Source organism: Moraxella nasicaprae (assembly GCF_025643275.1).
GTDB lineage: Bacteria > Pseudomonadota > Gammaproteobacteria > Pseudomonadales > Moraxellaceae > Moraxella > Moraxella nasicaprae.
Map to the genome: position 1 here is coordinate 1 of NZ_CP089977.1, position 57,671 is coordinate 57,671.

Genomic DNA, 57,671 nt, shown 5'->3' on the forward strand with positions numbered 1-57,671 from the left:
ATGATTAAAAAACTGCTGATTGCCAACCGTGGTGAGATTGCCCTGCGTATCGTGCGAGCGTGTAAGCAGCTTGGCATCGCAACGGTCGGTGTGTACTCAAAGGCGGATAAAGATTTGATGCATTTGCGTTTTGTGGACGAAGCAGTCTGCATTGGTAATGCACCTTCTGCCCAAAGCTATCTGAACATCAATGCCTTATTAGCAGCGGCGGAAGTGACTGGGGCTGATGCCATTCACCCTGGTTATGGATTTTTGTCCGAAAATGCTGAGTTTGCCGAAAAAGTCGAGGAAGCGGGTCTAACCTTTGTAGGGCCACACCCAGACCATATTCGTTTGATGGGTAACAAAGTTTCAGCCATTAACGCCATGAAAGAGGCAGGCGTGCCAACCGTACCAGGTTCGGTGGGTGCGATTACCTTGCATAATGCCGAAGAACAAGCTCGCAAGATTGGCTTTCCTTTGATTGTTAAGGCGGCGGCTGGCGGCGGTGGTCGTGGTATGCGTGTGGTTGAGCGATTTGAAGAACTCATCAATCAGGTGCAAGCCGCCAAAAGCGAGGCTCAAAGTGCCTTTGGCGATGACACCGTCTATATGGAACGCTTTTTGAAAAACCCTCGCCATGTTGAGGTGCAGGTATTGGGCGATGGTAATGGCAATGCTCTGCATTTATTTGACCGAGATTGTTCACTGCAACGCCGCCATCAAAAAGTGCTAGAAGAAGCCCCTGCCCCAGACATTCCAGATGATGTTCGAATGCCCATCTTGGAGGCGTGCGTGCGTGCGTGCGAGCAAATCGGCTATCGTGGTGCAGGCACTTTTGAATTTTTGTATGAAGATGGGGAATTTTTCTTTATTGAGATGAATACTCGTGTTCAGGTTGAGCATCCAGTCACCGAGATGATTACTGGCATTGATATTGTGGTTGAGCAACTAAAAATCGCTGCTGGCTACGGTCTGTCTTATCATCAAGATGAGATTACCATTCGTGGACACGCCATCGAATGTCGCATCAATGCCGAAGACCCAAAAACTTTCATGCCCTGCCCTGGCAAAATTGCTCAATTATTCACGCCAAGCGGTTCAGGCATTCGTTTTGACAGTCATCTGTATCAAGGCTATACCATTCCAAGCTATTATGATTCTTTGATTGGTAAGCTCATTTGTCATGCACAAACACGCCGTCAAGCCATTGCAAAGACATTGCACGCACTTGATGAACTGGTGGTGGAAGGCATTAAAACCAACATTCCACTACATCGTGACATCATCTTGCAAGATGAGGCGTTTTGTGAAGAGGCTCAAAACATTCATTATCTTGAAGGGCATATGCTAAAACCATCGGCAGATAAAGCCTGACATAAAAAAGCCAGTTAAGAAAAACTGGCTTTTTTATATTTACCTCACAGCTGTTTTTTTGATTGCTGTTTTATAGTCAATTCTATTCAAAACCAGACAAAGGTTTTTTGCTCAAAGTGAGCCTGCCTGCCCATAACGAAAACCCACCCGCAGGCAAGCTTGGGGCGAACGGTTTTGCTGTATAGTTTTGATATAAATTAAGTATATCAATCATGTTCATGGCTCACATCATTTAAAGCATGACAGATTTTTTTCAGCACAAGCATGAATAAAAACTGCCCTTAGCTGTTTGGCTTAGGGTGAATATCATGCCATACGACACCCTACCCATCAAAAAAACTATGGTGCAAAAAACCAATACTGCCCAACCTGCTTGTCATGCCTAATGATGACCAAACCTACTAAGGCTGTTCATTGTTAGGCATTTCATCATCTAGGGCTTCTTGACCAAAAATCAATGCAAATAAAGTTTTAAGATGATTATCTTCGCCAGCAGCGACTTTTTCGGCAAGTGTATTGCCATAATCAAGTAGGTTGATGCTATTGTTGGCGTTTGGCACACGATGTTGCTGTGGCAATCTATCAAACACTTCCATGGTTGGTGTGATGCTGGTAAAGCTATCAATCATCAGCGGTTCTTGTTGTGATAAGACATGGCTTGCACGCCCTTGTAGGACAGCACCGTTCATGTATTGTCTGTGATGAATCCAGCGAAGTTGATTGCCTTGCAATCCATAATGGCTGATGGGTCGAAATGGCGATGCTTCTATTTCATTGGTATCATGTAGATTTGCTTGATAGCCATTACTAATCATGTTGAGGCTGGCAAGCATGACATTGACCAACATTTTGCTATTAAGCTTATTTTTTGTTTCAGGGTTGGTGTTTGTTTTATTGATGTGAATGACATCAATGACACTGTCGCCCTCAGCTATTTGTCTGTCTGGCATGACATAGTCATCAATCAGCTCTGGATAGGCTTGAACGATGGATTGATACAGCGTGTCAGCAAATAAATAGCGGGCATAGTCCTTGTCTGCTTGACTGGGACTGCTTTGTAAAATCGTTGGCGTATGCCTGATGATGGCTTGTTTGTCAGCGGGCAAATTTTCCATCAAATAAGGTGTATTTAGCACCTGCTCAGGCGAAACCCAAGAAAATGCTTGGTTTGGTAGGCTTTGATGACTTTGTTTTTTGGCATCGGCGATGAATTTAAAGAGGTTTTTGCCAAAATCATCAGGCAGACTGCCATCATTGAGCGGTATAGCAAGCCATTTATCTTTCCAACCATCACCCAGCTCCTTATCCAGCATTTGGCTGGCAATCATCGCAACATTATCCGCCCACAGGTATAAAATCCCCTGCTTTAAATCCACAAAAATTGGCTGATTAAGATGAGCATGAATGTTGGTGCGTGTATAATCCATCGCAGGCAAGATGGTCAAACGACCCAGTAAGGGCTGATAGTTACCCGAGATGGTAAAATTTGATGAATTGATTAGATACTCTTTAAAGAGTTGAGATTTTTTTTGGTCGAGTTGTGTGTGCTGATGATGCTCATCAGACGACTGCCAAGCAGTAACTCCTGATTCGCTCTGCCAATCTTGCTCGAATGATTCTAGGGCTTGCTCTGCTTGTTCGGTTTCTGGGTCATCATCAAGCCAAGCACGCTGTTCTTGAACACATGCTTGATATTGAGCAAAAATTTGAGCAAATTCAGGGAGGTCATCATCGATTTGGTTTGGCGGCACTCCCTGTTCGAGTTGTTTTTTTGCCAAATGAACATAGGCTTGGCGATGAGTATCTTCACAGGCAAGCAAGGGATTTTCGCTGGCATTAAGCTCCTTAGGTGTGGCATTGGCTAAGGCTTGCTCACGAATCTGATTACCCAGATACAGATTGGTCTGATAGCCAAATGATGTGTACATCTGTGACTGCACGACCTTTGCCAATGCTTGCTGTGGGTTGGTTTGATTGATGGATGTTGAAATGGGACTGCTGGCACAGGCGGTCAAGGTGGCTATCAAACCAGCCAGTCCGATGAATTTTGGATAAGATGTTTGATGCTTCATGGTGTACTGTCCGATGGTTGATGGTCGTCTTGGTTAAGCTCAATGAGTGGTGCTTGATTTTCTCGATATTGAGCGGCTTTGTGTGCCAACATGGTTTCTTGTTTGAGTTTGGTTAGCCAAGCACTGCCATTGACCGCAGTATTATTGGAAAAAGTTTGTCTAAACTGCCCTGCCAGTGGCATTTTGTCAAAATATGCCTTGCCGTAGCGAGTTTGCACAATGGTTTGGCGTTTTTGTTGCTGCATGGTCTCTTCAAGCGTCTGCACCGTCTGTACACCTATCAGCTTGCCTTGGGCGTTGAGATAATAATAACTACTGCCGTACAGATTGATTGGTAAAATGCTGTTTATCAGCATGAATACATCGCCCACATCATTGATGTGATGCCCTTGATTGATGAGTAGCCAATCATCAATCAGTGCATGGATTTTGGCTTGGGTGAGCTGACCATCGCTGTACGAATCGGGGTGTGTGTCGATGTGCTGTTTAAGATTTTGGGCGATGTATTTGCCTATCATGCCGATGTTTTTGCCAATGACATGGGCGTCAATGTGCAGTTTGATAGCAGAAGTTGCTCCAAGTTGTTTGGCAAAATCATCTTGACGAATGTCCACTGCGGTGAATAATTCATCATCAAGACTTTCAAACAACTTAATATTTGCCTCATTGATTGCCTGATAGACGACCGCCAATGGCAATACGCCTTGCAATTGCTTAGGCATACCAAAATCCACCAAACCCTTTGGTACTTCGCTTGGCAGTGGTGCATATTGAGGCATCATCATCGCCAATATTGGCAAACCTGCCGAAACATCAGCCGTCAGCTTGTTCTGCCCCAGATTAAAACTGATGGGCAGTTGCACAGAGTAGTTGGCAGTCGCTGATTGATAATTCATGTCAATCAAATAATCCCATTTTGCCAGTGCAGGTTGATGATGACTGAGTGTGGTGACGGTGGCATGGTCGTGATAATAGGTGTTTTGGGCATTGATTTGTGCTGGTGTCTGCTTTGCCTGTTCTAGCATCGCACCTATCATACCGGCATAAACATGACTGCCCTGTCGTGCTTTGGCGACATCATTGATGGCTGTTGTACCCACTTCTACTTGACCACTTTGTTTCATTTTTTTGTATTGGTCAAACCAGTTGGTTTTATTACTGTCCGTCTCATCGGTCTGGGCATCATCAAACCAGACGGTCTTCAGATTATCCCATGCCTCATCAGCCTGTGTCAAACTTTGTATTGGCTGGGTGATGATTTTGTCCGCACCAAGTATTTGGCTGGCACGATTATCAAGGCAAATTAGATAATCGTAGTAACTTTGCAAATAGTCATCAGCGTGCTGGGTGTAATTTTTGCCCTCCGCAATGAGTGCTTGCTGCCTTTGTCTGGCAAGTGATGAGCACTGAGCACGGACAAACCCCTGATTCAGCTGTCGTTCAGTGTATTGAAGATTGATGTATGCATAGGGGTCAAGCGATAATTTTGTGCTGTCGGTGCAAGCATGAAAATTTCGATAAACCGCATCATAATCATCATAATTTTGCCCATCTAAGATAGCATGGCGACGATTTTTGGCAAGGGCTTGTTTGATGCCTGTACGATAGTTGGTGGCACATTGTTTGATGTTGGCAATGTCATCAAACTGATAGCTCTGAGCTTGGGTCTGTACAGGGTGTAGGTCATCATGGGCGGTCTGAATACAAGTATCTACTTGGGCAAAAATCTGTTTGACCGCTTTATCATCACTGGCGATGGCAGGGTTTTGACGAACAACAGTATCTAAGTCATTAGAGTTTGTCAGTAGGCACAAATACAAGGCGTCATTGATTTGTTCAATTGTTCTACCGACTTCCTTATACTCTTCACTCATGCCAATGTGTCGATTGATGACTGCTTGGGGTTCTTTGCCTGTTTGTTCATCGTCATATCGCAAATAAGGCAATTCTGGGTGCGTCATGTAGTCATCAAATGTACGAAAAGCCGCACTGTCTGCCTCATGATTTGCTTGATTTAGGGTGTATTCGTAGGTTTTGATGATGCTACTTCTGAGGTTATCCGCTCCTGCATCAATGTCATCAGGCGAGAATAATGGCGATACTTTGGTGCGATAAGTTACGACTGCATAGCGTTCCTGACTCAACTGCTCGCCAATGGCATTGGCTAATGTGGATTTGGCAAAATGTGATGGCGATACCAATGACGGCTGATGGATAGTATGCGTCGGTGGTGTCATTGTCTGACAACCTGATATGCCACCCAGTAGCAATAATGTAATCGCTGGATAGGTGTGACGCCATGAGCGTCTGGTTGAGGATTGGCTGGTGTGTTGATTGATGGTCGTCATTGCTGTTTTGTCCATATTCATTGCAATATCATAACGACATACTTTAACACAATTTGCTTATTTTTCACAACAAATCTTTTGTTTTAAAAAAACCCCGCCAAAGGCAGGGTCTTTTTGCTAATCAACATTATTTTTTAAAATAATCTTGCAATGCTTCCACGCATTTTTGGGCTTTGGCAGTCATTTGCTCTTTATTGGCAGTGACAGCACTGATACGCAAAACTGGCAGTTCATATTCTGGTAAGACGACTTGTAGTTTACCAGATGCCAACAGTTCTTTGGCAACCAGTTCGTTGGTTTTTAGTACACCATAGCCAGCGGATGCCAAATACAATGCCGTATTATAGTCATTGCTGTATAGGCGAGAATGCACACGCACGCTGGTTTTTTCGCCATTTTTTCTAAATTCTAGGCTTTCGCTAGATTTTTCGCTTGCCAAAACAATCTGATGATTGCTTAGTTGTTTTGGTGTTTCGATTTTTTCATGGCTGTTTAGGTATTCTGGCGATGCCACCAAAACTTGCTTAATGGTGGTCAAGGTTGTACCCTGATTGTTTTCACTCATGATTAAGGCCACATCGATGCGGTCTTCAATCATGTCAGCTTGATTGCCACGAGAAATAAGATTTAAAGTTAGGTTTTCATGCTCAGCAAGCCAAGTTGATAATGCTGGCAATAGGTATGCTTTGGTCAGTTCTGGCGTGGTTGCAATACGCAAGCTACCAGAAATTTCGTCTTTTAGATGGATAACGCTATCACGACCCTGCTCAGCTGCCTTCACCATTTGTAAGGCGGCTGCATAAAGACTCTCCCCTGCTTCGCTTAGGCTTAGCTTACGAGTCGAACGATGTAGTAAAGAAACACCCAAATCCGTTTCCAAAGAACGAATTTGCTGGCTGACAGCACTGGTGGTAATGCCTAATTCTTTGGCAGCACCACTAAAAGAACCATGGCGAACCACGCTCGCAAATACCGCCATACTGCGTAGATTATCTAACATAATTATTCACCTTATGATTATCTTGTTTGTTAAGAATGTAGTATCATCTTACTACTATCCAAACAAATTATCAAATATCTTTTATAAAACTATGTGTTTTAAGGAAACAATCTTAAAAGGGACGATATTATAGCTAACATTTGCCCATTATGTTTACTTAATAATGACTGCATAGTCATAAAAAATATTTGTAATTCATCATAACAACCCAAGCATTGTTTATCACTCTCAATAAGATGGTATATTATGGTTGATTTTTAAGCAATTATCAAGTATTTTTTATGAATGATTGTTGATATTTAATTTTAGATGATTAAGAACCGCTGTACCATCATCAATAATAAAGCCTTGTTGCCACAATTGTTGTATGACAGGACTGTTGGTCAATTGTGACTGCACATCAAATCGCAGTTGCACCAATCGTTGTTCTCGTCTGTTTCTAGGACTTTGATGTAAATCATCGCTCATCACGGGTTTGGAAGTTAGCTTAATATCTGGATAATGCTGGGCAATTTTGTTGGCAAATCCATCAAAACTTGTCTGCACCTGTGAATTTAGTTCAGCAACATACAGCGTACTTTCCCCATTAATTTCCCCAACCATCAGGCTACCGTCCAACAATGCCAACTCGTCAATATCAAAAATCTGATTTTGGCGAGCCAAATGTAACCAATAATCCCAAATTTCAGGTGTCCAATCGCCAGTCACCGCCACCGCCATTGGTGCAAGTCGTGCCATCATTTGCGAATGAGCAATGGGGGCTAGTGATGTTGATTGGCTACTTGCCTGAGACTGTGATTCATCATCTGATGCAGATAAGGTGTCAGTGGACAAAGATGGCACATCGTCTGATGGACTTGCTGATGAAGCATCATCAATCATCACAGATTCGTCTGCCTCAATGATGGTATGTTTAATATCATTGCTTTGTAATTTACTTGTCATGACATCATCTGACAAAGTATCCATGGCGATGTCCATGGTTTCGTCAGAAGTATCATCTATTTTGGGCAAAAGCTGCTCATCAGTTGCTACTGACTGCACGGCATCTAAAACAGCCTCATCATGGGTGATGAGTGAAGTTTGGTCATCTGCCATCATATCATCTGGATTGATGGCAGATTGATGACTAGATGGATTTGTCTGGCTTGATAAAGATACTAGGGTATCATCTTTCAAATCAAGGGCAGTATCTTTAAAGTCATCAGATGAATTGACCGCCGCAAAAGCGATGGCTTGACTGTCGTCCATTGTGGCTGGCTCATCACCTGATGATGTATCTTTGGCAGAATTGGCGATTGATACCGTCTGAGAGCCATCGGTGCTATTTTGTGCGTCAGACGATACAGGTATCTGAGCATTGGTCAATGGACGAAATGCCAACAGTCGCAAAATCGCCATTTCCAACGCCTGCATTGGGGTGCTGGCAAGAGCAATGGCTTGGCGAGATTTGCTAAGAATTTCATAATACAGTTGCAGGACATCGGCAGGAATCTGATTGGATAGTGCCTGTAATTTTTGCTGCTGTTGAACACTCAAATCAAGTGGCAACTCTGGCAAAATCTGCATCATCGCCATCTGATGAATATCATCAATCAGCGTATCCATCATCGCAGAAGCGTCAATCATCTTGCTACGCATCGTATTGATGTAGTCAGCCACTGCCAAACGGTCATCTTGATGAATCAGCTCAATCAATGCCAGCGTGTCTGCTTGATTGATTAGACCAAGCATATTGACAACAGTATCATCATCAATCTGACCACCGCCAAATGCGATGGCTTGGTCGGTCAAAGACAAAGCATCACGCACCGAGCCTTTGGCAGCGTTTGATAACCGCCATAATGCCTGCTTGCTATGGGTAATTTGTTCTTGATTTAAAATATTCGCCAAATGCCCCACCAGCAGTTCTTGGGATAGCGGTCTTAGCACAAATTGCAGACAGCGAGAGATGATGGTAATGGGCAATTTTTGGGGGTCTGTGGTGGCAAGCACAAACTTGACATGCTCAGGCGGCTCTTCTAAGGTTTTTAATAACGCATTAAAAGAGTGCGTAGAGAGCATGTGTACTTCGTCAATCAGATAAATCTTATAACGACCCTGCACAGGAGAATAAGGCACATTTTCCAGCAAGTCTCTGGTGTCTTCAACTTTGGTGCGACTGGCGGCATCAATTTCTATCAAATCAATGAATTGTCCAGCATCAATCCGCTGACAAGTATCACAAGCACCACAAGGCTGACTGGTCACGCCTGTTTCACAGTTAAGGCATTTTGCCAAAATGCGAGCGATGGTTGTCTTGCCCACGCCACGAGTGCCTGTAAACAGGTACGCATGATGCAGTCTGCTTGTATCAATGGCATTAGCAAGTGCAGTAGCAACATGCTCCTGCCCCAAAAGCTGACTAAAATCTTTGGGGCGATATTTGCGTGCCAAAACTTGATATTGCTGTGCCATCAGACCATCGCTCGCTTTGTTGTATTACTTGTCTTTGTGACGCATGTGTGGGAACAATAGCACATCACGAATGCTTGGTGCATTGGCAAAAAGCATCACAAGACGGTCGATACCAATACCCTGCCCTGCGGTCGGTGGCAAGCCGTATTCCAATGCTTCGATGAAATCAGCATCATAATGCATCGCCTCATCATCGCCTGCATCTTTTTCGGCAACTTGCTGTTTAAAACGCTGTGCTTGGTCGATTGGGTCGTTCAATTCTGAAAAACCATTGGCAAGCTCTCGACCACCGATGAACAGCTCAAAACGGTCGGTGATGTGCGGATTGTCATCATTGCGGCGAGCCAAAGGCGAAGTTTCGGCAGGATATTCGGTCACAAAAGTTGGCTGACGCAATTTGGTTTCTACCGTTTCTTCAAAAACGATGGTTTGTAGTTTACCTAAGCCAAATGATGGCTTAACTTCTTCTTTTAGGGTTTCTTTGACAAAGTTTGCCAAAAATTCTCTGTCTTGGACATTATCAGCGGTAAACTGACTGTTGTGCTCCAAGATGGCATCAACCATAGAGATTTTTTTGAAAGGACCTTTGAAGCTGTACACCTCATCGCCATAAGGCAAATCAGTCGTCCCCAAAATATCTAGGGCTAATTTTTCAAACATTCTTTCTGTCAAGTTCATCAAATCTTTATAATCAGCATAGGCTTGATAAAACTCAATCATCGTAAATTCAGGATTATGGCGGGTAGATACGCCTTCATTTCTAAAATTGCGGTTAATCTCAAAAACACGCTCAAATCCACCAACCACAAGGCGTTTTAGATAAAGCTCTGGGGCGATACGCAAAAACAGTTCCATATCAAGAGCATTGTGATGAGTGACAAAAGGACGAGCAGATGCACCACCTGGAATCACATGCATCATTGGCGTTTCAACTTCCATGAAGCGTTCGTTGGTCAAAAATGCACGCACCCCAGCCACCACTTTGGCACGAATTTCGAAGGTTTTGCGAGATTCTTCATTGACAATCAAATCCAGATAACGCTGACGGTACTTGACTTCGGTGTCATTTAGCCCATGAAATTTATCAGGCAATGGACGCAACGACTTGGTCAAAAGCTCAAAATGCTCCAAATGCACATACAAATCGCCTTTACCAGAACGACCAATATAACCCTGAGCGGCAACAATATCGCCCAAGTCCAATGATTTGATGGTGTCTAGGGTTTCATCGTCCAATCCTTTTCTGTCCACATATAGCTGGATACGACCTGTCATGTCTTGAATGACGATGAATGAGCCACGATTGAGCATCACACGCCCTGCTACGGCAGCATAGACTTTGTCGCCATTTTCAATGGTTTGTTTGTCCACACCGTCAAATCTGGCTTGCAAGTCAGCCGCATAGTCCTCTCGTTTGAAAGTGTTTGGGTAGGCGGTTTTGCCTTTTGCTTGGGCTTTTTGTTGCAGTTCTTGCAATTTGGCGTGTCGCTGAGCAATAAGTTCGTTTTCGCTGATTTGGGTTTGGGTGTCTGACATAATAAAGCCTTTTTGTTAATTTAATTGTCAATGAATGATAAAATTGATGAGTTGTCAGTTCATCGGTCTGATGCCATTGATTTGACTTTATCATCAATCATGGTTTGCTGATGGCATTACTGTTTGATTGTCCATTCGACCAATTTTAGCACCACAGGTCGTAGTAACGCCACACAACAAAAAGCGATGGGGAATGCAATGCCATACGCCCCCAGCACTCGTAAAAAATAATTACCCTCAATGCCTGTATTGACCGCCACCAGCACCGATGACATCAAAAATGCCATCACGCCCGACATATAAAACGCAAACACCACAGGGGTAAATTTGGCAGGGATAAAACCTTTCATCCTACTCCCCACTCACACTCGCCATCAAATCCGCCTGATGCTCTCGCAATAGACTGTCTAGCAATTCACTCAAATCGCCCTCCATAATCGCATCAAGTTTGTAGAGGGTTAAGTTAATGCGATGGTCGGTCATTCGCCCTTGTGGGAAATTATAGGTGCGAATGCGTTCACTTCTATCGCCAGAACCCACCAAATTTCGTCTCATATCGCTCGTTGCGTCGATTTGAGCTTGGACTTTGGCTTGCTGGATTTTTGCCACCAGCATTTTCATCGCCTTATCTTTGTTGGCGTGTTGTGAGCGTTCTTGTTGGCATTCAGCAACCACGCCAGTCGGAATGTGCGTGATACGCACGGCAGAATCGGTGGTATTGACATGCTGACCGCCTGCACCGCTAGAACGATAGGTGTCGATGCGTAAGTCAGCAGGATTGATTTCTACCGTTTCATCAATCTCAATCTCAGGCATGATGGCAACCGTGCAGGCAGAGGTATGTACTCGCCCCTGAGATTCTGTGGCTGGCACACGCTGTACACGATGAGCCCCAGATTCAAACTTTAAACGACCATAAACCCCCATGCCTGACACACGGCTGATGATTTCTTTATAGCCACCATGCTCGCCTTCATTGGCAGACAGCACTTCTACTTGCCAGCCTTGCGATTGAGCGTACTTTTGGTACATTCTGAATAAATCGCCACTAAAAATCGCTGCTTCATCGCCACCTGTTCCTGCACGAATTTCTAAGAATGCAGTCGCTTTGTCATTGGGGTCTTTGGGCAACATCAAGATATTGAGCTTATCGCCAAGTGCGTCAATGGTATTTTTGGCGGTCACAATTTCATCTTGGGCAAGCTCTTTCATGTCAGGGTCTAAGAGCATTTCATTGGCGGTTGCCAAATCTTCTTCGGCTTGCAAAAACGCCTGCCAAGTGCTAGTAATCTCGCTCAAATCACTGTGTTCTACTGACAGTTGGCGAAATTTTTTATTGTCTGAAATGACATCAGGGTCTGATAACAGATGGGTAATTTCTTCAAATCTATCAACCATCTGGTCAAGACGAAAACGCAACGATTCTTTCATCATTTTTTAATCACTTATTTTCCAAGCAATAACCTGACTATTTTGCCATATTTTTGAAAATATTGCACCGCTTTTTGTGGCTTTTGTACAAGGATTTTGCTAGGATAAAGTCAAATCATGGGCTTTTTGTCGTAAAAGTGGATTTTATGATGATGTCCATCACTATTTTATTCATGTGATTTTAACCATATTTTAAAAAATGACCAATTTGCCAGACACTCACTTTAATCCCAAAAAAATTCTCATCATCGGTGCTGAATGCACGGGCAAATCGACCCTTGCTCAGACTTTGGCAACGGTTTTTGATGGTGTGTATGTCAGCGAATATATGCGAACCTATTTGGCACAAAAACCTGATGGTTATCTTTGCCAGTACGATGATTTGATACCAATCGCCCAAGGGCAAATCAGACAAGAACAACAGGCAAGCCATCAAGGTAAACCTTATCTGTTTTGCGACACATCATTGTTGTTATTGCAAGTATATAGTGAGCATTATTTTGGTCGTTGCCCGCAATGGATTGTTAATAAAATCAAAGAGCTGTACTATGATTTGATACTTTTGACGGATAATCGTGGTGTGGTATGGCAGGCAGACGGTCAAAGGGATTTGCCTGATGGGCATGACATGATTCATCAAGCCATTTTGACACAGTTGGCAAGTCGTCATTTGCCCTATGTTGCCATCAGTGGCACGCCTGATGAGCGACTTGCCCAAGTACGCCAATGCTTGTTGGGCGATGTGTAAAATTTTGTTATATTAACGAATTTTGAGCGACTTGCATGGCTTTTTGGATTATAATATCCAAATGATGATTCATAATAGGAAAAGACCATGATTGCCAAACGCCCTACTTTTGCCATTGCTTTATTGCCATTGGTTGGTGTCAATGCACCATCGACACAGTTATCCATCGATGATACCGCTCGTCTGCGTGTTGGTATGAATGCAACTTATCACAGCAGTAGCTATGCTGCCGATGATGGTGTTGAAGTGATGCCACAGGCGTTTTTTGATAACAATCGTTGGTACATTGAAGGAGCGGAAGCAGGCTATTATCCGTTCAAATCAGACCAGCATCATCTGCGTACAGGCATCAGCTATGATGGTCGTAGTTTTGACCATGATGATGCCAAGACAGACGCATTAAGACAGCTTGATGACCGTCAATGGTCTGCCAATGCTTATGCCAGTTATATGTATGTCAGCCCTTATGGGGGATTTAAGGCAAAAGTTGGTACAGACATCACAGGTCGTCATCATGGTCAAAGTGTCAGTCTGTCACACCTAAGCAAATTTAATAAAGAAAAGCTAACCATCTATCCTGAATTTGGGGCGATTTGGTACAGCAAAAAGTACAATGACTACTATTATGGCATCTCATCAGCAGAAAGCGTGCGTAGCGGTCTAAATACCTATCAAGCAGGCAGTGGTGTTTCGCCCTTTGCAACCGTCACCGCCAGCTATCAGCTTAATGACCAAATCAGTATTTTTGGCAATCAACGCCTAGAATGGCTATCTTCTGCTCAAAAAAACAGCCCAATGACCGATGGTTCACTAGATAGCAAAACCAGATTGGGCATCAACTATCAATTCTAACAGTTCGAACCCTTGCATTAGCCTGATGGCTTACTGTGAGTGTCTTATTTTCAATCCAACACACCCCTACTGATGGGGTGTTGTTGTATTCTTGTGATTTAACTGGGCTTGTTGTGCTTCGTATGCCTGTTTTTCTTTGGCGTAGATTTCATAGACACAGTTGTCGCCACAGCCACTTTGGCAACACTCCCAATCTTCTGGCGGTTCTGGCTTGCTCAATAATGTTTGATGGTTCATGTCATGCACTTAGCGATTCAATGATGGTTTAATAACCAAACTCAATGATGGATAAAATCAAAAAGCGTCCAGAAAACCGAACGCTTTTTTTGGGATATTATTCGTCAATGAAACTTAGATAATGCTTATACTGTTCATTGCGACCTTGCACCACATCAAAATACAAAGTTTGTAGTTTTTCGGTGATTTCGCCACGACCGCCATTACCAATCACACGGTCGTCATATTCACGAATCGGTGTCACTTCGGCAGCCGTACCTGTCATGAAGATTTCGTCCGCCAAATAAAACTCATCACGAGTAATACGGCGTTCAACCACTTTGATACCCAAATCTTGGGCAAACTCAATGATGGTGCGGCGAGTGATGCCGTCCAATGCACCACCTGCAAGGTCTGGCGTATGCAGTTCGCCATCTTTGACCAAGAATAGGTTTTCACCAGAACCTTGACAAACATAACCTTGTGGGTCCATCAAGATGGCTTCATCATAGCCGTTGCGAGTCACTTCTTGGTTGGCAAGGATAGACACTGGATAATTGCTGGCGGCTTTGGCTTTACACATCGTGACATTTGGATGGTGGTGTGTGTAGCTTGATGTTTTGACACGAATGCCGTTTTTAATACCATCTTCGCCCAAATAAGCACCCCAATGCCATGCTGCAACTGCCGCATGAATGCTGTTATCCTTTGAGGCGATGCCCAATTTTTCAGAACCCACCCAAATCAACGGACGAATATAAGCTGATGATAGATTGTTGGCACGCACCACATCTTTTTGAGCTTGAATCAGTTCATCATAACTGTATGGCACATTCAACTGAAAGATGCGAGCAGAGTTTAGCAGTCGTTTGGTATGCTCTTCTAGGCGGAAAATGGCGGTGCGACCATCTGGGGTCTGGTAAGCACGCACGCCTTCAAATACTGCCAAGCCATAGTGCAAACTGTGTGTCAGTACATGCACTTTGGCTTCTGGCTGTTCAAGCATCTGGCCATCAAGCCATAATTTACCAGGTTGGGTTGCCATATTCATAAAAAATTCCTTGTGTGTTTAAGATAAATGCGACCTGATTATAGCATTGTTCTTGGGCTTTGTAATGTCTTTTTTTGGACAAATTTGATATTTTTTTATGAAAAAATCATTTGACAAAACTTTTGGTTTTTATAAATTAAACCAATCATTCTGGCAAATCATCATGCTCAAAGGTTTGTTGCCAAACTGTCTGTACATACATACGCAGTTGATGCCAAGCGGTCTCATCAACAATGCTGGTCTGCTCTAACAGTGCCAGCTCGTGTGTTTTTTTGCGTAAATCCAAATAGGCTTGGGTTAATTTTTGGCATTGTTCCAGTGTCCAGATGCCTGCATTGGCAAGCTCTTCAAAGATACGCACATTATCCGACCAAACCGCCAGATTTGGTGCAAGATGTGCATGGCTTAGCACCATAAATTGTGCCAAAAATTCGATATCTACCAGCCCACCAAAATCCTGTTTGAGGTGAAATTGTTGGACTTGACCGTGATGGTTGTTGGGTTTTGTGCCAAGATGTGATTGCATTTTTTGACGCATTTGCAGCACATCTTGTTTGACTTGGCTAAGCTCCCTAGATTGCGTCAGTACGGCTTTACGAATGCGGTCAAATTCTGCCAAGACCATCTTATCGCCACAGATGGCTCTGGCTCGCACCAATGCTTGATGCTCCCATGCCCATGCTTTATCGTGTTGATAATGCTCAAATCCAGCCACCGAACTGACCGCCACACCAGCATTGCCAGAGGGTCGCAGGCGAGTGTCAATCTCATAGGCTCGCCCATCTCGGGTCTGAGTAGCAAGATAAGTCATGATTTTTTGTACCAAGCGAGCGGCAAATTTCATGCCACTGATGGGTTTGTCGCCATCGGTTTGGGCATTTTCGTTAATGCGATGCAAAAATACCAAATCCAAATCAGAAGCATAACTCATCTCCAAGCCACCCAGTTTGCCATAGCCAATGATGGCAAACCCACAAGCATCAGGCGTGCTTCTTTGACCATCTTGCAATAGTGGATAGCCGTGTTTTTGACCCAATTCATAAAACGCACGATGCAAGGCGGATTCTAGCACCACTTCTGCAATGAAAGTGAGGCTATCCGAGACTTTCATGATGTGTCTTAGTCCAAGCACATCGGCAGTCGCCACAGCCAATACTTGATTTTTTTTGAACAAACGAATGACATTTAGGTAGCCTTCGTCATCAAAAGGCTCTACTCTAAGCAAATTTTGGCGTAAAATATCGCTTAATTCGGTCTTGTCAGGCAGATATAAATAGCGTTTTTGTAAAAAAGTATCCAGTAATACAGGATAATGTGCCAGTTCTTTGGCAATCCAAGGACTTGCTGACAACATCGGAATGAGCCTGATGGTTGCGTCTGGATTTTCGGTCAGCATGATTAAATAAATGGAACGGCGACAAATCGCTTCTAGCAGCTCAATCAGTCTGGGCAAGGCTTCGCTGGCAGCTTGCACGCCATTTTGTTTGGCGTGATTGGATAAGGCGTGCAAAATAATGGGATAGGCGTTTTTGAGGCGATCTTTGGCAACATCGTCCAAAGAAGTCACCAAACGAGATTGGGTAAACTGTGTCCAAATCGCCATCGTCTCATCGCCCAGACTTTCTTGTAGCGATTCTTCAATCTGGGTCAAATCAAGATTTTCTTGGTGTGGCGATTGCCTGTCGGTAATCATACGCCCAAAAGGACGGCTGACATTTTGGCGATGGGCTTCTAGTACAGAGCGAAAGGCAGCGATGGATTCAAACCCCAAAGTCTTGGCAAGGGCATTGAGTTCATCAGGGTCGCTGGGTAGTTTTTGACTTTGCTGGTCGTGTCGTGCCTGAATGGCGTGCTCCAAACGACGAAAAAACCGATACGCCGCAGACAGTTGCTCGCTTTCTTGGGGGTCGATATAGCCAAATTTGGTCAATGCTGACAAACACGCCAAGCAGGCAGAATCTGCCACGATGGGCAAATGATGACCGCCATAAATCAGGGCAAATGCCTGCACAATAAACTCAATATCACGAATCCCACCCATGCCCAGCTTGACATTATCTAGGTCTTGGCGTTGGATTTGCTGATTGATAATCATCGCTTTCATTTCACGCAAGGCACTAAATGCACTATAATCAATGTAGTAGCGATGTACAAAATTTTTGATGCTTTGGGTCAGTTGATTGGCAAATTCATCGCTGACGGTATTAACGATACGAGCTTTTAGCCAAGCAAATCGCTCCCAAGTGCGTCCGTGCTGGTCGAAATATTTTTGCAAAGCGGGCAAATGTATCACTAATGGCGAACCATCGCCCCAAGGACGCAGACGCATGTCCACTCGAAATACAAAGCCATGCTCAGTATTCTCGTCTAGCAAACGAATCACGCCCCGCCCCAAATCTTTCATAAATTTGTGCGTATCGATACATTTTTTGCCGTCAGTCTCGCCATTACCAAGATGCACAAACACCAAATCAATGTCGCTGGATAAATTGAGTTCTTTGGCACCCAGTTTGCCCATGGCAATGATGGCAAGTTCATCATTGATGAGTTTGTGTTTTTGGCGAATGATGGGGTTGCCGTAGCGAGCGATGAGCTTTTGGGCGACGAAGTTTTTGGCAAAAGAAATACACGCATCAGCAAAGTCTGATAACTGCCCTGTCAATTCTTCCAGCTCAATCTCGCCCAACGCATCTTGCCAAATCCATTTGACCATCAACCAATGGCGAAGTTGTCTAAGCCCTGACATTGCTTGTTGTTCGTCCATATCAATGAGCGTATCAGCATCGGCATGAGTAAATTTGGCAATCAAGTCATCAAAATCATGGTAAGATAATGATGACTGCCAACCAACAACGCCCAAAAATTCATCAATTTGGGTTTGATTTTTTTGATAAACCTGCCATGCAAAAGGACTGGCAAGTTGTAACATCTCCAACTGTTCACCGCTAGGCACAAATGCTTGGGTCATAAAGATAATCCTAATCCATTCATCATCATTAAAATCTTTTGATGCTTATTTTACACCAAAAATTAGGTTATAATAACTAAAAATTTATGGGGTCATACAATATGCACACCTTAGTTCTCGTTACCAGCATACCGCACAGCCGTCAAGCATGGCAGGCGGTCAAATTTGTCAGTCAGCAGTTGGCAGACAAGCAGTCTGTATCCGTATTTTTTTATGGCGACGCTGCCTATACCGCCAACCGCTTGGCATGGCAAACCGCCGATGTGCCAAGCCTTAGTCAAGCGTGGGTAACATTGGCTCATCAGTACAATCTAAAACTACCCGTCTGTGTCAGCACTGCCCTAGCTCGTGGCATCAGCGATGGCGAAAACAGCCAAAGACATCAGCTTGATGGCGACAATTTACTCTCGCCCTTTTATTTGGCTGGCTTGTCCGAATTGGCTTTATTGATTGATGATGACACGACTGTTGTACAATTTTAGGTGTGTTCTATGAAATTTTTAATCAACATCAGCACAGACAGTGAATTGATTGGCTATGAAGCCATCGCTTTGGCTTTTACTTTGGCAAGTTTTGACCATCAGGTACAGCTGCATTTTGATGGTGGCAGTCATCATTTATTGACCGATGATACCAGTAGGCTTTATGGCATGGTGCAATCATTGGCGTTGTACGACTTGCCCCCTGCTTGGCACGGCTTCACCCCAGAGGTGTTGGCAACCTTTGATACCAAGATTTTGGCAGTTTTTGGGGAAAAAACCGCTGATGATACAGTTGAGACGGTCTTAAATTTTTAGGAAATACACATGGATAATTTACCAAAATTAGACAATGATGGTCATCTGGTCAATCATCTAGACTGGAATGAAACGGTGGCACAAACTTTGGCGGACAGCTTGGGTGTGGTGCTTGAACCAATTCATTATCGTGTGATTGAGCAAGTGCGTGCGTTCTTTGAGCAGTTTCATCACAGCCCAGCCACTCGCCCATTGATTAAACATTTGGCAGCAACTTTACCCGATGATGAAATTAACAATCAAAAGCTACAAGCCCTATTTAATACAGGGCTGGTCGCTCGTCATGTCAATCGCATCGCAGGCTTGCCAAAACCACCAAATTGTCTATGAGTTTTGTGATTATGATGAATTCAATGATTTTAAAATTAAGAGAAAGCGGCACAAGAAATATTGCTTGATTTAAGCCAATAAAGCTAATCTGTTTTTTCTGGGTGACTGCTTAGATAGTGATAACCCACACTTTCGCCCACATCGCCCACGAAGCCAAACTGTCGCCACACTTCATATAGGCAGATGGACGCTGAGTTGGCAAGATTAAGACTGCGAGATTCTGGCAACATCGGTAATCTTAGCCAGTTTTGCTTGCCAATATCATCACGCACCACTTCTGGCAGACCGTCTGTTTCTGAACCAAACACCAACGCAACAGGCGAATTGTCATCATCAACAAAAGCATATTCATAAAAAGGACGGCTAAATTTGGTGGTCATCGCCACGATTTTAACGACCCCTTTGCTCATCAGTGATGCTTTGCAACTTGCCCAATCGTCATGCACCTGCATTTGGGCATATTCGTGATAATCAAGCCCTGCTCGTTTTAGCTTGGTGTCATCAAGCTCAAAACCCAAAGGACGCACCAAATGTAATTTTGCCCCTGTATTGGCACACAAACGAATGATACTGCCCGTATTATTGGGGATTTTTGGCGAATATAAAACAATGTGAATTAGGCTCATAATTTCAATTTTTTTAATATCTAACTGTTTTAAAAGTTATAAAAATTCTCTAACCAGATGATTGACATAACGAAAACCCAATGCCGTTGGTGCAATACGCAATGGGTCAAACACCATCAAGCCTTGATGTTGTAATGGTATCATTTCATTATCAATGGTGCTGACGAATAATCCTGTACGCCGCTCAAAATCGTCCGTACTGACCCCGTCACGCAGTCTAAGTGCATTCATCATGAATTCAAAAGGTAGATTTTGTTCATCGATTTTGTCAAAATTAACCATTTTTGGCACATCGGTGTAATTCAGATAGTCTTTTGGCAGTCTGGATTTTTGGAAGCGATAGATGCCATCTTGGTGTGTATGATGGTCTAGGAGCGTGATTTTGCCATGAGCCCCCGCCCCAATCGCCAGATAATCGCCAAAAGTCCAATAATTTAGATTGTGCTGACAAGGCGTGTCGGTTGCACCAACCCAAGCAGACACTTCATAATTAGTAAAACCTTGCGAGGTCAGCAACGCCCTCCCCTGCTCTTCGATGGCCTCCATGGTCTCTTCATTAGGCAAAGTTGGTGGCGTGCGATAAAATGCCGTATTTGGCTCAATGGTCAGCTGATACCAAGAAATATGCGTCGCCCCTGCATCAATGGCGGTACGAAGGTCTGATAGTGCGTCATCAGCTGTTTGGTTTGGCAATCCATACATCAAATCAGCATTGATGCGTGTAAATCCCGCCTGTTTTGCCAGCCAAATTGCTTTAATGGCTTGACTGGCTTCATGAATCCTGCCCAAGTCGGTCAAAAATCTGTCACCAAAACTTTGCACTCCGATGGAAATTCGGTTAATGCCAATATTAAGATACTCTTCAAAAGGTGCATGTTCAAGCGTACCAGGATTGCATTCTAAGGTAATCTCGCAATCAGCACGAATCGAAAAAATCTGCCTAAGCCCAGTAAATAGTCGTTCAAATTGAGCAACAGGCATCAATGATGGTGTACCACCACCAATAAAGATGGTGCTGATTTGTCGCCCACCTGTCAAATCCGCTTGGCTTTTGGCATCAGCAAGCAAGGCATCAACATAGCTGGCAAACGGTGCTTGCTCAGGCAAAGCATGCGAATTAAAATCACAATAAGGGCATTTTTTGACACACCATGGAATGTGAATATATAGCCCAAGATGAATATGTTCGATTTGTAGTAACTGGAAGTTTTTTTCCAACATTGACGGTCTCGTTTAGATGGATAATATTCAATGAGTGGTGTTTGATTGATGATGTTTGCTGGTTGTTTAAGATGAATCATCATCAGATTGGCGATGGTATTTTGGGATAGTATTGGTGTGATTTTTATCATCATCTATCAGTATGCCAAAAAATACCCAGTCAATCACCGTATCGATGCCTAACATTGGTATTTAGTTTGACACAAACAATGAGGACTGGTTGATTGCATCAAAACTTATCTGTCGTTGATTGGCATACTGATGGGCTGGTGGCGTGATTGACCCAAGATTTGGGATAATTTAGGTCAATGCCTGACCAACCCATCTTGATAATCTTGGGTTATTCTCTGTCCTGACCATCGTCAAATTCAAACTGTTTGAGCTTAAACTTCATGTCCAAATGATGCTCCAATGCAGGCAGGTTAAAGGCATCATTTTCGCTCACGAAGCTGATGGACACCCCAGACACACCTGCACGACCTGTGCGTCCAATGCGATGCACATAATCGTCAGGTATCTCTGGTAAAGTGTAATTGATGACATGGGAGATGTCGTCCACATGAATGCCTCGACCTGCCACATCGGTTGCCACCAAGATATCCACCTCGCCATCTTTGAAACGCTGCAAATATCGCTCTCGTTTTTGTTGAGCGACATCGCCTGACAGCATGGTTACCTGATGATGTTTGCGTAAATTGTCATACAATCGCTTGACTTGGTCTTTGCGATTGGCAAAAATGATGGTTTTGGTCACTTCTGATTTGGATAAAATCTGACGCAATGCCGTCATTTTCTCTTTTTCGGTCAAAAGATAAAACTGCTGGTCAATCAAGTGATTGGTCTTGCTTTCTGGTTCAATCTCCACAAAGGTAGGTTGATATAGCCAGCGATACGCCAAATTCATCACATCGGTATTAAAAGTTGCTGAAAATAACAAACTTTGGCGGTCGGTATTGGCGGGCAAATGACGCACGATTCGCTTAATATCAGGAATGAAACCCATGTCAAGCATGCGGTCAGCTTCATCTAAGACAAAGACCTCAACACGGTCAAGAAATAACACGCCCTTATTAACCCAATCAATAATTCGACCGGGTGTACCAATAAGAATATCAAGTGGCTTTTTATTGATTTGGGTAGCTTGTTTATCAAAATCAGCCCCGCCAGTGATGCACAAACTGTACAAATCACTAAATTTGGTCAGTTCACGGCAATCTGATAAAATCTGTTGTGCCAGCTCACGAGTCGGTGCTAGTACCAATGCTCGTGGCTCACCCAGATAACGCTGCTCTTCTTTGGCAAAGGGTTTTTTGAGCAAGGCTTCAATGATGGTAATCAAAAAAGTTGCGGTTTTTCCCGTGCCAGTTTGAGCCTGCCCAATCGCATCTTGGGCTGCCAAAGTATGCGGTAAAATCTGCGATTGGATTGGCGTTAAGTGCTTAAAGTTTAGTGCCTTGACTGCTTTTAGGACAGCTGTGCTTAATGGCAAATCGTCAAAATCCACAAAAGCCTCTGACTCCAATGGAGTATTGTCTGTTGCCAAATCAATCGCTGGCGTATTCATATCAATGGTCAAGATTGCCGTTCTCGTCTTGGTTGAGGTTATTTTGCTGGTTTGTTTTGTGATTTGATGTCAGCAATGCAAGTATTCATGCTTTCATTGTACACATATTGCACAAAGCCGATTTTATCTTCTTCTTTTTCAAAGACTTCAACTGAGTATAAGCCATCAACATTACCCTTCCAGAATTTGCCCAAATCCGCCAAGACCTGCTTATCTTCTTTGTCTGTGACATCTTTGGACGCTTCTTTGATGAAGTCGTCTAGTTTTTTGTTTGCTTCTGCCTTGCTGACACCACTTTGACGCATATCAGCAGTTGCCACCAAGCCCAGTGTTGCAAAAGAACAAAAATCCAGCATTTTGGCTTCTTCTGGGGTTGGTGCTGGTTGTTGTGCTGGTGTGCCATCTTTTGCCACGCCAAGCGTTGAAACCATCAATAGACCACCAGTAACCAGTGCTTTAAAAGTGTTTGAAACTTGCATCATTAACTTCCTTAGAAAATCATTATTAAAAAGAATGCTTGCCATTATCGCATGTTTGGCCTAGATTTTCAAAGGATAAAGTGAATTTTTTGCATATTAGATGAATCACTTTGGTCATCATGAGTGATTTTACTTGATAAAAATGACTCAAAATGGCGGTCAGATAAGGTGATTATTTCTCATTGCTCATAAAAAATAGGGCAAATCATCGCCCTATTTTATGGATGATTTATTATTGATGCCGCCAAACAGTATAGGCAAGTCCGCCAATGATGGCAATGGCACAAATATTTAAAATCAAGCCAACTTTAACCATTTGCTGTTGCTTGATATGCCCTGTGGCAAATACAATGGCATTGGGTGGTGTAGCAATCGGCAACATAAAGGCACAGCTTGCCCCACAAGCAATAATTGCCGCCAGCGAAATTTCTGGCACGCCAAGCGACTGAGCCACGGCAATAAAAATCGGTGTCAAAAGGGCGGCACTGGCAGTATTGGAGGTAAATTCCGTCCAAAATACAATAAATGCCGCAAGCGACAGCATAATAATCAGCCAATGAGCCTGCCCAACAAAAGCAACCAAAGTATCGGCAACGATTTTACTTGCTCCAGAATCCTTTAACACAAGGCTTAACGCCAATCCACCACCAAACAGCATCAACACACCCCATTCGGTGCGTTCTTGAACTTGTTGCCAAGTGGCGGTTTTTAGTGCCATCAAAATACAAATAATCGCCATTATCATAATGCTATCAAAATTGGCAATTTTCTCTTTTAGCCCAAGAAAAGAAGACAGCACAGGATTAATCAAAGAACCAAAGCACAGCACAACCACCGTAACAGCAAACATCACAAGGGTAATTTTTTGGGTGTTGTTTAGCTTTTCAACGGCTTGATTGCTTAGGTCAATTTGTTGATTTAAATTGGGTTTTAAAACCACTTGCAAGGAAAATAATAGGCTTGGCAAAAGCAAAATCATTACAGGTGTGCCGTATTTAAACCACTGGGCAAAGCTAATGTCAAGCTGGGTTGCCAAAATGGCATTGGGTGTTGAACCCACCAAAGTCCCAATGCCGCCAATGCTGGCACAAAACGCCACACCAAGCAAAGTATAGGCATAGGTGGTCTGGTACTTTTTGACATCAATTGTACTTAACAGCCCAATGGTCAAAGGCAACATCATCGCCGCCACCGCTGTGTTATTAATCCACATAGACAGTAAGGCGGTTACAGCAAACAGGTAATAGACCGCTCGTTTTAGACTACCGCCCGACCAACGAATGATATAACTTGCCAACATTTTATCCAAATTTTGTACCTGCAAAATCGCCGCCAGTACAAAACCACCAAAAAACATAAAAATAATTGGTTCAGAAAAGGTAGAAAACGCCTGCTTGGTGGTCAAAAGTCCGCCAAACACCGCCAGCACAGGAATCATCAATGCCGTTACGGTAATATGATAGGCTTCGGTCAGCCACAAAATCCCCGCAAAAACAAGCAATACCAAGCCACGATTTTCCATCGTAGAAAAAGGCAAAACATTGAGCAAAATCATACAAATTAGCACATTAATTGCCAAAATAAAATGGCTTTTGTGCGGGCTTTTTAGAAGGTTTATCATCATAAGCTCCGTTTTTACTAAAATATTTGATTGTTATTACCAAATATTATATTGAGTTTTATTGATGATAACATATTTTAAAGATTGATGTCATCAGCGAAAATCGCATGACAATCACAACCAAGAAGACGCTTTATTTTTTAATCAAACCCAAAAAAATAAAATCCCTACCCCAATATCAATTCATAAATATTTAAATCAATCATCGTGCCATAAAGATTTTGGGCATTTAATAAAGTTTCTTTAAACTTAAACTGGCATTTGATTGCCACTTGATTGCTACCGATATGATGACACCCTGCTCTTAGGGTTAATTTTTGGCTAAGATTATTTGATTTGACAATCTCAATCAATTGCAAAACTGCCTTTGTTGTTATACCCTTACCTTGATAAGTTTCATCAATCCAACAACCAATCAGTCCATTATCAATCGTTAAATCACGAATATTAACCACGCCGATGATTTTATTGCCTTGTATGATGAAATAATGCAAGCCCTTGCCATCATTATCCGCTTGAATACAAGCATTGATAAAATTAAGGGTATCATTAACTGTTGTAATATTACCAGCCACGGCAAAGTGCGTTTTAGATAGGCACGATTTTTATTGGTTAATTCAAATAATTCTTGGGCATCATTGATATTAAAGGGTTTTAGAATAGTATCGCCCACTTTATCATTAGTCCTTTATTTAATTTAAATGGGGCGATTTAAAAACCGCCCCATTTTTATTTTAATGACTTGTAAAATGATAATAATGCCATATTGAGCATATTGACACCATAAGAACAAATTGCCATCTGCCCTTATATTGGCTCATTATTCCACAGTGGCATTATCACTGCTTTCAGTCATTTCGCCATCATCAGCCTCTTCGTGCTCTACACACGCCATGCCAACCAACGCCTCTTGTTCGCCAATGCGAATGAGTTTGACGCCTTGTGCATTACGACCAGCTGTAGCGATTTGAGCAACAGGGGTACGCACCAAAGTGCCTTTATCGGAGATTAAAATCACATCTTCATCACCTGTGACGGCAACCGCTCGCACAAGCTGACCGTTGCGTTCCGAAGTTTTGATGGCAATCACACCCTTACCGCCACGCCCTTTGGTTGGGTAATCATTGATTGGTGTGCGTTTGCCAAAGCCATTTTCACAAGCACACAAAATCTCGCCTGTATCAGGAGCAACCACCAACGACACCACACGGCTGATGGCAAAGCTGCTTTCATCGTCTGCATTGTCATCATCTGGCATGTCTTCTTCATCAAAATCGTTGGCAAGCAGATTAACACGCATACCTCGCACGCCCTTGGCGACACGGCTCATTGCACGAATGCTATTTTCTTTAAAGCGAATCGCTTTACCTTCATTGGAGAACAGCATGATTTCTTGGTTGCCATCTGTAATAGCAACCCCAATCAGCATATCACCCTCTGCCAAATCAATGGCTCTTAGACCACTGGCTCTAAGATTGGCAAATTGTGATAATGCCACTCGTTTGACCGTACCGCTTGCGGTAGCAAAAAAGACAAATTTATCATCTGCTTTTAAGTCGTCCACAGGCAAGATGGCGGTCACGCTTTCGTCAGGTTCGATGTTAATCAGATTGACAAGCGGACGACCTTTTGAGCCACGAGAAGCAATCGGCACTTCAAAACCACGCAAACCAAACACTCGCCCTGTATTGGTAAAGCACAGAATATGGGCGTGTGTGCTGGTTACAAGCAGATGTTCGATGACATCATCTTCTTTCATGGCGGTGGCAGATTTGCCCTTACCGCCTCGTTTTTGGGCTTGATAATCGCTGATTGGCTGGGTTTTGGCATAGCCTGTATGCGAAACTGTCATCACTACGGTTTGTTCTGGAATCAAATCCTCACGGCTAAAATCAGCTCGTGCGTCCACGATGTCTGTTCTGCGTTCATCGCCAAATTCATCACGAATCTCAATCAATTCTTGACGCACCACACCCATCAAGACATCAAAATCGTTCAAAATCATCATCAGGCGAGCAATCTCACTTAAAATCTCACGATACTCGCCCGTCAGTTTTTCTTGTTCCAACCCCGTCAAACGGTGTAGCTGCATGTCCAAAATAGCACCGACTTGGTCGGGTGATAGACGATAGCGTGTGTCATTATCAATCAAACCAAATGGTGCATTGAGGTCTTCGCCCTCAATGACATCAGGGCGAATGGAGGTGCTGCCAGCCGCTTCAAGCATTGCCACCACACCACCTGCCAGCCAAGTATTGGCAAGCAATCGCTCACGAGCTTCGGCACGGTTGGCTGATGCTTTGATGGTTTCGATGACTTCATCAATATTGGCAAGAGCAATGGTCAAGCCCTCTAACAGATGACCACGCACTTTGGCTTTATTTAGCTCAAAAATAGTACGGCGAGTCACTACTTCTTGGCGATGGCGAATGAATGCCGCCACCAAGTCACGCAAAGTCATCAATCTAGGTTGGCCATCGTCCAATGCCACCATGTTGATGCTAAAACTTGACTCCAAGGCAGTTTGATTAAAGAGATTGTTAATCATCACTTCTGCATTTTCGCCACGACGCAACTCAATGACGACACGCACACCCTCTTTGTCTGACTCATCTCTAACCGCACTAATACCTTCTAGTTTTTTGTCATTGACCAGATGGGCGATCTGTTCAATGAGCTTGGCTTTATTGACTTGATAAGGGATTTCGGTAAAAACAATGCGTTCACGGTCTTTATTAGCACCGCTCTCGCCCATCGCTTCAATGTGATAACGACCACGCAAATGTAGGCGACCTTTGCCAGTTCGATAAGCGTCCATGATACCACTACGACCATAAATCACACCACCTGTCGGAAAATCAGGGCCCGTGATGTGCGTAATGAGCTCGTCAGTGCTGATGTTTTGGTTGTTGGCATAGGCAAGGCAGGCATTAAGCACTTCGGTTAGGTTGTGTGGTGCCATATTGGTTGCCATACCAACTGCAATGCCTGTGATGCCATTGACCAGTAGATTTGGAATGCGAGCGGGCAGAACGCTTGGCATCTTTTCTGAGCCGTCATAGTTATCTTCCCAATCAACCGTGTCTTTATCAAGGTCGGCAAGCATTTGGCGAGTTAATTTTTGCATGCGTACTTCGGTATAACGCATTGCCGCTGGCGAATCACCGTCCATTGAGCCAAAGTTACCCTGACCATCGACCAGCGTATAACGCAAACTAAACGGCTGTGCCATACGAACAATGGCATCATAAGCTGCTATATCGCCGTGCGGGTGATATTTACCGATGACATCGCCGACAACACGAGCAGATTTTTTGTAGGGTTTATCGTGATAATTGGACAGCTCGTGCATGGCATACATCACACGGCGATGGACTGGTTTCAATCCGTCTCGCACATCAGGCAAAGCACGAGAAACGATGACACTCATCGCATAATCTAGGTATGAGCGTTTTAGCTCATCAACAATGCCAATCGGACTGACAGAATCACTCATAAAACTTCCTTCAAAAAGCTGTGGGTAATACAACCCAGCAGACAATTTATCTTCACAAAAATATCAAGGTATTATAGCACAAAACCACCAAAATTGGCTAATATATTCATAAAAAACCACACAAAACACGCCATAATGACAAAACCATCGCCTCAAATCAGACCGACAAGAACAAGGTTTGGCATAAGTATCATCGCTTTTTGTTTACTTGATTTACTTGGCATAAAAAAAGCCCTGCCAGTTGCAGAGCTTTTGATGGTTTTACCACGCTTGTGCCAGTGCTGATAGCACGCCTTTGAGCATGGCAGATACGGTACTGCTACAAGTGCCAATCCCTGAATAAATCGCCCCATCAATGGAAAGCTGGATATAAGCCACAGCTGCGTTGTGTGTTTGGTCGGTTTCGCCATCGGCTTGCCATACTTTATCGACCGCATGCTCAGCATAATTGGTGATGTGAATTTGTCTGCCTGTCGCCTTAATCAAGCCATCAACGAATGCTGATAACGCACCGTTACCCTCGCCAATCACTTCAAAACTTTGCTCATTGGTGGCGACTTGACCTTGGAAAGTGACCGCACCACCACGATTATTGATGCTATAATCATTGAGCTTAAAGGTCTCTTGATTCAGATAAGCATCAGTGAAAATTTGCAACAATTCATCAGTTTTTAGCTCTCGTGCCAAAGTTTCGGCCTGTTTTTGTACCACTTTGGCAAAGTCAATTTGTGTCCAGCGAGGCAGATTAAAGCCATAATGACGCTGCAAGATATAAGCTGTACCGCCCTTGCCAGACTGGCTGTTAATACGAACCACATCTTGATAGCTTCGCCCAATATGCACAGGGTCGATGGGTAGATACGCCACTTCCCAATGGTCATCGGTGTCTTTGTGCTTGTCATTATAATCTAAGGATTTTTTGATGGCGTCTTGGTGCGAGCCACTAAATGCTGTAAATACCAGCTCGCCAACATAGGCGTGGCGTGGGTGAATGGGCAGATTGGTGCATTCAGTCACCACTTGGGCAATCTCACTAATTTGCGACAAATCAAGCTCTGGGTCAATGCCTTGCGTGTACATATTCATCGCCATGGTAACAATGTCCATATTACCCGTGCGTTCGCCATTACCCAGTAGCGTCCCCTCGATACGGTCAGCCCCTGCCATCAGCCCAAGTTCAGCGGCGGCAATGGCACAGCCCCTGTCATTGTGGGTGTGCAAACTGATGATGACATCTTTGCGATGCTTTAAATGACGACAAAAATATTCCACTTGGTCGGCATACAGATTTGGTGTGGAGGCTTCTACTGTGGCAGGTAGGTTTAAAATCACGCCTTGACCGTTTTGTGGTTGCCACACCTCGCACACTGCATCACACACCTCGATGGCAAAATCAGTTTCGGTCTGGCTAAAACTTTCAGGCGAATATTCAAAAGTCCACGCTGTATCAGGGTATTGTTTTGCCTTTTCTTTTAGCATGGTTGCCCCAGCCACAGCGATGGCTTTGATTTCGTCCTTAGACATTTGATAGACTTTATCCCTTTGGACTTTGGAGGTGCTGTTATACACATGGACGATGGCTTTTTTTGCCCCAGCCAATGCTTCAAAGGTGCGGTCAATCAAATGCTCACGAGCTTGCACCAGCACCTGTAAAGTAACATCATCAGGCACATGACCGCCCTCGATGAGCAGGCGTGTAAAGTCAAACTCCACTTGGGCGGCTGACGGAAAACCAATCTCAATCTCTTTAAAGCCTACCACCACCAAGAGTTTAAAAAACTTTAACTTTTGTTCAATGGTCATGGGGTCGATGAGGGCTTGGTTGCCATCTCGCAAATCCACACTTGCCCAAGTCGGGGCTTTGTCGATGACCTTATCGCACCAAGTACGGTTTTCTAGCTTGGGAGCAAATTCAAACGGACGGTATTTGGTATGGTCAAAAGCGGGGTTTTTGGGGGTGATTTTTGGGCTATTGCTCATTTTTCTCTCTTTATTTCATTTGCTTAGGAACATAAAAACATCAATGGATACGGTCTTTTATACGGCTACTTTTTAATGGCTTCATACGCCCCAACTCCAATCGCCTGAATTGGCAAGGTAACCACATCAATCGCCAATGCTGACAAAAATAACAATGGCGATACAGCAGATAAAGTTGCTTTGGCAGGACTGTATTTTTCTTCGGTATAATAAAATTCAAGCTCAATCGGCTGTCTAAAAGTATGTGTCAAATCGGCATTGGGCAAGGCAGGAATTGCTGTCATATTCAATGCCAAAGTTTTACCATATTCAAAACGCACATCACCTTTGCCATAATAGGCATTGTCATTTGAGGTCAGTTTAAAGCCTGTATCTTCAAGCAGCTGCTTTTCTTTGGTGGTAGCAGGTAAATCAACATGGCGAGAGAACCGAATACTCACCAGTTGCTCTACTTGGTCAATGGTGTGATTTGGTGTTTTGACTGCAATGTCGGTAACATCACCTAAGCCCAAAAACAGATAACGCATATCAAATTCAGACAGTCTCTGAAAAAATTTGGCATCATCGGCATTTTTGGGTGTCAAAATCAGCGTTGAATTTTTACCAATCAACAATAAGGCATTGGGATAACCTGCAATCGGCGTTTTGGGCTTGGCAATGGCGATATAGCTGTCTTTGAGTAGTGTGTGCGAAATGGTCTTGGTGTTGCTATCACTGCAAGCGTCCGAAAGACAAATTGCCCCAGCACGGTGTAATGCGTTGGTTGCCAAACACCCTGTCAGGCTTGTACCTACAATCATTGCCAAAGCAGTCGTCAATGCCCATTTTTTCATAAAAATATCCCAATCAATTTATCAAGCCAAATTTGGTAGTTCCTTATCTTATACATCATACCAAATTTTTTTGGTAAATTTCACTTAAAATTGAAAAATTTTCCCCATCAATGAGCTAAAATCACTAAAATTATGCTAAAATATAGTCAATTTCACTATTATTTTAAAAATATGTCAAACCAAGCCCCCAATTTAGACCCCATTGATAAAAAACTGCTCCGCCATCTTAGCCAAAATGCCCAAGCCAGCATTAGCGAACTTGCCGAAAGCGTCCACTTATCCGCCACGCCCACCGCACGGCGAGTTAAACGGCTAGAAGAACTTGGTATCATCACAGGCTATCACGCCCAAACAAGCCCTGCCAAATTGGGCTATACGCTGTCCGTCTTTGTTGCGGTGAGTATGGATAAACATACCGCCGAACGCTTCCACGAATTTGAAAGCCAAATCAAATCGTTTGATGAGGTGGTGTCGTGTAGTCTTGTAACAGGGCGAACGGAAGATTATTTATTAAAGGTAATGGTCAAAGATATGGCACATTATGAAGAATTTTTATTACACCGATTAAGCAAAATTGAAGGCGTAAGCCAGCTGCATACCAGTTTTGAATTAAGGGAAGTGTTTAGTCGGGGAGTGGTTTAAAGGATAAAAAATGAAAATTGCAATTATTGGATTTAGCGGTTCTGGCAAATCAACTTTGGCAAAATTTTTGGCAAATACTCATCAATTACCTGTTTTGCATTTGGATAGCGTGCATTGGTTACCCAATTGGCAAGAACGCCCATTGGAAAATGAAATGGATATTGTGAATGACTTTTTAAACAACAACAAAAATTGGGTGATAGAAGGCAATTATCACAGTGTTTGTTTTGATAAAAGAATGGAACAAGCCGATATAATTATTGTGATGATATTACCTGCTTGGCAATGTTATATTCGTGTTTTAAAACGCTATATTCGCTATCGTAATACAACTCGCCCTGATATGGGCGAAGGTTGCAATGAAAAAATAGATTGGGAATTTAGCAAATGGGTATTAAAAAATGGACGACAACCCAAACATCATAAACAACTCCAAACCATTCAAACCAGATATAAAGAAAAAGTCATTGTATTAAGAAACCAACAACAAATTGATGAGTTTATGATAAAGTCAATGAATTAAAAAACAAAAGAGGTTGATGACTAATGAAAAAATCCTTAATTTATATTTTGATATTCTTTGTCATTTGTATGATTGTATTGATACTTTTTCTTTATTTTAAGCCCATTACCATTTTGGGCAATGTCAAAGTCTATCGGCATTTGGATAGATTGCATTATATTTATTATAAAGATACAAAGATTGGTTATATGAGTGCATTGGATAGTTGGTATGTACAAGATGGAAAAGTTTATGGCTCTACCAGTAATATCAATGCAAATTATGATAAAATAGATTATTTTTATATCAATATCTGCACCGATGAAATTTATATCACACCCTATTATAAAGACTTTGAAGATTTCTTAGACAAAAGAAAAATTGACACCAATAAACGAAATTATATGAGTGGCAATAATGTTGTTGCCCCTTATCAAGACAGACACCCTTATGATAAAAATTACCAATGCCCAAAAGACTAAAAATCTAATGATTTAATAAATGCGTTACCAAAATAAACACCCCAATCGCTATTAACACCACACCGCCCATTATTTGAGCGATTTTACCCACCTTTTTGCCCAATGTTGCCCCAACAGATACGCCCAAAGTGGTCATCAAAAAGGTGGTCAGTCCAATCAACGCCCCTGCCAGCCAAATATTGACACTCAAAAACGCCAAAGACACGCCCACAATCATTGCATCAATACTGGTGGCAAAGGCGGTCAAAAGCGTTTTGGTAAAGGAGGTGGGCTTGGGCATTTCATCGCCCCCATCGCCAATGGTCTCATAAATCAGATGACCACCAATCCCTGCCAGCAAAATAAAACTTAGCCAATGATCAAAGGCTTGTACAAAAGCGTGGGCAAATCGCCCCACAAAATAGCCCATCATCGGCATTAGCATTTCGGTAATGCCAAAAGTTGCCCCCACTTTTAAAGCGGTAGCAACACTTACCGTGCGTTTGTGCGTGCCTTGCACAATGGCAGCAGCAAATGCGTCCATTGACATCGCAAAGGCAAGGGCAATTAAAGCAATGGCATTCATCAAAAACGATTCTTCAACTCTCTAAGAAAAGCAAACAATGCCAAATAATCATCAGCATGACCAAGAAAGCCGTTTTGTTTTGCCTGATGCAGAAGTTCATCGCTGGGATTGAAAGCGGCAAAAAAAGGATTGATTTTCTTTTCATTCGCCAAAGTGGTCGGCAAAGTGGGCAAATCATCGGCACGCAGCTGTGCATCATCAATCATCTGCTTGGCGATGTCGGTGTTGCTTGGTTCTAAAAATTGGGCAAATTTTAGATTTGATAGCGTGTATTCATGAGCAGGATAAAAAATCGTATCATCAGGCAATGTCTGATAACGAGCAAAACTGTCATACATCTGTTCTATTGTGCCAGTAAATATTCGACCACAGCCTGCCTTAAATAGCGTATCACCACAAAATACCTGTGTACGCCCAGCCATTTGACACAGATAGCTTAGATGGGTATCGGTATGCCCTGCTGTTTGCCATACTTGAAAATCAAGATTGAGCAGATGAAAAATCGACCCCTCATCGACCAGTGTATCAGCATTGACATTATGATTATTATGTGCGTACACAGTAATGTCAGGATAGCGTTTACGCAACGCTGCCACACCACCAATATGGTCATCATGATGGTGCGTGATGAGAATCGCCACAGGATTGATTTGTCTATCATCAAGATAGTCGCTCACAGCAGTATCTTGACCTGGATCAATGATGATTGCTTGTTGGTCTTTGATGATAAGCCAGATGTAGTTATCATCAAAGGCTTTGATGGCGTGCAGTCGATGGGTAGGCGTGGTCATTTGGCTATCCTTGTGTTATCCGTATTGGCGTTCAAACTCTTTCATGAACGACACCAACTGCTCAACTTGTGCCAGTGTGACCGCATTGTAGATACTGGCACGCATACCGCCCACCACACGATGACCTTTTAGGTTTAACAATCCTGCCTCTTTGGATTTTTCCAAAAAGACTTTGTCAAGCTCGCTGTTTGCCAGTGTAAAAGGCACATTCATGATAGAGCGATATTGTGGATTGACTTGATTATGATAAAAATCACTGTTGTCAATGGCTTGATATAAGGCATTGGCTTTGGCTTGATTGATTTTGGCAATCGCCTCTACACCGCCTTGCTCAATGAGCCATTCAAACACCAGTCCCGATAGATACCATGCATAAGTCGATGGCGTGTTTAGCATTGAGTCGTTTTCAAATTGGTTTTTGTAATTCATGACCGCAGGACACCATGCACTGGCTTGTTCCATCAAATCTTTACGCACAATAACCAGCGTCAAACCAGCAGGTCCGATATTTTTTTGAGCCCCAGCATAAATCAGACCAAATTGATTGACATCAATGGGTGCAGACAAGATGCACGATGACATATCTGCCACAATCGGTGCATTTACCTTTGGCACATCAAACATTTGCACCCCGTGAATGGTCTCATTAGGGCAATAGTGAAAATAGCTGGCATTATCCGACAGTTGCCATTGCTCCATCGATGGAATGTCGGTAAACCCAGACGCATCGCCTGAGGCAACCAAATTTACCTTGCCCAAACCCAAAGTTTCATAGCGTTTGGCTTCTTTGTAGGCTTTTTGAGACCAAGTGCCTGTTTCTAGATAGTCCGCCACGCCACCATTCATCAGATTCAGCGGAATGGCAGAAAACTGCAATGCCGCTCCACCTTGCAAAAATAGCACCGCATAATCATCGCTGATGTTCATCAGCTTTCTAAGATTACTTTCTGCCTGTTGGGCAAGCTCCATATAGTCTGCACTGCGATGGCTAATCTCCATCACCGACACGCCCAGATTATGCCAATCTAACATCTCTGCTTGTGCTTTTTGCAATACAGCGGTCGGCATTGTTGCAGGGCCTGCACAAAAATTTGCCAAACGATTTGTCATCATCATTCCTCTTTGATTGTCCAAAAAATTATCAATAGTTTATCATAAATTTGACACAGTCATTGGTGTAAAAATTGCCAAAATTGTTTTTTTTGTTCGCCAGCCGCTGACATATCTGCCAAACTAAATTGACTTAGCCATGCCGTATCTGTTTCGATGGCGTCATGCATTTGGGTTAGGGTCAATACTTGTATGCTGCTATCGCCTTTGGTCAGCCCAAAAACAAAACCATCAAGACTACGCTGAGCAAGTAATGGCTGTCCATAAATCTCATCAAATGGATAGGATAACTGACGAATTTGGTGGCGATATTGGTGCTGCTTGGCGTTTTTTTCTAGGGCTTGCATGAGTGATGACCAGACAGATTTGGTTGCCATTTCTAGCTGATGTTCATCAACCAACAATAGCCAGTTTCGATACAATACCGCAGACAACTGATATGAGATACTTGGCTGATTTTCTTGTAATGCACTCGATGATGAGTCGGTTTTTGTGTCTTGACTGGCAAGGTCGGATATCTTATCAGTATTGAGTGCAATCGGCTGATGAATGATGTCTGGCGTGGTCAAAGTCTCACTCTGCAAAACCGTGATGGGCGTGTCATTGGGTGTTGCCAGATGTGATGACAGCTGTGAGATGGGCAAAGCATGCACCGTGGCGAAATCCACCGCCTGCACCTGTGTTGAACGCCCTGCCCATAACTGCATACCAATCTGGGAAAAGATATAGCGATTTTGCACCAATGATGGTGTTTGCTGAGTCATCATCTTGACCATAACCAAAGAATTTTGCTCATTTTATCAACAAAACCAATAAAAGTATAATCGTAAAGCACGATAAATCATCTTTTTTACCCCAAAATGACCGCCATTTATCATTTTTTGTACAAAAAATCGAAAATCTGACTTGCAATTTAGCACCAAGGTCGCTAATATAGGGTTAATGAATTGGCGATATTTTGATAAATATTACAAAATATTACTAAAATTCATTAAAATTGCCTAGATTTTTTAGTTCATCTATGGCATCATAAATCATCGTTTGAAATATCTTGATACAAACGAGATTCCACCCCTGACAAAGTGCCTTTGGCATTATGTTGGGATACATTCACTAATAACACTTGATATTGATACTTATCGATTGGTATTGATGTGCAGAATCGGTGTTTTTGACATCAGACGGCACTAAGAGGTAACCATGAACACAGTTAGCAAATCGCTGATGCGTTTGGCAGGCATCACGCTTGGCGTGAGTTTGGGTCTGTCAGCACAAGCTAACAGCACGGCAAATACTGCCAACATCGATAGAGTGCTAAATCAACTCACTGCTCAGCACAACAATACATCTAGCTTGGTGCGTAATGCTCGCCAATCGGCTTCTTTGTCTTTAAGCAGTCCTTTGGTTCAACAAACCGCCAGAAAAGAAAAAGCCACTAATGACAATAGCCCTGTTTTGGAAAAATTGACCGCTGTTGCATCTAGCACCGTCAATCGTTTCAAACAAACAGGCATTGCATCTTGGTATGGTCGTCAATTTCACGGTCGCAAAACCGCCAATGGCGAAACTTTTGACATGAACGCAATGACCGCTGCACATAGCACACTCCCAATGAACTGCTATGTCAGAGTGACAAATCATGACAATGGCAAGTCTGTCATCGTCAAAATCAATGACCGACCAAAAACCGACAAGGTGCTTGATTTATCTTATGGTGCAGCTCGTGCCATTGGTATTTCTGGTAATCTGGGTAATGTTACCATCGAACGAGTCGATGGACCATAAACCCCAAAATAAGGCCAAAAAAAGACCGAAAAAATGGATTGTTTTTCGGTCTTTTTTATTGGGCGATATGCACCCTACTGAGCGATGGCATCTAAAATTTGCCGTTTTAGTTGTAGCGATGCTTGACTGTGCAAAAAATCCGCCTGCTTTGGTATGATAAAAGGTGTGGATAATGTGGCAGGGAATCCAGACAACACATAGATATAATCAGCCAAATACATCGCCTCATCAATATCATGCGTGATGATAAGACAAGTTAATCCTAATGACTGCTGAAAACGCCGAAACCAATCATACATTTGTGTTTTGGTGACATAATCCAATGCCGAGAAAGGCTCGTCCAGCAACATCAGATGGTCATTGCTAAGATAAGTGCGTAATAAAGCCGCCCGCTGCTTTTGTCCGCCCGACAATGTTTGGGGATATTTTGATAGCAAGCCGTCAAGCCCAAATTCTGCCTGATGACGATGGATTTGGGCATGGATTTGGGTTTTTGACACACCTTGTAGCACCAATGGTAAGGCAATGTTGTCATACACGCTCTTAAATGGCAGTAGCAAGTCTTTTTGGAGCATATATCCCACATGACCTGCCTGCCCCGTTCTGTCTTGTCCATCTATCAGCACTTTGCCTGCTTGCGGTGTAATCAGACCAGAAGCGATGTTAAACAAAGTTGTTTTGCCAACACCGCTTGCACCAACAATCGCCACCACATCAGCCGTCTTGACGGATAAGTTTAGTTTATCAAATAAAGGTTTTTGTTCGCCTGATGCGATGGTAAAACTATGGCAAATGCCATCAAGTCGCAATTTATCAAAGGTATGGGTCATTGTGGCAAATAGTCATTGCTGACGCCTGCTTGTGGAGCAAAAGGCTTATCAATCAGCTTATGTTGATACACCCAATCAAAAAAAGAATCCCAGCGAGCATAGTCAAATCTACCCCATTGACCATTTTTATCCAGATAGGTTGGCGAAATATAGGCTTGGCTGGCCATCGCCAATTCTGGATTGATTTCTGGGGCGTGTTTCATCAAAATCTTCGCACTTTCTTCTGGATTTTTGGCGGCATACAGATAACCTGCTTCGATGGCAGCCAAGGCTTTTTTGTAGCGTTCTGGATTGTCTGCCAATGCCTTACTGTTGGCAATCAAAACTGGTGAATAATAGTCAAAGACAGGATTGGTATCTTTTAAATAAAAGAAATTGGTATCGACACCCTTGATGCCAGCATGAATGCCGTCCCAGCTATAATATGCCAAAATATAGTCAAACTGATTCATACGCAATGCTGTTGTTGCATCGGTGCTTTCACCAGGAATTTTGACCAAATTATCGCCAACCACACTAGCAACCGTAGCATCGTCCACAGGGTCTTCCCAAGTTGAATAGCGTTTGCCGTTCAAATCAGCTGGTGAAGTTGCTCCCAATGATTTTAGTGATAACAAACCTGCACTGTTGCTTTGTGTGATGGCGGCAACTGCCGTGATTGGCTCGCCTTTGTTTAAGCGTTTGACCATGTTGGGCTGAAAATACACTCCAAAATCTGCCCGACCACTTGCCACCAATGTGGAGGTGCTGTCTTCGCTGGGCTGTACGATTTTGGCATCAAACCCTTGTTTAGCAAAATAACCCTGATCCAACGCCACATACAAGCCTGTATGATTGGTGTTTGGCACCCAATCTAGGGCGATGATTAACTCTTGGAGTTGTTCTGGGTTTGCCACTTGCTTGTCTGCTTTGTCTTGGCAAGCACCCAAGCCCAATGCTGCCAGCAACGCTGTACCCATCATCAACGATTTTGGAAAAAATTTCATCAATCACTCCTTGTTTTTGTAGTGCATGGCACGATTTTCAAGCCATTTCACTAATGCAATCAACAGCAAAGTTAAAAAACTGATTAAAAAAATGACCGCAAACATATTATCCAGTTCGTAGGATTTTCGCACTCGGGTCATATACACACCAAGCCCATGATAGCCACCAAGCCACTCTGCCACTACCGCAGAAATGAGTGCGTAGGATAATGCCACTTTTAATCCTGTAAAAAAATATCCCATTGCAGAGGGTATTTTTAGGTGTATGTAAGTCTGATAAGTGGTTGCTTTCATGGATTTAAATAGATTGAGCTGTTCGTTTTCAACCGAACGATAACCGTCCAATAACGCAATGGTCATCGGAAAAAATACCGATAAAACCACCAGCACCACTTTGGGCAAAATCCCATAACCCAACCAAATGACCAACAAAGGTGCGATGGCAATCGTGGGAATGGTCTGATTAAGCAATAAAATCGGATAAACTTTTTGGCGAAATCCTTTGGATAAATCCATCAAAATGGACAAAATAAAGCTCAATAATAGCCCTATTGCAGTACCAAGAAACGCTGTGGCAAGCGTGTACTGAGCATGATGAGCCAGCAACAAGGCATCATCAAATAGTGCTTGCAAGATTTGGCTAGGACTGGGTAATAAATAATCAGGCAACACCCCTATCATCACCACGCCCTGCCATACCGCCAGCAATAAGATGACCAAGCTATATTGCCCAAATAATGCACCCAAGCGAACAAAGGCTTTCATGGCTATTTTGGGTAAAATTTAATAGAAATATTATAACAAAAGATAAACAAAAAGCCAAAACAAAGATGAATCTGCTTGGCTTTTTAGTGATTTATTCAATCGCTTGTAGTGCCAACTGCTCGGCTGACTGCACCGCAGGACGCTTGGCAATGGTTTTTGCCCAGCGAATCAGGTGTGTGTATTCATGAGCGGATAAAAATTCATAGGCATTATAATGCTCGCTCACATATAATTGACCCAAACACAGTCTGCCATACCAAGGATAAATCGCCATATCTGCCACAGTATAATCATCGCCAACCATATATTGATGGGTTGCCAAATGTTGATTAAGTACATCAAGTTGGCGTTTGGCTTCCATGGCATAGCGGTTGATTGGGTATTCTTGGGCAAAAGGAGCATAGGCATAAAAATGCCCAAAGCCACCACCTAAAAATGGTGCAGACCCCATTTGCCACATCAACCAAGATAAAGTCTGAGCATTTTTTATGGTGTCTGTTGGTAAAAATTCGCCATATTTTTGGGCAAGATACAACAAAATCGCCCCGCTTTCAAATAATTTAACGGGGGTGTCGCCAGAATAATCCACCAAAGCAGGGATTTTTGAGTTTGGGTTAATATCCACAAAATCCGAGCCAAATTGCTGACCTGACATGATGTCAATCTTATAAGCATCGTAGCCAGAGATTTTGCCTAATTTTTTAATTTCTTCTAAAATAATATTAACTTTAATGCCGTTGGGAGTGTTGAGGCTGTACAATTGATAATCAAATTCGCCTTTGGGTAAGGATTGTATGTGCGTTGCTCCTGAGGTTGGGCGATTTGTACCGCCAAATTTACCACCATTTTGGTTTTTGACGGTCTCATAATCCCAGATTTTAGGTACTGTATAGCTCATTGATTGCTCCAAAAAATATTTTGGTTAAAGTAGCACATCATCATTTAAGTTACAAGTCTTGACATACAAAAAAATCCTGCTTTATTTGACAGGATTTTTTTGTATTGCATCATTCGCTAACAAAGGCGATTTTATTTAGACCTACGCCACTGGCTGTGGCAAGCACTTGGGCAACCATGTCATATTTGCCCTCTTTGTCTGCTCGTAGATTGATTTGTGGATTTTTGCCAGCCAATACCTGATCGCCAAATCGTTTATTTAATTCATCTAAACTGATGGCCTCTTTGTCCCAATAAATTTGACTTTGGGCATCGATGCTGATTTGTACCACTTCTGGCGGTGTATCATTGATGCTGGCAGAAGTTTTTGGCAAATCCAGTGGCACGCTTGGATTAAGCACCGTCGCTGTTACCAAAAAGATAATCATCAATACCAGCATAATATCAATCAATGGAATAAGATTCATCTCATTCATGCCTTGATTGTCGCCATCACCTAATTCAAATGCCATAATCTTCTCTCTTATCCTGTGCTTATAGTGCTGTACGAGCCAAAATTTGATGGGCGGTATCAGTCGCAATATGCAAGGCACGCTTATTGATGCGAGTGGAAATATTATAAAAAATGACCGCAGGAATTGCCACTGCCAGACCAAGACCTGTCATAATCAAGGCTTCACCCACAGGACCTGCAACCTGAGCCAAACCTGCCTGACCTGTTGCACCAATGCTATGCAAAGCATGAAAGATACCCCAAACCGTACCAAATAGTCCAATAAATGGGGCAATGGACGCTGTTGTACCAAGGATTGGCAATCCTTTTTCAAGCTCAAAACGATGGCGGGCAATTTGTTGCAATAGTCGTTGCTCGGTTGCCATCTTTTTTTGATTAAATTCAAGCCCAGCCAGTTCAGGCTCAATGCTTTTCATCGCTTGATTTAGCTGCTCATCAATCGTGCCAGCCATTTGCTTGGATTGCACCAAACGCACAATACCAACCACCCATGACACCAATGACAATGCCAATAAGATAAAAAATAAGGTCTTACTCACCGCATCAGTATGCGACCAATAAAATGCAAAATCCATAATAACCTCTAATTTAATCAAATACTATCTTAACTGAATATCAATAATATATGCACCCCTACCCCCTTTACTATTGCCATTTAGGACATTTGGGTGTAGTTGTGCTTGTCGAATTCGTCTGCGAATCTCTCTTTCTAGGTCTTTATCCGAACGAATATGAACGCCTTTGATATCGGTGATTTTACCCTGTGCATCAAAGGTCAAATGAACATTTAGCTTAATGGCTTCTACGCTATCGGAGGTTAGCCCTGAGAAGTTTGGTGCTCGTTTCCAGCTGGCTGCTGATAATGTACCCAAATCAACAGATTTGCCTGATGATGAGCCATTTTCACTGCCATTATCCTTGCCCTTATCGCCAGCATCACCTTTGCCTTTACCGCCATCGCCCTTGCCACGACCTTGTGCTTGCTGTTGAGCGGCAGCTTCGGCAGCTTTACGAGCAGCTTCGGCTTTTTGGGCTTCGGCAGCTTTGCGGGCATTTTCGGCATCAAGACGCTCTTTTTCTTTACGAGCATTTTCCGCCTGTTCTCTTGCCAGACGCTCTTTTTCCTCTTGTTCTTGGCGAGCCTTTTCTTTGGCAAGGCGTTCTTGCTCTTGACGCTCTTTTTCAAGCTGTTCTTGCTGTTGGCGAGCCAGAGTTTCTTGTTGCAAACGCTCAGCATTCTCTCGGGCAATACGCTCCTGTTCTTTGCGTTCTTGCTCTTCTCTTTCTTTAAGGATTTTTTGTTGATGCTCCCACAAAGCCTGCTGTCTTTGCTGTTCTAAAATCTCTTCATGATTAATGATTGGCTCTGGATCTTGTGCTGGCGGCTCTTCAACAGGTTTTGCCTCTTCTGGCTCATTGATGGGCGTCGGTTCGGCAATGGGCGGTGGTTCGGCAACAGGCTCATTGACAGTTGTGGGTGTAGGCTCAGGCTCAGCCGTCTGCTCAATCACTTCTGGTTTAGCCTCTTGTTCTGATGCTTTCGCCCCCTCGCTTGGTGCAGGCATGACTGCCTTGGTTGGCTCAATATGGGGCTTGGGTGGCTCAGGAGATTCTAGATTATTTAAAATAACCTTTTCAGGCTTGGGTGGTTCAGGCTTAATGAACTCAATTTCCAAAGGTGGTATAAACTTGGTCGGTGTGATTGGCTTCATGCTCATATGAACCAAACCCACACCTGCCAATCCATGCAAAACCATCGCAATGGCAACCGCCAACCCTTTGACTTTCTTAGAAGAATCCAGCACGAAATTACCTACCAATGACTGTCTGTCAAACCAAACAATAATTTATCAAATAAAAACGATAATAATTATCAATGGCATATTATGCTGTATTTTTTACAAAATTACAATAGTATTACAATAAATTTTCGTTATTTTTAGCTAATGACAAAAAATAAACCGCCATCGTACTGGCGGTTTACGGTAGATAAATCGATTACAGTTTGGCGATGACCGCATCGCCCATCTGACTACAACTCACAAGCGTTGTGCCATCTTCATAAATGTCCGCTGTACGCAGTCCATCTGCCAGCACCTTTTGTACCGCCTGCTCCACCTGCACCGCACGGGTTTCGTCATTTAAGCTATAACGAAGTAACATTGCCAAAGACAAAATGGTCGCCAAAGGATTTGCCTTGTCCTGCCCTGCAATGTCAGGAGCTGAGCCGTGCGAAGGTTCGTACAAGCCCTTGCCATTCTCATCTAGGCTTGCCGATGGGAGCATTCCGATAGAGCCTGTCAGCATTGAGGCTTGGTCGGAGAGAATATCGCCAAAGATATTGCCCGTTGCCACCACATCAAATTGCTTGGGGTTTTTAACCAGTTGCATTGCCGCATTATCCACATACATATGGGAGAGCTCAACCTCAGGATAGTCTTTACCCACTTCTGTAAAAATCTCTTTCCAAAGTTCGGTCGTTTCTAACACATTGGCTTTATCCACACTGCACAATTTTTTATTTCGTTTTTGTGCCGACTCAAAGGACACTTTGGCAATACGGCGAATCTCACTCTCGCTATATCGCATTGTATTAAAGCCCTCACGCTCGCCTTTATCGTTGGTAATAATCCCACGAGGCTCGCCAAAATAAATATCGCCTGTCAACTCTCGCACAATCAAAATATCAAGCCCTGATACCACTTCTGGTTTTAAAGTGGACGCATTGGCAAGTTCTTTATACAAAATCGCAGGGCGTAAATTAGCAAATAAATTTAAATCTTTACGAATTGCCAACAGTCCCCGTTCTGGGCGTAAGGGGCGGTCTAAATTGTCATATTGTGGCGAACCCACCGCCCCAAGTAGCACCGCATCGGCTTTTCGTACAATCTCTTGGGTTTGGGCTGGATATGGCACGCCATAAGCGTCATAGGCTTCTCCGCCTAATTTGGCGTATTCATAAGAGACCTCTAAGCCTTGTTCAATGAGTTTATCCAAAACCTTAACTGCTTGGGCGACAATTTCAGGTCCGATACCATCGCCATTTAGAATTGCAATGTGTTTCATAAAGATTTCCTTTTTAAAATACCATCAATAAACTGAATTTGGATTGTGTGATTTTTCCCATTTTATCATTTCTTGAATGAGTTGCATTGACTGTGTGTCATCGCTTTTTAATGGCGAAATTGTATTTGTCATCGTAATGGATTGATAATTCTTTTTATTTGTTTCAAAGTCAGAATAATAAATAATATTATCCTTATCAATTTGTCTAAAATGACGAAACCAAATTCCTAATTCAGGAACAACTTGGCGAATATAATTATAATCGCTCGTTACCTTCACAACCGCAATTGGATTATGATGAGAAACAATTAAAACAATATCGCCAATTTTCATATCCCTTGCAAAAGGCAAATAGCTTTTTTGATAACCTAATTTATCATCATCTTGCAATATTAACAAATCACCAGCATTACTCTCTTTTTTAAAATCCAAACCAATAAAACCTTTGGCAATACTAGTGTTGGCATAGAAACTTGAAAATGTACTATCGTCTGGGTGTAATTGCATACGCCAATATTGAATACTCATAAAAAAATCCTTATAAAAAAACCAATTAAAAAATTAAGCCGTTAATTCCTTAAACACCCACGGTCTCTCCGCACGGGCTTTTTCTTCAAAGGCTTTAATATCATCACTATTTTGTAAAGTCAAACCAATATCATCTAAACCATTTAATAGGCAATGCTTACGAAATGCGTCCACTTCAAAATGATATTCTTTGCCAGATGGCGAAATCACTTTTTGATTTTGTAAATCAACGGTTAATTGATAGCCGACATTGTCAAAACATTCTTTAAAAAGCTCATCAACTTCACTCTCTGAAAGAATAACAGGGAGCATTCCGTTTTTAAAACAGTTATTATAAAAAATATCGGCAAAACTTGGGGCAATCACAGTGCGAAAGCCATATTCATTTAATGCCCAAGGAGCGTGTTCACGGCTAGAACCACAGCCAAAATTAGTACGAGCAAGGAGAATCGTTGCCCCTTGATAGCGGTCTTGATTTAACACAAAATCAGGGTTTTTTGGGCGTTTTGAAATGTCTTGCCCCAAATAGCCTTCGTCCAAATAACGCAGTTCATCAAACAAATTATCGCCAAAGCCTGTGCGTTTAATAGATTTTAAAAACTGCTTAGGGATAATCAAATCGGTATCCACATTGGCACGGTCTAGGGGGGCAACAATGCCGATTTCGGTGGTGTATTGTTTCATAAAAGTACCTTTTAAGTTTAAATCACTTACCAAACACAATTTTTATAATGCTCGGTTAATTTTTCATCTTTGCTAATTAAAACGCCATTATCTAGCATTGCGTGAGCAATAATCAAACGGTCAAATGCATCACGAGTAAAATCACAAGTTAATGCCATATTAACAACATCAAGCCAGTTCTTATGGCAAATCTTTAAATCAATTTCTTCTTGCAAAGCATTGATAATTTGTTCTGCTGTATCAGTTATCCTTTTCTTTTCATATAGATATTGTAATTCGAGCTTGACCATAGGAGAAATAAAAAGATTATTGTTTTCTAAAATATCTAAGGCATTTTTGGAAAACTTTTTTAATTGTCCTGTATATAGCCAAACGACCGTGTGAGTATCCAGATAAATATCAGCTTGAGAAATCAAGATTTAACTCCTTTTCCCAGCTGATATTAACCAAGTCATCAGAATTGCCAATCACCACATTTGGGCGAGATTTTAATCGTGATAACTTAGGGTATTTTGAATAGTCATCGGCAATTGATTGATTGATTTTTTCAACCAATGCCATTTTATCAGCATTGTCCAAATGCTGTATCATTTGATAATATTGTTCCACCACTCCAATAGGCATTATTACCTCCATTTTACCAGTTATAATAAGCCGTCAAACTTGCCGTTGCCAATACCTTACCATTTAAATTAAATCCCAAAACCGCAGGGCTAATGGTATTTGGTAAGTCCAGCATTTCATTTAGGGCGTATAGGGTAAAAATATAGCGGTGTGGTTTATCGCCTTTGGGCGGAAAGGCTCCAATAAAGCCGTCAAGGGAAGCGTCATTTTTTAATTCCAAAATGCCATTACCAAACTCATTAGATTTGCCCTTTGGCAAGCTTGTCCAATCTGCTGGAATATTAAAGACATTCCAATGCCAAAAGCCTGAGCCTGTTGGAGCGTCTGGGTCGTACATTGTCAGCACAAAACTTTTGGTGTCGCTTGGGGCGTTTTTCCATTGTAGCTCTGGACTGATATTATTGCCCGTATAGCCCCAAATATTGGCGACATAGTCATTGGATAGGGTGTCACCCTCGTGAATATCAGCACAAAACAATACCATATCGCCTTGGCTTTGAGCAGGGTTACGCACATCAAGATAAGTATTTAAAGATAAATCGTTCATATCTATTTCCTTAATATTAAAAGTTTGATTTAAGCAGTTTAATACATAGGTTTGGCATTCATCAAGCGATTTAAAATAAATCCGCTCGCCAATCAATCCAAGCCCATCAAAGCGATAACTTTCATCAATAAAAAATGTTTCGCTGGCTATCCAATCTTTTTGACTGGCAAAAGTAGGATTGATATCACAAGTATCTAATCGCCAAACGCTTGCAAAATAGCCTTTTTATGAATGCTTAAAAATCTCAATTTTAAATAACCACATTTCGCCATTATCGGTTTCTATGGGGTCAGTAATCAAAGTTTTAATCAGCTCACAAAAGCCAATCAATTATTTGTACTCCGTACATTCAATGTCTTTTTCTTCACAAAACATTGCATTAAATTTACCCTGACATTGTTTTTGCACATCTAATTTGGCTTTACCACGGCTGACATTTTCACTGGTAAATGTTGTGGTAAAGGCTTTTAATTTGCATTGATGAATGGGAGCGGTTGGGTCAGCTTTATTCACTGTGCGATTATCAATAATGACCGCAGGGGCAGGATTGATGACCACAGGGACGGCTTTGCCAGTGCTGTCCACAGGGGCAACACAAGCACTTAATAGAGCAAACATTGGTAAGGTTAAAAGTAGTCTTTGCATAAAAGCTCCACAATATCAAACAAAACCATATTATAACTATGGATTTCTACTTAATTTTGGATAATACTTATTTTTTTGTAAAGTTATATTGCCTATCATTGAGCTAATTTCATAATCTATGCAAAATATTAAGTATTTAAATCAGGATAATCCCAATCTGCATCAACTCTAAACAACCAATCCAATCCTGCACGGCGTTCCATAACGACACTACCATCTAAATTAACTTCCTTGCCATTAATACGAGCGTCCACACACGCCCAATGATAACGATAAATTAAATCAGCTTGGTCTAGAATTTCCTCCAAAGAACGCATTTTTACTTTTGACAAAAATTCATCAATATTTGCATTATTAGAAACCAGCCCAATAGCAAAATCGCATTCATCGTGAGTCATTGGCTCATTTGGGAATTTTAACTCATCAATTAAACCCAATGCCCATAATAATGCCCAACACGCTTCATATTTCCAAGTCATATTAAGCAAATCTTGTTCATCGCCTTTTTGCTCAAAGATAATCAACTCTTTTTCGGTTAAATTATCAATTTGAAATTGCTTTAATAGTTTTTGATAAAAAATAACAACTTCTACATCATAGTCATCATTTCTTTGGTCAAAACTTGCTTGAATGCACAGCATGCAGGCGATTAAGCGTTTTGTGATTTCCAATGGTGTTTTTAATTCAGCTTCGCTTTCATCTTCTATGACTGGCAACCAATCAATATGGGCAATACCTTCATTTTTTAGTTTTTCAATAGAAAGCTGTTTGCGTTGCCCTGCGGTTTTCATAAAAACACCTTTGCTTTAATTTAAAATAAGACAACCCATCATACCACAGATTGCCTTATCTTTCACGCCTTACGCCACCGTCCGCACATCCACAAAATGCCCGTGAATTGCCGCCGCCGCCGCCATTGCAGGACTGACAAGGTGCGTACGACCGCCATTACCTTGACGACCTTCAAAGTTACGGTTAGACGTACTGGCACAATGTTCACCTGCTTGCAGTTTATCGGCATTCATCGCAAGGCACATAGAACACCCTGGTTCACGCCATTCAAAACCTGCATCAATAAAGATTTTATCCAAACCTTCACTTTCAGCTTGTTTTTTGACCTGCCCTGAGCCTGCCACCACCATTGCTTGTTTAATGGTTGGGGCGACTTTTTTGCCCTCAACAATTTTGGCGACTTCTCGCAAATCTTCAATGCGAGAATTGGTACAAGAACCGATAAACACACGGTCAAGCGTAATATCAGATAAAGATTGTCCAGCCGTTAACCCCATATATTGATAGGCACGCGTCCAGTCTTTTCGCTGAACATCATCTTTGGCATCATCAAGGGTAGGTACATTGGCAGAGACTGGAATCACCATCTCAGGTGAAGTTCCCCACGAAATTTGTGGTTCAATCTCATCACCATTTAACACGACCACCGCATCAAAATGAGCATCATCGTCCGATTTTAAGGTATTCCAATAGGCAACGGCTTTGTCCCAATTTTCGCCAGTTGGGGCATAGGGGCGACCTTTGACATAAGAAATGGTTTTGTCGTCCACTGCCACAAGTCCAACCCTTGCACCGCCCTCAATCGCCATATTACACACCGTCATACGCCCTTCAATTGACATATCACGGAACACCTGTCCACCAAATTCAATCGCATAGCCCGTTCCGCCTGCTGTGCCAATTTTGCCAATGATTGCCAAAATGACATCTTTTGGGGTAACACCTTTGCCCAGTTTACCGTCCACTCGTACCAGCATATTTTTCATTTTCTTTTGTACAAGGCACTGAGTAGCTAAAACATGCTCAACCTCACTAGTACCAATACCATGTGCCAAACAGCCCAAAGCACCGTGCGTTGCAGTATGACTGTCGCCACACACCACCGTCATTCCCGGTAAGGTTAAGCCTTGTTCAGGACCAACAACATGAACAATACCCTGACGGTCATCATTAATACCAAACTGCACCACATTAAAAGTTTTACAGTTATCATCAAGGGTTTTGACTTGAATACGAGAAGTATCATCTTCAATGCCAGAAATCCCTTGTGAGCGTTCAATGGGTGAAGTTGGCACATTATGGTCTGGGGTGGCAATGTTGGCGGACAAACGCCAAGGCGTACGCCCAGCCAATTGTAAACCTTCAAAGGCTTGTGGACTGGTTACTTCGTGCAACAATTGACGGTCAATATAAATCAAAGACGAACCATCATCTCGTTGTTTGACCAAATGGTCGTCCCAAAGTTTGTCATATAAAGTTTTACCTGTCATTTTTATACTCCAAATTATTCAATGGCTGGGTTGTCGCCGTGCTATCAATGAATTTGGCATATTATAGCAAAAATACATCCATAATCATATTTTATTATTGTTATTATTCGGTTTACTTTTTGGAATATTATAAAACTTGGTGCAACTTTAATGATAAAATTTATTGCGACAATGCAACTTATATGTTACATTGAGTAAATCAATTCACGGCAAACAGGGTTTTAAGTATGCTTATTTATCAAATATCGTTGGCAATTTTTGTTCTGATTGGTATTTTGGGCTTTGTTGTGATTCGCAGTAACCCAACTTGGGTAGAGCGTGCAGTCACTCAAATCACATTGCTTGGTTTTTTGGCACAGATTGCGGTGAATTGGTTATTCTTGGGCAGCGGTATGGTTTATAATCCTTTTGCCGAAGCCGCACTGGGCAGAACCTCCATTACCTTTTTGGTGTTTTGTTTGGTCAGTATTTTTTGTTATGCCAGTTTGTTGATGATTTTTTATAAAGCACATGAATTTTATCACGAATAATGATGATCTCCCCAAAGTCATACACTTTGGGGATTTTTTTTATAAAAAATTTCTTATTACCAGCAATCTATCATTGAAAAACTTTTTGGAATATATTAAGCTATAAGCACCAAATGATTTTATGGATAAAAGATCACACTCATGAACACGACCAACTTGGTAACTTTTGTTGCCGTGATGCAAACAGGCAGTATTTCAGGTGCTGCTGAAAAACTCTATATCACCCAACCTGCTGTCAGTAAACGCATCAAAAATCTTGAAGATGAATTTGGGGCAACTTTATTTGATACCGTTGGTCGTAGCATCATTCCCACGGCTGCTGCTCATGAGCTTTTGCCTTTTGTGCGACGATGGCTCGATGATTATGAAACTTGCAAGGCAAATTTACAGCATTCCAAAGAAGTCGCATCAGGGCGATTGGTCATTGGCACCAGCCATCATATCGGCTTGCACCATCTTGCTCCTGTATTAAAACGCTTTATCCAAATGCACCCTGCTGTATCATTGGAGGTGCGTTTTGTGGATTCCGAAGAGGCTCATAAGGCGGTGCTTGAAGGCGAAATTTCATTGGCGTTTTTAACTCTGCCACCAACCTACGACCGAAGATTAAACTATCATACACTATGGTCTGACCCGCTATATTTTGTGACAGGAACGCTGAGTCCGCTCGCCCAAAAAACCAATGTCAGCTTATTGCAGCTGGCTCATCACCCTGCGATTTTGCCAGCAGCAAATACCTTTACCAGTCAGATTACTTTGGCAGAATTTGCCAAGCATAATCTACGCCCATACGCCACGATGAGCACCAATCCTTTGGAATCAATTCGCATGCTAGTATCAGTCGGCTTGGGCTGGTCGGTCTTGCCAGAAACACTCATCAATCAAGATTTGGTCAAAATCGATATGGCAGAACAAATCGAACTACAACGACATTTGGGCGTGGTTACCAATCCAAATTTGACCCATTCTGCCAGCATGAAAGCCTTGCTTGCCATTTTATCCATTGATGTGGATTAGGCAGGCTTGCCATCTTGAACAACAACATTGCCGTTTTCGTCAAGTTTTAATTTCATACGATTTTCTCACTAATGAATGCTTTCCAGCATGGGTTACGCCTTTGTTTTCCAACAATTAGGCAATAAAAAACCCTTTCGAATTCGAAAGGGTTTGGGGTTAAACTTTAAAGTTATCTAATAAATTGGGTATGCTTTCATAATATTTTTTAGCTATTTTAACATCATAATCGCTTATATTTTTCTCTAATTCATAATCAGATTGACATCGCCTACTATGAAAGTCTTTAAACTGCAAAGCTAATTTTTGAAAATTTTTATTATTGGTTTGTTCTGCATAATCCACCAATACTAAATATAGCTGATTATGAACACCTGTCTTAAAAACGCCATCGCTATTTTTACCAATAGCGTACTGTGGCAAATTTTGCTCAATGTATTGTTTGACAATATGAAAAATCACATAATAACTTCTACTAATAAAAGCTCGTTTATCTGATTCACCAGAGCTACTATCAAGCAACGCAAATAAGCCATCAAGGGACAACTTTAAATCCTGAATATCAACAGCCATTATTGCAATCCCTTTGGCATAAATCTTATGACAATTTTTTGACAGTCATTGAAATCAAATTTATCCAACATCACATCTAAAAAATCATCATTTAACTGCAAACATTCATCAATGCTAACATTGTTTAGATAAAAGCAATATTCAAGCTGCTTGCCCATCTCGGTTTCAATCATAGAAAGCCTATGACTAATATTACCACAATAGCGAGAATATATAAAGCAAAAGACCTCTTGATTGAATTTGATAAATAAGTCTAAATCAAAGTTTAGTTCATTTAACATTACATGATGATGATTGATACGAGTTACGCTCTTTGCAAATGATTGGCTTAAATCATTGAAATGATGCTCACTACCTTTAAATTTGGCGAGAATATCATTCAAACCATCTGCATCAAGCAAGCACATTTTATTTGTTTCAATCAAATCAAAAGCAGAAATATCTGCTGGATTATGGGCAATTAGCCCTTCTACAATCTTTAGGCTTTCGCTAAAATCGCCATTTTTATTTAACAAAAGTGCATAATTATATATTGCGATTTCATCTGATGATTGCGATGCATATTTAGCATTTTTGACTGCATTTTTCAAATCGCCTTGCAAAATATTGACAAAGGCTCTTAATAGATAACCCTCTGTAACAATGCCTTGCTTAATTAGGCTGTCTGCATCGTTAAGCCATCTTTTATATTTTAAGCCGTATGTAATATCATCCGTCAAGCCTTGATAGCTGGATAAAAATTTGTACGCATCTTGAGCGGTGGATTGTGGGATTTTTGCAACCATTTTCGTTACTCTGCATCATGTCAAATAAAGCGTCTATCTGTTTGCATTTTTTGCTTAACTTCATCTTGATAAGGCTGTAATAAATCATTGTCTGCCCGAAGTAAAACATAAACTTGCATAAAAACATCATCAGGCAAATCACTAAAATCTATCGTATTATGGTCATAATACAATGTATGATAGTCATCAAGCCAAAATAATTCTGCCGCCATTGTTTTTTCAAACAAGATTTTCAAACGATTAAACAGCTCCTTACCAGCCTGATTATCAAGGCTGACAGTTAGGCTTTTGTCAAAATCTTTACTTTGATAAATTATCAGTAAAGTCATCGTTTTTATCCGTAATTAACAGAATTTTTTGCTGTTTATGTTTGGGCAATAATAACACATAATCAATAATTTTTACAAACAACTCTTTATCCATTTTACGCAAATCCATTGGTACAATATCTGATTTTAGCAAATGCTCATCAATGGTTTTTGTTAGCTCGTCCCAAAAACCGTCAATTTTGGCTTGTTTTTTAGGATTTTTCATTGAAATGCGTTTTAATGCCATATCTGCCATATATTTTGCTTGAACTTCATCAATAGCAAACATTAAATCCATTGTTTGCCATTCTTTTACAGGCAAATCATTGTCTTTTTTAGCAAAGTCTGGCGGATTGCCTGTTGGATTTTGTTTATGGTAACGGTCATCATAACGCACCAAGTAAATGCCAAAATACTGCTGTAAAAGGTCGGCAAGTTCTGCCTCGGCAGGTCTTGGCTGCTTTGGCTTTTCGCCTTGCTTGGTTGGTTCAACTTGCAAGCGTTTGACTTCACTGACTCGTGGTTTTAAGTTGCCAACATTAATTGTTTGATAGCTCGGCTTTTTAAACACCTCCCCAAACACCACAGGCTCTAACTTTGCCATCTCATTTAGGGTTAGGGGTTCAAAGTTTTTATCCAGTTGTAGGGCTTTAAACTTTGCCTGTGTGATTTTGCCACTTCTAAACAGTTCAGCTCGTTTTACCCCCAACGCCATATTTTGTGTATGTTCATCTTGTAGGGCTAACCATTCATAGTAGGTCATGTTCTCAACCTGACCGTGTTGGCTGGCTCGGTACTTAGGCGGTGTGTAGTCTTTGGTGATGATTTCTACCGTGCTACGACAATTGAAATGATATGGAGGGTAACTTGCCTTATCAATGGGCATAAATTGACCGTCTAGGTGTCTGATAAGCAGGCTTGTGCAACATTGACAGATGGCATAAACATGGTAAAATACCAAAATCCAAGCAGTTTTGGTGGCATTGCTTGTTTTTGTGCCATGAAAGTCGCTTAAAACATCAATAAAAAAATATGCTCATCTCACATATGTTTTTCATTGAAATGGCTTAACCATTAAGAAGCAATCAAAAAAACTTTAATATAATCAAAAGGATATAGACAAAATGATTTTGGTTATCGACAATTATTGTAGTTTTACTTATAACATTGTTCAGTATTTTGGAGAACTTAAACAAGACATCACGGTTTGGAGAAACAACGAAACCACCCTTGATGAGATTATCGCTCTCAATCCAAAAGCCATTATATTAGGGCCTGGTCCATGTAGCCCAAGCGAGGCTGGTGTCACTTTGGAAATTTTACACAAACTTTCTGACCGCATTCCGATTTTGGGTGTTTGCTTAGGGCATCAAGCGATTGGGCAAGCATTTGGCGGTGATGTGGTGCGTGCTGGCGAAGTGATGCATGGCAGATTGTCCAAAATGCATCATACTGATGTGGGGATTTTTCACGGATTACCACAGGGTTTTGAGGCGACTCGCTATCATTCGCTTGTGATTGATAAAAACACCCTGCCAGACTGCTTGGAAATGACCGCTTGGACACAAAATCCTGATGGTAGCATTCAAGAAATCATGGGTGTACGCCACAAAACCTTGATGGTGGAAGGCGTTCAATTCCACCCAGAATCTATTTTAAGCGAACATGGCTATCGTCTATTTAATAACTTTTTGGAGCGTGCAGGTCTGCTTGTCTTAGACCATCACAACCTACCGCAAGTTGCCTAACGACCAATGCAAGGATAAGCAAGATGTACACAGCCGATGACATAATGAAGTTTAGTGATGACAAGATTGCATCAATTCTAACCAATGCTTTGCATAAACTGCTGTCAAACACTGATTTAAATACTGATGAAATGACAGCGGTAATGCTGATTATCATGCAAGGTCGTTGTCCTGACGCATTGATGGGAGCAATATTGGTTGCTTTGCGTCAAAAAGGGGAATCCATTGATGAGATTGCCGCTTGTGCCAAGACCATGATTGAGCTTGCCGACACCATCAACATCAATGATGATAAAGCGGTCGATATTGTAGGAACAGGCGGCGATGGGCAAAATTTGTTTAATATCTCAACGGCGGCGGCATTCGTGACAGCAGCAGCTGGCGTGACCATCGCCAAACATGGTAATCGTGGTGTCTCTACCAGCTCTGGCTCATCAGATGTACTATCGATGGCAGGCGTAAAACTTGATATTGACATCAATCACACCCGTGATGGCATCAATGAACTTGGTGTGGGATTTTTGTTCGCTCCCAACCACCACCCAGCGATGCGTCATGCTGTGGGCGTGCGTCGTCAGCTCAAAGTGCGTACCATTTTTAATGTCTTAGGTCCTTTGACCAATCCTGCTTTGGTTAAGCGAGCGGTGATTGGGGTATTTGATGCCTCGCTGTGTGAGCCATTGGCACAAGTGCTGGCAAATCTAGGCTACCAACACGCTTTGGTGGTGCATTCATCAGATGGATTGGACGAATACAGCATTGCAGGCGGCACTCAGGTTGCTGAACTAAAAGATGGTCAAATCAGCACCTATCATACCACTCCTACCGATGTTGGCATACAGATACAGTCTTTGCAGGGCTTACAAGTACCATCATCTAAGGCAAGCCTTGACATCATTCAAGCCGCCCTTGCAGGCGATAGTGACGACCCAATCATCACAAAAGCCCAAGCCATCATTGCCATCAATGCAGGGGCTGCCATTTATGTTTCAGGTCAAGCAGACAGTCATCAGGCAGGTGTTGCAAAAGCATTTGAAGTCCTAGCAAGCGGTCAAGCCCTAGATAAATTACAAGCATTCGCCAAATTCACCCAACAATTTTAATTCATTGGTTCATCATGACAAATACCCCTAGTATCCTAAAAAAAATCGTTGCTACCAAACATGAAGAGGTTGCCATTGCCAAGCAACATCACACCATTGATGAGCTACTGGCTGTCGCCAAGACTCGCACCATGCGTGGATTTGCTAATGCTTTGCGTGCAGTCAAGGTGGCTGATGGCAAGATTGGCGTGATTGCTGAAATCAAACAAGCCTCTCCATCAAAAGGCGTGATTTGTCAAAATTTTGACCCCGTCGTTGCTGCCCAAGGTTATCAAAAAGCAGGAGCAAGTTGCCTATCCGTTTTAACCGATCAAATGTATTTTTTGGGGCATGATGATTATTTGATTGCAGCAAGACAAGCCTGCACCCTGCCCGTGCTACGCAAAGATTTTATGGTTGATGAATACCAGATTGTCCAATCAGCCGCCATTGGTGCAGATTGCATTCTGCTCATCATGGCGTGTCTTGATGACGATACAGTTGCCAAGTTGCACCACACTGCCATCACGCTAGGGCTAGATGTATTGATTGAAATCCACACCCAAGAAGAGTTGGACAGAGCGTTGCAACTGCCTCGTTCATCGCACAATATTTATGGCATCAATAATCGCAATCTTAATACCTTTGAGGTGGATTTGGCACACAGCATTCGCCTATCGCAACATCTTTTTGAAGTGCTAGGAGATGATGCGTTGGTGGTCAGCGAAAGCGGTCTTAATGACGCTAATGACATTCATTTGATGCAAAACAATGGCATTCATCATTTTTTGATTGGCGAACAATTCATGAAAACCGATGATGCTGGCAACGCCCTGCACACCCTATTGACAACGATTTAGAAATTATTAAGGAAATATCATGACCGATAAACAAAGAATCTTGACAGGCATTACCACGACAGGCATTCCACATTTGGGTAATTATGTTGGTTCCATTCGTCCTGCCATTGCCTCTGCCAAAGAGGCTTTTGCCAAGGGCGATGGTGATGCGTTTTTCTTTTTGGCAGATTATCATGGCATCATCAAATGCTTTGACCCTGACGAAATCCATCGCTCCACTCGTGCCATTGCTGCCACTTGGATTGCTTGTGGTCTTGATCCAAACGAGGTCACTTTTTATCGCCAATCGGACATTCCTGAGATTCCAGAACTTGCTTGGGTCTTAAACTGCTCTTGTGCCAAAGGCTTGATGAACCGAGCTCACGCTTATAAGGCGGCGGTCGATCAGAACCTTGCCAAAGAAGATACTGACCCTGATTTTGGCATCAGCATGGGATTGTTCGGTTATCCTGTCCTGATGGCTGCTGATATTTTGATGTTTAACGCCACGCATGTGCCTGTGGGCAAAGACCAAATCCAGCACATTGAGATGGCCAGAGACATTGCAGGGACTTTTAATTTTAAGTACAAACCATTGTTTGTTGAACCCACTGCTGTTGTGGACGAAAACACTCCGCTATTAACAGGGCTAGACGGTCGTAAAATGAGCAAATCTTATGGGAATACCATTCCGCTATTTGGCGATGGCAATCCACAGATTGACCCAGAAAAAGCCCTCAAAAAAGCCATCATGCAAATCGTCACCAATTCTCAATTACCCGAAGAACCAAAAAATCCTGACGACTGCAATATCTTTGAAATCTATAAAGCCTTCGCCACCCAAGATGAAATCAATGCACTTGCTGAACAATATCGTCAAGGCATTGGTTGGGGTGATGCCAAAGAGATTTTATTTGAAAAGATTAACAGCGAAATCGCTCCTTATCGTGCCAGATATTTGGAATTGATGAACAACCCCAAAGAGCTGGAAGAAATCTTACAAATGGGTGCGGTTAAAGCTCGTCGCCACGCCCAAAAGCAACTAGACAAAACCCGTCGTGCCATCGGTATTAAGCCATTGGCAAAATTAAAATGATGTTGATTGGCTGATTTCTTAAATCAGCCAATCAACCTCTATGGAACATGAAAAGGATAGCATGATGACATTTAGCCAAGAAGTATGGCAAAATAATTTAGCTCTTTATGAAGCTACTTTAAATTTGCCTTTTAATCAGCAATTAGCCAATGGCACATTGGACAAAGAGGCATTTTGTCATTATGTTATCCAAGATGCTCATTATTTATTAGCCTATGGCAAAGCATTAGCGATTTGTTCGGCAAAAGCCTATGATAGTGATGCAGTCATCTTTTTTGCCAAAGCTACCGAAACCGCCATTGTGGTTGAGCGATTATTGCACAATGGCTTTATGCAAGAATTTGGCATTAGCAAGCAAGATTTTGAAAATACTCCATTAACTCTTGCTTGCCATCATTATACCAGTTATCTACAAGCAACTGCTTGGAGCGAAAGTTATCCTGTGGTATTGGCAAGTTTATTGCCCTGC

At 42.3% G+C, this 57,671-nt stretch carries 60 protein-coding genes (1 of these 60 running past the window's edge); 17 read left to right on the plus strand and 43 right to left on the minus strand.

Annotated features, from left to right (window positions below; all coding sequences use genetic code 11):
- Nucleotides 1–1,356, plus strand: a complete 1,356-nt coding sequence (gene accC, locus LU297_RS00005) for an acetyl-CoA carboxylase biotin carboxylase subunit (protein WP_263076380.1) — start codon at nucleotides 1–3, stop codon at nucleotides 1,354–1,356.
- A gap of 401 nt (nucleotides 1,357–1,757) precedes the next feature.
- Here accC and LU297_RS00010 read toward each other — a convergent pair whose 3' ends face one another.
- From LU297_RS00010 to prfA, 7 genes are all read right to left on the minus strand, one after another.
- Entirely contained in the window at nucleotides 1,758–3,428 is a 1,671-nt protein-coding gene (locus LU297_RS00010) for a hypothetical protein (RefSeq protein ID WP_263076381.1), read from the minus strand.
- Nucleotides 3,425–5,797 (minus strand): hypothetical protein, encoded by a 2,373-nt coding sequence (locus LU297_RS00015; RefSeq protein ID WP_263076382.1) that lies wholly within the window; start codon nucleotides 5,795–5,797, stop codon nucleotides 3,425–3,427. Before LU297_RS00015 ends, LU297_RS00010 begins: the two co-directional genes overlap by 4 nt.
- A gap of 106 nt (nucleotides 5,798–5,903) precedes the next feature.
- Complete coding sequence (locus LU297_RS00020; RefSeq protein WP_263076383.1) at nucleotides 5,904–6,776, minus strand: LysR family transcriptional regulator; 873 nt, start codon at nucleotides 6,774–6,776, stop codon at nucleotides 5,904–5,906.
- Between the two features lie 279 nt (nucleotides 6,777–7,055).
- Complete coding sequence (gene dnaX, locus LU297_RS00025; RefSeq protein ID WP_263076384.1) at nucleotides 7,056–9,233, minus strand: DNA polymerase III subunit gamma/tau; 2,178 nt, start codon at nucleotides 9,231–9,233, stop codon at nucleotides 7,056–7,058.
- A gap of 24 nt (nucleotides 9,234–9,257) precedes the next feature.
- Nucleotides 9,258–10,769 (minus strand): lysine--tRNA ligase, encoded by a 1,512-nt coding sequence (lysS, locus tag LU297_RS00030; RefSeq protein ID WP_263076385.1) that lies wholly within the window; start codon nucleotides 10,767–10,769, stop codon nucleotides 9,258–9,260.
- 116 nt (nucleotides 10,770–10,885) lie between these two features.
- A complete protein-coding gene (locus LU297_RS00035) occupies nucleotides 10,886–11,119 on the minus strand; it encodes a DUF2798 domain-containing protein (protein ID WP_263076386.1) in 234 nt (77 codons plus the stop codon).
- Nucleotide 11,120: 1 nt separating this feature from the next.
- A complete protein-coding gene (gene prfA, locus LU297_RS00040) occupies nucleotides 11,121–12,200 on the minus strand; it encodes a peptide chain release factor 1 (RefSeq protein ID WP_263077398.1) in 1,080 nt (359 codons plus the stop codon).
- 199 nt (nucleotides 12,201–12,399) lie between these two features.
- Here prfA and LU297_RS00045 point away from each other — a divergent pair, with 199 nt between their 5' ends.
- Nucleotides 12,400–12,948, plus strand: coding sequence for an AAA family ATPase (locus LU297_RS00045; RefSeq protein ID WP_263076387.1), 549 nt, complete (start codon nucleotides 12,400–12,402; stop codon nucleotides 12,946–12,948).
- An 87-nt stretch (nucleotides 12,949–13,035) separates the two neighbouring features.
- Entirely contained in the window at nucleotides 13,036–13,800 is a 765-nt protein-coding gene (locus LU297_RS00050) for a MipA/OmpV family protein (RefSeq protein ID WP_263076388.1), read from the plus strand.
- A gap of 66 nt (nucleotides 13,801–13,866) precedes the next feature.
- Here the strand turns inward: LU297_RS00050 and LU297_RS00055 are convergent, their stop codons facing one another.
- The 3 genes from LU297_RS00055 to glnE all read right to left on the minus strand — a co-directional run bounded on the left by LU297_RS00055 (nucleotide 13,867) and on the right by glnE (nucleotide 18,035).
- A complete protein-coding gene (locus tag LU297_RS00055; RefSeq protein WP_263076389.1) occupies nucleotides 13,867–14,037 on the minus strand; it encodes an oxidoreductase-like domain-containing protein in 171 nt (56 codons plus the stop codon).
- 97 nt (nucleotides 14,038–14,134) lie between these two features.
- Nucleotides 14,135–15,067, minus strand: a complete 933-nt coding sequence (locus tag LU297_RS00060) for a branched-chain amino acid transaminase (protein WP_263076390.1) — start codon at nucleotides 15,065–15,067, stop codon at nucleotides 14,135–14,137.
- A gap of 145 nt (nucleotides 15,068–15,212) precedes the next feature.
- On the minus strand, nucleotides 15,213–18,035 hold the full coding sequence (glnE, locus tag LU297_RS00065; protein ID WP_263076391.1) for a bifunctional [glutamate--ammonia ligase]-adenylyl-L-tyrosine phosphorylase/[glutamate--ammonia-ligase] adenylyltransferase: 2,823 nt from the start codon (nucleotides 18,033–18,035) through the stop codon (nucleotides 15,213–15,215).
- Between the two features lie 101 nt (nucleotides 18,036–18,136).
- Between glnE and tusD the strand changes: the two genes are divergently transcribed.
- The 3 genes from tusD to LU297_RS00080 are packed head-to-tail and all read left to right on the plus strand — an operon-like array spanning nucleotide 18,137 to nucleotide 19,162.
- Nucleotides 18,137–18,517: a sulfurtransferase complex subunit TusD gene (gene tusD, locus LU297_RS00070; protein WP_263076392.1), complete on the plus strand. Its 381-nt coding sequence runs from the start codon at nucleotides 18,137–18,139 to the stop codon at nucleotides 18,515–18,517.
- Between the two features lie 9 nt (nucleotides 18,518–18,526).
- The gene (locus LU297_RS00075) at nucleotides 18,527–18,832 is read left to right on the plus strand and encodes a hypothetical protein (protein ID WP_263076393.1); all 306 of its coding nucleotides are present in this window, start codon (nucleotides 18,527–18,529) and stop codon (nucleotides 18,830–18,832) included.
- A gap of 9 nt (nucleotides 18,833–18,841) precedes the next feature.
- Entirely contained in the window at nucleotides 18,842–19,162 is a 321-nt protein-coding gene (locus LU297_RS00080; protein ID WP_263076394.1) for a TusE/DsrC/DsvC family sulfur relay protein, read from the plus strand.
- A gap of 83 nt (nucleotides 19,163–19,245) precedes the next feature.
- Here the strand turns inward: LU297_RS00080 and LU297_RS00085 are convergent, their stop codons facing one another.
- The 9 genes from LU297_RS00085 to LU297_RS00125 all read right to left on the minus strand — a co-directional run bounded on the left by LU297_RS00085 (nucleotide 19,246) and on the right by LU297_RS00125 (nucleotide 30,982).
- Nucleotides 19,246–19,788 (minus strand): tRNA (cytidine(34)-2'-O)-methyltransferase, encoded by a 543-nt coding sequence (locus tag LU297_RS00085; protein WP_263076395.1) that lies wholly within the window; start codon nucleotides 19,786–19,788, stop codon nucleotides 19,246–19,248.
- A gap of 36 nt (nucleotides 19,789–19,824) precedes the next feature.
- A complete protein-coding gene (hemW, locus tag LU297_RS00090) occupies nucleotides 19,825–21,009 on the minus strand; it encodes a radical SAM family heme chaperone HemW (RefSeq protein WP_263076396.1) in 1,185 nt (394 codons plus the stop codon).
- Between the two features lie 340 nt (nucleotides 21,010–21,349).
- The gene (locus LU297_RS00095; RefSeq protein WP_263076397.1) at nucleotides 21,350–22,573 is read right to left on the minus strand and encodes a DEAD/DEAH box helicase; all 1,224 of its coding nucleotides are present in this window, start codon (nucleotides 22,571–22,573) and stop codon (nucleotides 21,350–21,352) included.
- A 38-nt stretch (nucleotides 22,574–22,611) separates the two neighbouring features.
- Complete coding sequence (locus LU297_RS00100; RefSeq protein ID WP_263076398.1) at nucleotides 22,612–23,052, minus strand: hypothetical protein; 441 nt, start codon at nucleotides 23,050–23,052, stop codon at nucleotides 22,612–22,614.
- Nucleotides 23,053–23,284: 232 nt separating this feature from the next.
- Entirely contained in the window at nucleotides 23,285–24,673 is a 1,389-nt protein-coding gene (locus LU297_RS00105) for an SLC13 family permease (protein ID WP_263076399.1), read from the minus strand.
- 167 nt (nucleotides 24,674–24,840) lie between these two features.
- Nucleotides 24,841–25,248 carry a GNAT family N-acetyltransferase gene (locus LU297_RS00110; protein WP_263076400.1) on the minus strand — a complete coding sequence of 136 codons (408 nt, stop codon included), beginning with the start codon at nucleotides 25,246–25,248 and terminating at the stop codon, nucleotides 24,841–24,843.
- 245 nt (nucleotides 25,249–25,493) lie between these two features.
- On the minus strand, nucleotides 25,494–28,169 hold the full coding sequence (gene gyrA, locus LU297_RS00115; RefSeq protein WP_263076401.1) for a DNA gyrase subunit A: 2,676 nt from the start codon (nucleotides 28,167–28,169) through the stop codon (nucleotides 25,494–25,496).
- 261 nt (nucleotides 28,170–28,430) lie between these two features.
- On the minus strand, nucleotides 28,431–30,149 hold the full coding sequence (gene leuA / locus LU297_RS00120; protein WP_263076402.1) for a 2-isopropylmalate synthase: 1,719 nt from the start codon (nucleotides 30,147–30,149) through the stop codon (nucleotides 28,431–28,433).
- Nucleotides 30,150–30,214: 65 nt separating this feature from the next.
- Nucleotides 30,215–30,982, minus strand: coding sequence for a hypothetical protein (locus LU297_RS00125; RefSeq protein ID WP_263076403.1), 768 nt, complete (start codon nucleotides 30,980–30,982; stop codon nucleotides 30,215–30,217).
- A 171-nt stretch (nucleotides 30,983–31,153) separates the two neighbouring features.
- Between LU297_RS00125 and LU297_RS00130 the strand changes: the two genes are divergently transcribed.
- The 3 genes from LU297_RS00130 (at nucleotide 31,154) to LU297_RS00140 (ending at nucleotide 32,608) form a co-directional block, all read left to right on the plus strand.
- On the plus strand, nucleotides 31,154–31,624 hold the full coding sequence (locus LU297_RS00130; RefSeq protein WP_263076404.1) for an Lrp/AsnC family transcriptional regulator: 471 nt from the start codon (nucleotides 31,154–31,156) through the stop codon (nucleotides 31,622–31,624).
- Nucleotides 31,625–31,634: 10 nt separating this feature from the next.
- Nucleotides 31,635–32,147: a P-loop NTPase family protein gene (locus tag LU297_RS00135; protein ID WP_263076405.1), complete on the plus strand. Its 513-nt coding sequence runs from the start codon at nucleotides 31,635–31,637 to the stop codon at nucleotides 32,145–32,147.
- A gap of 188 nt (nucleotides 32,148–32,335) precedes the next feature.
- Entirely contained in the window at nucleotides 32,336–32,608 is a 273-nt protein-coding gene (locus LU297_RS00140; protein ID WP_263076406.1) for a hypothetical protein, read from the plus strand.
- A gap of 4 nt (nucleotides 32,609–32,612) precedes the next feature.
- Here the strand turns inward: LU297_RS00140 and LU297_RS00145 are convergent, their stop codons facing one another.
- From LU297_RS00145 to LU297_RS00160, 4 genes are read right to left on the minus strand one after another with little or no spacing between them, the layout of a single operon-like run.
- Complete coding sequence (locus LU297_RS00145; protein WP_263076407.1) at nucleotides 32,613–33,173, minus strand: manganese efflux pump MntP; 561 nt, start codon at nucleotides 33,171–33,173, stop codon at nucleotides 32,613–32,615.
- Nucleotides 33,173–33,964 carry a hydroxyacylglutathione hydrolase gene (gene gloB / locus LU297_RS00150; RefSeq protein WP_263076408.1) on the minus strand — a complete coding sequence of 264 codons (792 nt, stop codon included), beginning with the start codon at nucleotides 33,962–33,964 and terminating at the stop codon, nucleotides 33,173–33,175. The genes LU297_RS00145 and gloB overlap by 1 nt, the downstream gene beginning before the upstream one ends.
- A gap of 15 nt (nucleotides 33,965–33,979) precedes the next feature.
- Nucleotides 33,980–35,074 carry a 3-phosphoserine/phosphohydroxythreonine transaminase gene (serC, locus tag LU297_RS00155; RefSeq protein ID WP_263076409.1) on the minus strand — a complete coding sequence of 365 codons (1,095 nt, stop codon included), beginning with the start codon at nucleotides 35,072–35,074 and terminating at the stop codon, nucleotides 33,980–33,982.
- A 59-nt stretch (nucleotides 35,075–35,133) separates the two neighbouring features.
- Nucleotides 35,134–35,841: a hypothetical protein gene (locus LU297_RS00160; protein WP_263076410.1), complete on the minus strand. Its 708-nt coding sequence runs from the start codon at nucleotides 35,839–35,841 to the stop codon at nucleotides 35,134–35,136.
- A gap of 433 nt (nucleotides 35,842–36,274) precedes the next feature.
- Here LU297_RS00160 and LU297_RS00165 point away from each other — a divergent pair, with 433 nt between their 5' ends.
- Nucleotides 36,275–36,859, plus strand: coding sequence for a septal ring lytic transglycosylase RlpA family protein (locus LU297_RS00165; protein WP_263076411.1), 585 nt, complete (start codon nucleotides 36,275–36,277; stop codon nucleotides 36,857–36,859).
- Between the two features lie 74 nt (nucleotides 36,860–36,933).
- Here the strand turns inward: LU297_RS00165 and LU297_RS00170 are convergent, their stop codons facing one another.
- The 16 genes from LU297_RS00170 to leuC all read right to left on the minus strand — a co-directional run bounded on the left by LU297_RS00170 (nucleotide 36,934) and on the right by leuC (nucleotide 49,227).
- Nucleotides 36,934–37,689, minus strand: a complete 756-nt coding sequence (locus tag LU297_RS00170) for an ABC transporter ATP-binding protein (RefSeq protein WP_263076412.1) — start codon at nucleotides 37,687–37,689, stop codon at nucleotides 36,934–36,936.
- On the minus strand, nucleotides 37,686–38,675 hold the full coding sequence (locus LU297_RS00175) for an ABC transporter substrate-binding protein (RefSeq protein WP_263076413.1): 990 nt from the start codon (nucleotides 38,673–38,675) through the stop codon (nucleotides 37,686–37,688). The genes LU297_RS00170 and LU297_RS00175 overlap by 4 nt, the downstream gene beginning before the upstream one ends.
- Before the next feature lie 3 nt (nucleotides 38,676–38,678).
- Nucleotides 38,679–39,440 (minus strand): ABC transporter permease, encoded by a 762-nt coding sequence (locus LU297_RS00180; protein ID WP_263076414.1) that lies wholly within the window; start codon nucleotides 39,438–39,440, stop codon nucleotides 38,679–38,681.
- Between the two features lie 91 nt (nucleotides 39,441–39,531).
- Complete coding sequence (gene yghU / locus LU297_RS00185) at nucleotides 39,532–40,338, minus strand: glutathione-dependent disulfide-bond oxidoreductase (protein WP_263076415.1); 807 nt, start codon at nucleotides 40,336–40,338, stop codon at nucleotides 39,532–39,534.
- 109 nt (nucleotides 40,339–40,447) lie between these two features.
- A complete protein-coding gene (locus tag LU297_RS00190; RefSeq protein WP_263076416.1) occupies nucleotides 40,448–40,849 on the minus strand; it encodes an ExbD/TolR family protein in 402 nt (133 codons plus the stop codon).
- Nucleotides 40,850–40,871: 22 nt separating this feature from the next.
- Nucleotides 40,872–41,426 (minus strand): MotA/TolQ/ExbB proton channel family protein, encoded by a 555-nt coding sequence (locus LU297_RS00195; RefSeq protein ID WP_263076417.1) that lies wholly within the window; start codon nucleotides 41,424–41,426, stop codon nucleotides 40,872–40,874.
- Between the two features lie 24 nt (nucleotides 41,427–41,450).
- Entirely contained in the window at nucleotides 41,451–42,656 is a 1,206-nt protein-coding gene (locus tag LU297_RS00200; protein ID WP_263076418.1) for an energy transducer TonB, read from the minus strand.
- Between the two features lie 193 nt (nucleotides 42,657–42,849).
- Nucleotides 42,850–43,917 carry a 3-isopropylmalate dehydrogenase gene (gene leuB / locus LU297_RS00205; RefSeq protein ID WP_263076419.1) on the minus strand — a complete coding sequence of 356 codons (1,068 nt, stop codon included), beginning with the start codon at nucleotides 43,915–43,917 and terminating at the stop codon, nucleotides 42,850–42,852.
- Nucleotides 43,918–43,941: 24 nt separating this feature from the next.
- Complete coding sequence (locus LU297_RS00210; protein ID WP_263076420.1) at nucleotides 43,942–44,445, minus strand: DUF8426 domain-containing protein; 504 nt, start codon at nucleotides 44,443–44,445, stop codon at nucleotides 43,942–43,944.
- 33 nt (nucleotides 44,446–44,478) lie between these two features.
- Nucleotides 44,479–45,129, minus strand: coding sequence for a 3-isopropylmalate dehydratase small subunit (gene leuD / locus LU297_RS00215; protein WP_263076421.1), 651 nt, complete (start codon nucleotides 45,127–45,129; stop codon nucleotides 44,479–44,481).
- A gap of 26 nt (nucleotides 45,130–45,155) precedes the next feature.
- Nucleotides 45,156–45,545, minus strand: a complete 390-nt coding sequence (locus tag LU297_RS00220) for a type II toxin-antitoxin system VapC family toxin (RefSeq protein WP_263076422.1) — start codon at nucleotides 45,543–45,545, stop codon at nucleotides 45,156–45,158.
- Nucleotides 45,529–45,690 carry a hypothetical protein gene (locus LU297_RS00225; RefSeq protein WP_263076423.1) on the minus strand — a complete coding sequence of 54 codons (162 nt, stop codon included), beginning with the start codon at nucleotides 45,688–45,690 and terminating at the stop codon, nucleotides 45,529–45,531. The genes LU297_RS00220 and LU297_RS00225 overlap by 17 nt, the downstream gene beginning before the upstream one ends.
- A gap of 76 nt (nucleotides 45,691–45,766) precedes the next feature.
- Nucleotides 45,767–46,300: a YbhB/YbcL family Raf kinase inhibitor-like protein gene (locus LU297_RS00230; RefSeq protein WP_263076424.1), complete on the minus strand. Its 534-nt coding sequence runs from the start codon at nucleotides 46,298–46,300 to the stop codon at nucleotides 45,767–45,769.
- A 330-nt stretch (nucleotides 46,301–46,630) separates the two neighbouring features.
- Complete coding sequence (locus LU297_RS00235; RefSeq protein ID WP_263076425.1) at nucleotides 46,631–46,945, minus strand: hypothetical protein; 315 nt, start codon at nucleotides 46,943–46,945, stop codon at nucleotides 46,631–46,633.
- 128 nt (nucleotides 46,946–47,073) lie between these two features.
- A complete protein-coding gene (locus LU297_RS00240; RefSeq protein WP_263076426.1) occupies nucleotides 47,074–47,736 on the minus strand; it encodes a DUF4272 domain-containing protein in 663 nt (220 codons plus the stop codon).
- 69 nt (nucleotides 47,737–47,805) lie between these two features.
- Nucleotides 47,806–49,227, minus strand: a complete 1,422-nt coding sequence (gene leuC, locus LU297_RS00245; protein ID WP_263076427.1) for a 3-isopropylmalate dehydratase large subunit — start codon at nucleotides 49,225–49,227, stop codon at nucleotides 47,806–47,808.
- Nucleotides 49,228–49,454: 227 nt separating this feature from the next.
- Here leuC and LU297_RS00250 point away from each other — a divergent pair, with 227 nt between their 5' ends.
- Both LU297_RS00250 and LU297_RS00255 read left to right on the plus strand, forming a co-directional pair.
- Entirely contained in the window at nucleotides 49,455–49,757 is a 303-nt protein-coding gene (locus LU297_RS00250; RefSeq protein ID WP_263076428.1) for a hypothetical protein, read from the plus strand.
- Between the two features lie 141 nt (nucleotides 49,758–49,898).
- On the plus strand, nucleotides 49,899–50,774 hold the full coding sequence (locus LU297_RS00255; protein ID WP_263076429.1) for a LysR family transcriptional regulator: 876 nt from the start codon (nucleotides 49,899–49,901) through the stop codon (nucleotides 50,772–50,774).
- A 156-nt stretch (nucleotides 50,775–50,930) separates the two neighbouring features.
- Here the strand turns inward: LU297_RS00255 and LU297_RS00260 are convergent, their stop codons facing one another.
- Genes LU297_RS00260 through LU297_RS00275 form a run of 4 tightly spaced genes read right to left on the minus strand, consistent with a single transcriptional unit; the run spans nucleotide 50,931 to nucleotide 53,323 of the window.
- Nucleotides 50,931–51,344 carry a hypothetical protein gene (locus tag LU297_RS00260; RefSeq protein WP_263076430.1) on the minus strand — a complete coding sequence of 138 codons (414 nt, stop codon included), beginning with the start codon at nucleotides 51,342–51,344 and terminating at the stop codon, nucleotides 50,931–50,933.
- Nucleotides 51,344–52,129 carry a tetratricopeptide repeat protein gene (locus tag LU297_RS00265; protein ID WP_263076431.1) on the minus strand — a complete coding sequence of 262 codons (786 nt, stop codon included), beginning with the start codon at nucleotides 52,127–52,129 and terminating at the stop codon, nucleotides 51,344–51,346. Before LU297_RS00265 ends, LU297_RS00260 begins: the two co-directional genes overlap by 1 nt.
- A gap of 20 nt (nucleotides 52,130–52,149) precedes the next feature.
- On the minus strand, nucleotides 52,150–52,458 hold the full coding sequence (locus LU297_RS00270; RefSeq protein WP_263076432.1) for a hypothetical protein: 309 nt from the start codon (nucleotides 52,456–52,458) through the stop codon (nucleotides 52,150–52,152).
- Nucleotides 52,430–53,323 carry a hypothetical protein gene (locus tag LU297_RS00275; protein ID WP_263076433.1) on the minus strand — a complete coding sequence of 298 codons (894 nt, stop codon included), beginning with the start codon at nucleotides 53,321–53,323 and terminating at the stop codon, nucleotides 52,430–52,432. Before LU297_RS00275 ends, LU297_RS00270 begins: the two co-directional genes overlap by 29 nt.
- A gap of 238 nt (nucleotides 53,324–53,561) precedes the next feature.
- Here LU297_RS00275 and LU297_RS00280 point away from each other — a divergent pair, with 238 nt between their 5' ends.
- The 5 genes from LU297_RS00280 to tenA form a co-directional block, all read left to right on the plus strand.
- On the plus strand, nucleotides 53,562–54,185 hold the full coding sequence (locus tag LU297_RS00280) for an anthranilate synthase component II (protein ID WP_263076434.1): 624 nt from the start codon (nucleotides 53,562–53,564) through the stop codon (nucleotides 54,183–54,185).
- A gap of 14 nt (nucleotides 54,186–54,199) precedes the next feature.
- Nucleotides 54,200–55,288, plus strand: a complete 1,089-nt coding sequence (gene trpD, locus LU297_RS00285; RefSeq protein WP_263077399.1) for an anthranilate phosphoribosyltransferase — start codon at nucleotides 54,200–54,202, stop codon at nucleotides 55,286–55,288.
- A gap of 11 nt (nucleotides 55,289–55,299) precedes the next feature.
- On the plus strand, nucleotides 55,300–56,127 hold the full coding sequence (gene trpC, locus LU297_RS00290; protein WP_263077400.1) for an indole-3-glycerol phosphate synthase TrpC: 828 nt from the start codon (nucleotides 55,300–55,302) through the stop codon (nucleotides 56,125–56,127).
- A 16-nt stretch (nucleotides 56,128–56,143) separates the two neighbouring features.
- Nucleotides 56,144–57,202: a tryptophan--tRNA ligase gene (gene trpS, locus LU297_RS00295; RefSeq protein ID WP_263077401.1), complete on the plus strand. Its 1,059-nt coding sequence runs from the start codon at nucleotides 56,144–56,146 to the stop codon at nucleotides 57,200–57,202.
- 64 nt (nucleotides 57,203–57,266) lie between these two features.
- On the plus strand, nucleotides 57,267–57,671 hold the 5' portion of the coding sequence (gene tenA, locus LU297_RS00300) for a thiaminase II (protein ID WP_263076435.1). The gene runs 273 nt beyond the window's last position; only the first 405 of its 678 coding nucleotides appear in the window; it begins with the start codon at nucleotides 57,267–57,269; the stop codon falls past the right edge of the window.

Bases quoted from the DNA above. Each gene is read 5' to 3' on its own strand.
- accC (WP_263076380.1), top strand. From the start codon at position 1: ATGATTAAAAAACTGCTGATTGCCAACCGTGGTGAGATTGCCCTGCGT.
- LU297_RS00225 (WP_263076423.1), bottom strand. From the start codon at position 45,690: ATGGCATTGGTTGAAAAAATCAATCAATCAATTGCCGATGACTATTCA.
- LU297_RS00180 (WP_263076414.1), bottom strand. From the start codon at position 39,440: ATGAAAGCCTTTGTTCGCTTGGGTGCATTATTTGGGCAATATAGCTTG.
- LU297_RS00125 (WP_263076403.1), bottom strand. From the start codon at position 30,982: ATGAAAAAATGGGCATTGACGACTGCTTTGGCAATGATTGTAGGTACA.
- LU297_RS00250 (WP_263076428.1), top strand. From the start codon at position 49,455: ATGCTTATTTATCAAATATCGTTGGCAATTTTTGTTCTGATTGGTATT.
- leuD (WP_263076421.1), bottom strand. From the start codon at position 45,129: ATGAAACAATACACCACCGAAATCGGCATTGTTGCCCCCCTAGACCGT.
- LU297_RS00160 (WP_263076410.1), bottom strand. From the start codon at position 35,841: ATGATGACTCAGCAAACACCATCATTGGTGCAAAATCGCTATATCTTT.
- LU297_RS00035 (WP_263076386.1), bottom strand. From the start codon at position 11,119: ATGAAAGGTTTTATCCCTGCCAAATTTACCCCTGTGGTGTTTGCGTTT.
- LU297_RS00275 (WP_263076433.1), bottom strand. From the start codon at position 53,323: ATGCCCATTGATAAGGCAAGTTACCCTCCATATCATTTCAATTGTCGT.
- LU297_RS00270 (WP_263076432.1), bottom strand. From the start codon at position 52,458: ATGACTTTACTGATAATTTATCAAAGTAAAGATTTTGACAAAAGCCTA.
- leuB (WP_263076419.1), bottom strand. From the start codon at position 43,917: ATGAAACACATTGCAATTCTAAATGGCGATGGTATCGGACCTGAAATT.
- prfA (WP_263077398.1), bottom strand. From the start codon at position 12,200: ATGAAAGAATCGTTGCGTTTTCGTCTTGACCAGATGGTTGATAGATTT.
- tusD (WP_263076392.1), top strand. From the start codon at position 18,137: ATGCACACCTTAGTTCTCGTTACCAGCATACCGCACAGCCGTCAAGCA.
- LU297_RS00135 (WP_263076405.1), top strand. From the start codon at position 31,635: ATGAAAATTGCAATTATTGGATTTAGCGGTTCTGGCAAATCAACTTTG.
- leuC (WP_263076427.1), bottom strand. From the start codon at position 49,227: ATGACAGGTAAAACTTTATATGACAAACTTTGGGACGACCATTTGGTC.
- LU297_RS00075 (WP_263076393.1), top strand. From the start codon at position 18,527: ATGAAATTTTTAATCAACATCAGCACAGACAGTGAATTGATTGGCTAT.
- glnE (WP_263076391.1), bottom strand. From the start codon at position 18,035: ATGACCCAAGCATTTGTGCCTAGCGGTGAACAGTTGGAGATGTTACAA.
- LU297_RS00240 (WP_263076426.1), bottom strand. From the start codon at position 47,736: ATGAAAACCGCAGGGCAACGCAAACAGCTTTCTATTGAAAAACTAAAA.
- LU297_RS00230 (WP_263076424.1), bottom strand. From the start codon at position 46,300: ATGAACGATTTATCTTTAAATACTTATCTTGATGTGCGTAACCCTGCT.
- lysS (WP_263076385.1), bottom strand. From the start codon at position 10,769: ATGTCAGACACCCAAACCCAAATCAGCGAAAACGAACTTATTGCTCAG.
- LU297_RS00020 (WP_263076383.1), bottom strand. From the start codon at position 6,776: ATGTTAGATAATCTACGCAGTATGGCGGTATTTGCGAGCGTGGTTCGC.
- LU297_RS00195 (WP_263076417.1), bottom strand. From the start codon at position 41,426: ATGGATTTTGCATTTTATTGGTCGCATACTGATGCGGTGAGTAAGACC.
- LU297_RS00255 (WP_263076429.1), top strand. From the start codon at position 49,899: ATGAACACGACCAACTTGGTAACTTTTGTTGCCGTGATGCAAACAGGC.
- hemW (WP_263076396.1), bottom strand. From the start codon at position 21,009: ATGTTGGAAAAAAACTTCCAGTTACTACAAATCGAACATATTCATCTT.
- LU297_RS00190 (WP_263076416.1), bottom strand. From the start codon at position 40,849: ATGGCATTTGAATTAGGTGATGGCGACAATCAAGGCATGAATGAGATG.
- LU297_RS00140 (WP_263076406.1), top strand. From the start codon at position 32,336: ATGAGTGCATTGGATAGTTGGTATGTACAAGATGGAAAAGTTTATGGC.
- serC (WP_263076409.1), bottom strand. From the start codon at position 35,074: ATGACAAATCGTTTGGCAAATTTTTGTGCAGGCCCTGCAACAATGCCG.
- LU297_RS00095 (WP_263076397.1), bottom strand. From the start codon at position 22,573: ATGAATACGCCAGCGATTGATTTGGCAACAGACAATACTCCATTGGAG.
- LU297_RS00085 (WP_263076395.1), bottom strand. From the start codon at position 19,788: ATGAGCCTAATTCACATTGTTTTATATTCGCCAAAAATCCCCAATAAT.
- leuA (WP_263076402.1), bottom strand. From the start codon at position 30,149: ATGAGCAATAGCCCAAAAATCACCCCCAAAAACCCCGCTTTTGACCAT.
- LU297_RS00260 (WP_263076430.1), bottom strand. From the start codon at position 51,344: ATGGCTGTTGATATTCAGGATTTAAAGTTGTCCCTTGATGGCTTATTT.
- LU297_RS00280 (WP_263076434.1), top strand. From the start codon at position 53,562: ATGATTTTGGTTATCGACAATTATTGTAGTTTTACTTATAACATTGTT.
- LU297_RS00045 (WP_263076387.1), top strand. From the start codon at position 12,400: ATGACCAATTTGCCAGACACTCACTTTAATCCCAAAAAAATTCTCATC.
- LU297_RS00060 (WP_263076390.1), bottom strand. From the start codon at position 15,067: ATGAATATGGCAACCCAACCTGGTAAATTATGGCTTGATGGCCAGATG.
- gyrA (WP_263076401.1), bottom strand. From the start codon at position 28,169: ATGAGTGATTCTGTCAGTCCGATTGGCATTGTTGATGAGCTAAAACGC.
- LU297_RS00010 (WP_263076381.1), bottom strand. From the start codon at position 3,428: ATGAAGCATCAAACATCTTATCCAAAATTCATCGGACTGGCTGGTTTG.
- LU297_RS00105 (WP_263076399.1), bottom strand. From the start codon at position 24,673: ATGATAAACCTTCTAAAAAGCCCGCACAAAAGCCATTTTATTTTGGCA.
- yghU (WP_263076415.1), bottom strand. From the start codon at position 40,338: ATGAGCTATACAGTACCTAAAATCTGGGATTATGAGACCGTCAAAAAC.
- LU297_RS00165 (WP_263076411.1), top strand. From the start codon at position 36,275: ATGAACACAGTTAGCAAATCGCTGATGCGTTTGGCAGGCATCACGCTT.
- LU297_RS00130 (WP_263076404.1), top strand. From the start codon at position 31,154: ATGTCAAACCAAGCCCCCAATTTAGACCCCATTGATAAAAAACTGCTC.
- LU297_RS00145 (WP_263076407.1), bottom strand. From the start codon at position 33,173: ATGAATGCCATTGCTTTAATTGCCCTTGCCTTTGCGATGTCAATGGAC.
- LU297_RS00050 (WP_263076388.1), top strand. From the start codon at position 13,036: ATGATTGCCAAACGCCCTACTTTTGCCATTGCTTTATTGCCATTGGTT.
- LU297_RS00080 (WP_263076394.1), top strand. From the start codon at position 18,842: ATGGATAATTTACCAAAATTAGACAATGATGGTCATCTGGTCAATCAT.
- dnaX (WP_263076384.1), bottom strand. From the start codon at position 9,233: ATGGCACAGCAATATCAAGTTTTGGCACGCAAATATCGCCCCAAAGAT.
- LU297_RS00015 (WP_263076382.1), bottom strand. From the start codon at position 5,797: ATGAATATGGACAAAACAGCAATGACGACCATCAATCAACACACCAGC.
- LU297_RS00265 (WP_263076431.1), bottom strand. From the start codon at position 52,129: ATGGTTGCAAAAATCCCACAATCCACCGCTCAAGATGCGTACAAATTT.
- LU297_RS00100 (WP_263076398.1), bottom strand. From the start codon at position 23,052: ATGCAAGTTTCAAACACTTTTAAAGCACTGGTTACTGGTGGTCTATTG.
- LU297_RS00170 (WP_263076412.1), bottom strand. From the start codon at position 37,689: ATGACCCATACCTTTGATAAATTGCGACTTGATGGCATTTGCCATAGT.
- LU297_RS00175 (WP_263076413.1), bottom strand. From the start codon at position 38,675: ATGAAATTTTTTCCAAAATCGTTGATGATGGGTACAGCGTTGCTGGCA.
- LU297_RS00055 (WP_263076389.1), bottom strand. From the start codon at position 14,037: ATGAACCATCAAACATTATTGAGCAAGCCAGAACCGCCAGAAGATTGG.
- LU297_RS00210 (WP_263076420.1), bottom strand. From the start codon at position 44,445: ATGAGTATTCAATATTGGCGTATGCAATTACACCCAGACGATAGTACA.
- LU297_RS00235 (WP_263076425.1), bottom strand. From the start codon at position 46,945: ATGCAAAGACTACTTTTAACCTTACCAATGTTTGCTCTATTAAGTGCT.
- gloB (WP_263076408.1), bottom strand. From the start codon at position 33,964: ATGACCACGCCTACCCATCGACTGCACGCCATCAAAGCCTTTGATGAT.